The sequence below is a fragment of the Pseudomonas sp. LD120 genome (assembly GCF_009861525.1).
Lineage (GTDB): Bacteria > Pseudomonadota > Gammaproteobacteria > Pseudomonadales > Pseudomonadaceae > Aquipseudomonas.
Genome location: NZ_WVHL01000004.1, coordinates 57,672 through 114,793, shown reverse-complemented (window position 1 = coordinate 114,793; position 57,122 = coordinate 57,672). Strand labels below are relative to the sequence as shown.

51 protein-coding genes, 1 other RNA gene and 2 pseudogenes (1 of these 54 only partly in view) are annotated in these 57,122 nt (G+C 61.2%); 27 read left to right on the top strand and 27 right to left on the bottom strand.

The annotated features are described in order from the left end of the window. Positions 1–124 precede the first annotated feature (124 nt). The 3 genes from PLD_RS14155 to argE form a co-directional block, all read right to left on the bottom strand. Complete coding sequence (locus tag PLD_RS14155; protein WP_159893702.1) at positions 125–1,483, bottom strand: OprD family porin; 1,359 nt, start codon at positions 1,481–1,483, stop codon at positions 125–127. Between the two features lie 499 nt (positions 1,484–1,982). Next, a complete protein-coding gene (gene argA, locus PLD_RS14150; protein WP_159893700.1) occupies positions 1,983–3,281 on the bottom strand; it encodes an amino-acid N-acetyltransferase in 1,299 nt (432 codons plus the stop codon). A 136-nt stretch (positions 3,282–3,417) separates the two neighbouring features. Next, positions 3,418–4,575, bottom strand: coding sequence for an acetylornithine deacetylase (argE, locus tag PLD_RS14145; protein WP_159893698.1), 1,158 nt, complete (start codon positions 4,573–4,575; stop codon positions 3,418–3,420). A 159-nt stretch (positions 4,576–4,734) separates the two neighbouring features. Between argE and PLD_RS14140 the strand changes: the two genes are divergently transcribed. Further along, positions 4,735–6,102 (top strand): inorganic triphosphatase, encoded by a 1,368-nt coding sequence (locus tag PLD_RS14140; protein WP_159893696.1) that lies wholly within the window; start codon positions 4,735–4,737, stop codon positions 6,100–6,102. A 10-nt stretch (positions 6,103–6,112) separates the two neighbouring features. On the opposite strand, the gene PLD_RS14135 is transcribed toward PLD_RS14140, so the two are convergent. After that, a complete protein-coding gene (locus PLD_RS14135) occupies positions 6,113–6,583 on the bottom strand; it encodes an Lrp/AsnC family transcriptional regulator (protein ID WP_159893694.1) in 471 nt (156 codons plus the stop codon). A 124-nt stretch (positions 6,584–6,707) separates the two neighbouring features. Between PLD_RS14135 and PLD_RS14130 the strand changes: the two genes are divergently transcribed. From PLD_RS14130 to PLD_RS14105, 7 genes and pseudogenes are all read left to right on the top strand, one after another. Further along, entirely contained in the window at positions 6,708–7,025 is a 318-nt protein-coding gene (locus tag PLD_RS14130; RefSeq protein WP_159893692.1) for a hypothetical protein, read from the top strand. Positions 7,026–7,136: 111 nt separating this feature from the next. Further along, positions 7,137–8,954, top strand: a complete 1,818-nt coding sequence (locus PLD_RS14125; RefSeq protein WP_159893690.1) for a GspE/PulE family protein — start codon at positions 7,137–7,139, stop codon at positions 8,952–8,954. A 23-nt stretch (positions 8,955–8,977) separates the two neighbouring features. Further along, positions 8,978–9,748: pseudogene (locus tag PLD_RS31145) on the top strand (HAMP domain-containing protein); the annotation flags it as partial. Continuing rightward, the gene (locus PLD_RS31140) at positions 9,740–10,603 is read left to right on the top strand and encodes a methyl-accepting chemotaxis protein (RefSeq protein WP_371929023.1); all 864 of its coding nucleotides are present in this window, start codon (positions 9,740–9,742) and stop codon (positions 10,601–10,603) included. The pseudogene PLD_RS31145 and the gene PLD_RS31140, both read left to right, overlap by 9 nt. Positions 10,604–10,741: 138 nt before the next feature. Beyond that, positions 10,742–11,662 (top strand): SPFH domain-containing protein, encoded by a 921-nt coding sequence (locus tag PLD_RS14115; protein WP_159893686.1) that lies wholly within the window; start codon positions 10,742–10,744, stop codon positions 11,660–11,662. 10 nt (positions 11,663–11,672) lie between these two features. Continuing rightward, positions 11,673–12,122 (top strand): NfeD family protein, encoded by a 450-nt coding sequence (locus PLD_RS14110; protein ID WP_159893684.1) that lies wholly within the window; start codon positions 11,673–11,675, stop codon positions 12,120–12,122. 69 nt (positions 12,123–12,191) lie between these two features. Continuing rightward, entirely contained in the window at positions 12,192–12,509 is a 318-nt protein-coding gene (locus PLD_RS14105) for a DUF2388 domain-containing protein (protein ID WP_159893682.1), read from the top strand. 70 nt (positions 12,510–12,579) lie between these two features. Here the strand turns inward: PLD_RS14105 and PLD_RS14100 are convergent, their stop codons facing one another. After that, a complete protein-coding gene (locus PLD_RS14100) occupies positions 12,580–13,254 on the bottom strand; it encodes a TetR/AcrR family transcriptional regulator (protein WP_159893680.1) in 675 nt (224 codons plus the stop codon). A gap of 142 nt (positions 13,255–13,396) precedes the next feature. Between PLD_RS14100 and PLD_RS14095 the strand changes: the two genes are divergently transcribed. Further along, complete coding sequence (locus PLD_RS14095) at positions 13,397–14,281, top strand: DAPG hydrolase family protein (RefSeq protein WP_159893678.1); 885 nt, start codon at positions 13,397–13,399, stop codon at positions 14,279–14,281. Between the two features lie 51 nt (positions 14,282–14,332). On the opposite strand, the gene PLD_RS14090 is transcribed toward PLD_RS14095, so the two are convergent. Further along, on the bottom strand, positions 14,333–14,935 hold the full coding sequence (locus PLD_RS14090; RefSeq protein WP_159893676.1) for a TetR/AcrR family transcriptional regulator: 603 nt from the start codon (positions 14,933–14,935) through the stop codon (positions 14,333–14,335). Between the two features lie 463 nt (positions 14,936–15,398). Here PLD_RS14090 and PLD_RS14085 point away from each other — a divergent pair, with 463 nt between their 5' ends. The 6 genes from PLD_RS14085 to PLD_RS14060 all read left to right on the top strand — a co-directional run bounded on the left by PLD_RS14085 (position 15,399) and on the right by PLD_RS14060 (position 21,745). After that, on the top strand, positions 15,399–16,481 hold the full coding sequence (locus tag PLD_RS14085; RefSeq protein ID WP_178116175.1) for a hydroxymethylglutaryl-CoA synthase: 1,083 nt from the start codon (positions 15,399–15,401) through the stop codon (positions 16,479–16,481). 29 nt (positions 16,482–16,510) lie between these two features. After that, entirely contained in the window at positions 16,511–17,707 is a 1,197-nt protein-coding gene (locus PLD_RS14080; RefSeq protein ID WP_159893674.1) for a thiolase family protein, read from the top strand. 12 nt (positions 17,708–17,719) lie between these two features. After that, the gene (locus PLD_RS14075) at positions 17,720–18,160 is read left to right on the top strand and encodes a Zn-ribbon domain-containing OB-fold protein (RefSeq protein ID WP_159893672.1); all 441 of its coding nucleotides are present in this window, start codon (positions 17,720–17,722) and stop codon (positions 18,158–18,160) included. A gap of 205 nt (positions 18,161–18,365) precedes the next feature. Further along, entirely contained in the window at positions 18,366–19,415 is a 1,050-nt protein-coding gene (locus PLD_RS14070) for a type III polyketide synthase (protein ID WP_159893670.1), read from the top strand. A gap of 114 nt (positions 19,416–19,529) precedes the next feature. Beyond that, a complete protein-coding gene (locus PLD_RS14065; protein ID WP_159893668.1) occupies positions 19,530–20,807 on the top strand; it encodes an MFS transporter in 1,278 nt (425 codons plus the stop codon). 5 nt (positions 20,808–20,812) lie between these two features. Further along, a complete protein-coding gene (locus tag PLD_RS14060; RefSeq protein ID WP_159893666.1) occupies positions 20,813–21,745 on the top strand; it encodes a fumarylacetoacetate hydrolase in 933 nt (310 codons plus the stop codon). Positions 21,746–21,752: 7 nt separating this feature from the next. On the opposite strand, the gene gcvP is transcribed toward PLD_RS14060, so the two are convergent. Beyond that, the gene (gene gcvP, locus PLD_RS14055; protein WP_159893664.1) at positions 21,753–24,626 is read right to left on the bottom strand and encodes an aminomethyl-transferring glycine dehydrogenase; all 2,874 of its coding nucleotides are present in this window, start codon (positions 24,624–24,626) and stop codon (positions 21,753–21,755) included. 190 nt (positions 24,627–24,816) lie between these two features. Between gcvP and PLD_RS14050 the strand changes: the two genes are divergently transcribed. After that, a complete protein-coding gene (locus PLD_RS14050) occupies positions 24,817–25,956 on the top strand; it encodes a DegT/DnrJ/EryC1/StrS aminotransferase family protein (RefSeq protein WP_159893662.1) in 1,140 nt (379 codons plus the stop codon). 49 nt (positions 25,957–26,005) lie between these two features. Here the strand turns inward: PLD_RS14050 and gcvH are convergent, their stop codons facing one another. From gcvH to PLD_RS14005, 9 genes are all read right to left on the bottom strand, one after another. Then, positions 26,006–26,389, bottom strand: a complete 384-nt coding sequence (gene gcvH, locus PLD_RS14045; protein WP_123726753.1) for a glycine cleavage system protein GcvH — start codon at positions 26,387–26,389, stop codon at positions 26,006–26,008. Positions 26,390–26,441: 52 nt separating this feature from the next. Further along, positions 26,442–27,524, bottom strand: a complete 1,083-nt coding sequence (gene gcvT / locus PLD_RS14040; RefSeq protein ID WP_159893660.1) for a glycine cleavage system aminomethyltransferase GcvT — start codon at positions 27,522–27,524, stop codon at positions 26,442–26,444. A gap of 154 nt (positions 27,525–27,678) precedes the next feature. Further along, a complete protein-coding gene (locus PLD_RS14035) occupies positions 27,679–29,295 on the bottom strand; it encodes an iron ABC transporter permease (RefSeq protein WP_159893658.1) in 1,617 nt (538 codons plus the stop codon). A gap of 229 nt (positions 29,296–29,524) precedes the next feature. Continuing rightward, entirely contained in the window at positions 29,525–30,526 is a 1,002-nt protein-coding gene (locus PLD_RS14030; protein ID WP_159893656.1) for an extracellular solute-binding protein, read from the bottom strand. A 171-nt stretch (positions 30,527–30,697) separates the two neighbouring features. Next, a complete protein-coding gene (locus tag PLD_RS14025) occupies positions 30,698–31,918 on the bottom strand; it encodes a 2-octaprenyl-3-methyl-6-methoxy-1,4-benzoquinol hydroxylase (protein WP_178116176.1) in 1,221 nt (406 codons plus the stop codon). 9 nt (positions 31,919–31,927) lie between these two features. After that, a complete protein-coding gene (locus PLD_RS14020) occupies positions 31,928–32,413 on the bottom strand; it encodes a DUF4442 domain-containing protein (RefSeq protein WP_159893652.1) in 486 nt (161 codons plus the stop codon). Beyond that, complete coding sequence (gene ubiH, locus PLD_RS14015; RefSeq protein ID WP_159893650.1) at positions 32,406–33,593, bottom strand: 2-octaprenyl-6-methoxyphenyl hydroxylase; 1,188 nt, start codon at positions 33,591–33,593, stop codon at positions 32,406–32,408. The genes PLD_RS14020 and ubiH overlap by 8 nt, the downstream gene beginning before the upstream one ends. Further along, positions 33,590–34,924, bottom strand: coding sequence for a Xaa-Pro aminopeptidase (gene pepP, locus PLD_RS14010; RefSeq protein ID WP_159893648.1), 1,335 nt, complete (start codon positions 34,922–34,924; stop codon positions 33,590–33,592). Before pepP ends, ubiH begins: the two co-directional genes overlap by 4 nt. A 23-nt stretch (positions 34,925–34,947) precedes the next feature. After that, entirely contained in the window at positions 34,948–35,505 is a 558-nt protein-coding gene (locus tag PLD_RS14005; RefSeq protein ID WP_159893646.1) for a YecA family protein, read from the bottom strand. A gap of 235 nt (positions 35,506–35,740) precedes the next feature. Here PLD_RS14005 and PLD_RS14000 point away from each other — a divergent pair, with 235 nt between their 5' ends. From PLD_RS14000 to PLD_RS13985, 4 genes are all read left to right on the top strand, one after another. After that, entirely contained in the window at positions 35,741–35,950 is a 210-nt protein-coding gene (locus tag PLD_RS14000) for a TIGR02449 family protein (protein ID WP_092308493.1), read from the top strand. Continuing rightward, a complete protein-coding gene (locus PLD_RS13995) occupies positions 35,947–36,270 on the top strand; it encodes a cell division protein ZapA (RefSeq protein WP_159893644.1) in 324 nt (107 codons plus the stop codon). Before PLD_RS14000 ends, PLD_RS13995 begins: the two co-directional genes overlap by 4 nt. A gap of 23 nt (positions 36,271–36,293) precedes the next feature. Beyond that, positions 36,294–36,472, top strand: a non-coding RNA gene (ssrS, locus tag PLD_RS13990) — 6S RNA. 89 nt (positions 36,473–36,561) lie between these two features. Continuing rightward, entirely contained in the window at positions 36,562–37,167 is a 606-nt protein-coding gene (locus PLD_RS13985) for a 5-formyltetrahydrofolate cyclo-ligase (RefSeq protein ID WP_159893642.1), read from the top strand. A 33-nt stretch (positions 37,168–37,200) separates the two neighbouring features. Here the strand turns inward: PLD_RS13985 and PLD_RS13980 are convergent, their stop codons facing one another. Then, a complete protein-coding gene (locus tag PLD_RS13980) occupies positions 37,201–37,401 on the bottom strand; it encodes a hypothetical protein (RefSeq protein ID WP_159893640.1) in 201 nt (66 codons plus the stop codon). Between the two features lie 146 nt (positions 37,402–37,547). On the opposite strand from PLD_RS13980, the gene PLD_RS13975 reads away from it, so the two are divergent. From PLD_RS13975 to PLD_RS13960, 4 genes are all read left to right on the top strand, one after another. Then, on the top strand, positions 37,548–37,997 hold the full coding sequence (locus PLD_RS13975; protein ID WP_159893638.1) for an EVE domain-containing protein: 450 nt from the start codon (positions 37,548–37,550) through the stop codon (positions 37,995–37,997). A gap of 133 nt (positions 37,998–38,130) precedes the next feature. Further along, the gene (locus PLD_RS13970) at positions 38,131–39,096 is read left to right on the top strand and encodes an HlyD family secretion protein (protein WP_159893636.1); all 966 of its coding nucleotides are present in this window, start codon (positions 38,131–38,133) and stop codon (positions 39,094–39,096) included. Continuing rightward, complete coding sequence (gene rbbA, locus PLD_RS13965) at positions 39,093–41,813, top strand: ribosome-associated ATPase/putative transporter RbbA (RefSeq protein ID WP_159893634.1); 2,721 nt, start codon at positions 39,093–39,095, stop codon at positions 41,811–41,813. The genes PLD_RS13970 and rbbA overlap by 4 nt, the downstream gene beginning before the upstream one ends. Beyond that, entirely contained in the window at positions 41,813–42,931 is a 1,119-nt protein-coding gene (locus tag PLD_RS13960) for an ABC transporter permease (protein ID WP_159893632.1), read from the top strand. The genes rbbA and PLD_RS13960 overlap by 1 nt, the downstream gene beginning before the upstream one ends. A 75-nt stretch (positions 42,932–43,006) precedes the next feature. On the opposite strand, the gene PLD_RS13955 is transcribed toward PLD_RS13960, so the two are convergent. Beyond that, entirely contained in the window at positions 43,007–43,414 is a 408-nt protein-coding gene (locus PLD_RS13955) for a flagellar basal body-associated protein FliL (protein ID WP_159893630.1), read from the bottom strand. Between the two features lie 158 nt (positions 43,415–43,572). Here PLD_RS13955 and PLD_RS13950 point away from each other — a divergent pair, with 158 nt between their 5' ends. Further along, positions 43,573–44,550: an NADPH:quinone oxidoreductase family protein gene (locus tag PLD_RS13950; RefSeq protein WP_159893628.1), complete on the top strand. Its 978-nt coding sequence runs from the start codon at positions 43,573–43,575 to the stop codon at positions 44,548–44,550. A 15-nt stretch (positions 44,551–44,565) separates the two neighbouring features. On the opposite strand, the gene PLD_RS13945 is transcribed toward PLD_RS13950, so the two are convergent. From PLD_RS13945 to dibA, 7 genes and pseudogenes are all read right to left on the bottom strand, one after another. Next, positions 44,566–45,216 carry a gamma-glutamylcyclotransferase gene (locus tag PLD_RS13945; RefSeq protein WP_159893626.1) on the bottom strand — a complete coding sequence of 217 codons (651 nt, stop codon included), beginning with the start codon at positions 45,214–45,216 and terminating at the stop codon, positions 44,566–44,568. Positions 45,217–45,429: 213 nt separating this feature from the next. Continuing rightward, positions 45,430–46,398 carry a CDP-6-deoxy-delta-3,4-glucoseen reductase gene (locus tag PLD_RS13940; RefSeq protein ID WP_159893624.1) on the bottom strand — a complete coding sequence of 323 codons (969 nt, stop codon included), beginning with the start codon at positions 46,396–46,398 and terminating at the stop codon, positions 45,430–45,432. Further along, positions 46,398–47,864, bottom strand: coding sequence for a 4-hydroxy-3-polyprenylbenzoate decarboxylase (gene ubiD, locus PLD_RS13935; RefSeq protein ID WP_011064155.1), 1,467 nt, complete (start codon positions 47,862–47,864; stop codon positions 46,398–46,400). Before ubiD ends, PLD_RS13940 begins: the two co-directional genes overlap by 1 nt. 125 nt (positions 47,865–47,989) lie before the next feature. Then, positions 47,990–49,249: a transcription termination factor Rho gene (gene rho, locus PLD_RS13930; protein ID WP_159893622.1), complete on the bottom strand. Its 1,260-nt coding sequence runs from the start codon at positions 49,247–49,249 to the stop codon at positions 47,990–47,992. Positions 49,250–49,495: 246 nt separating this feature from the next. Continuing rightward, the gene (gene trxA / locus PLD_RS13925; protein WP_159893620.1) at positions 49,496–49,825 is read right to left on the bottom strand and encodes a thioredoxin TrxA; all 330 of its coding nucleotides are present in this window, start codon (positions 49,823–49,825) and stop codon (positions 49,496–49,498) included. A 120-nt stretch (positions 49,826–49,945) separates the two neighbouring features. Further along, positions 49,946–50,219, bottom strand: a pseudogene (locus PLD_RS30715) (GntR family transcriptional regulator); the annotation flags it as partial. Between the two features lie 379 nt (positions 50,220–50,598). Beyond that, positions 50,599–52,539 carry a phosphodiesterase DibA gene (dibA, locus tag PLD_RS13920; RefSeq protein ID WP_159893618.1) on the bottom strand — a complete coding sequence of 647 codons (1,941 nt, stop codon included), beginning with the start codon at positions 52,537–52,539 and terminating at the stop codon, positions 50,599–50,601. Positions 52,540–52,685: 146 nt separating this feature from the next. Between dibA and desA the strand changes: the two genes are divergently transcribed. Further along, positions 52,686–53,870: a delta-9 fatty acid desaturase DesA gene (gene desA, locus PLD_RS13915; protein WP_159893616.1), complete on the top strand. Its 1,185-nt coding sequence runs from the start codon at positions 52,686–52,688 to the stop codon at positions 53,868–53,870. 278 nt (positions 53,871–54,148) lie between these two features. Continuing rightward, positions 54,149–55,141: a sensor domain-containing diguanylate cyclase gene (locus tag PLD_RS13910; protein WP_159893614.1), complete on the top strand. Its 993-nt coding sequence runs from the start codon at positions 54,149–54,151 to the stop codon at positions 55,139–55,141. A 17-nt stretch (positions 55,142–55,158) separates the two neighbouring features. Here the strand turns inward: PLD_RS13910 and PLD_RS13905 are convergent, their stop codons facing one another. Next, positions 55,159–56,373, bottom strand: coding sequence for an HDOD domain-containing protein (locus PLD_RS13905; RefSeq protein WP_159893612.1), 1,215 nt, complete (start codon positions 56,371–56,373; stop codon positions 55,159–55,161). A 142-nt stretch (positions 56,374–56,515) separates the two neighbouring features. Next, positions 56,516–57,122 carry the 3' portion of a 4-aminobutyrate--2-oxoglutarate transaminase gene (gene gabT, locus PLD_RS13900; RefSeq protein WP_159893610.1) on the bottom strand. It continues 671 nt past the right edge of the window, so only the last 607 of its 1,278 coding nucleotides appear in the window; its start codon lies off the right edge, out of view; it ends in the stop codon at positions 56,516–56,518.

Here is a 57,122-nt window from a genome sequence, read left to right as displayed (position 1 = left end):
GGCCTTGAGTAGCTGTAAAAAGAGGGGATTCAAGAACGGCTCACGGGGGTGAGCCTGACTTGAAACAACACCTCGCCCGGCCTTGCGCCGGGCGAGGTTTTATCGCGCGATTACAATCGAGCTGTTACAACAGCGGAATCGAGTAGCTGACGATCAGGCGGTTTTCGTCCTGGTCGCGCTGATTCGGAATATCGTTACGCCACATGGCGTTTTTCCAGGTCAAACCGAGGTTCTTCAGCGGACCTTCTGGAATCACGTAAGCCACAGTCAGGTCACGCTCCCATTCGCTGCGGCCGCTGCCCGCCACGGTGCCGCCCTTGGAGACCGTGTCGATGTTGTCGCCACGCAGATAGACCACGCCTGCGGTCAAGCCTGGTGCACCCAACCGAGCGAAGTCATAGGCGTAGCGCGCCTGCCAGGTACGCTCGCCGGCACGGGCGAACTTCTGGATCTGCATATCGGTAATCAGGTAGGCCGACGAACCATCACCCTGGTTCAGCCAAGGGAAGTCGCTGCTGCCGTTGCTGACCTGGTAGCCACCACCGAAGGTATGACCGGCAACCGAGTACAGGAACAAGCCGCTGTAGAGGTTGTTATCAACCTTGCCCTTACCGCTTGGAACACCGGAGTAGTTGCCGTTGGTGAAGTAATTGAGATCGTGACCGTTAGCACCGTCGTCACGGCTGTTGAAGTAACGCAGGTCGGACTTCAGTACGCCCGGGCCGATCGACCAGTTATGAGTCAACCCCAGGAAGTGTTGCTTGTAGAAGTTATCCAGATTGCCGTAGTAGTACTGCGCAGTCAGGTCTTTGGTGATTTTGTAGTCACCGCCACCGTAGATGAATTTGTTGCTGTCACGGCCCGCCGCGGTACGAGCGTTGGCACCTGCAATCGACAATTCTTCGTTGTTGCTGGAGTTACGGCCCTTGGCGTGCTCGACCTGACCACCGACCAGGGTCAAATCCTTGATCTCGTTGGAAGTGATCTGTCCCCCCTGGAAGGTCTGCGGCAGCATACGACCATCGTTGGTCACGATGACCGGCAGTTTTGGCTGCAGGGTCCCCAGCTTCAGCTCAGTCTGCGAGATCTTGGCTTTGGCCGTCAGGCCCAGGCTGGAGTAGTTATCAACCGCTTTGCCATTGGACTCGCTTGGAAAAACCGTACCGCCATAAGCGTTATTCGAGGCGCCGTTGGTGCCGCCACCCGAATCCAGCTTGATGCCCAGCAGGCCGATAGCGTCAAGGCCAAAACCTACGGTGCCCTGGGTATAGCCCGACGTGAAATTGAGCTGGAAACCTTGGCCCCACTCCTCCACCTTGCTCTGAGCCTTAGCGCCTTTAGTGCCCGAGTCGCGGTTATCGTTATTGATGTAGAAGTTACGCAGCCCCAAGGTGGCTTTGCTGTCTTCGATAAAGCCGGCAGCGCCTGCCTGCTGCGCCAGAGCCCCGACGGCCACAGCCAGGGCCAAGGTGGACTTGTTCATGTTTCGCTCCTCTCGTTTTAATTTTTGTGGTTCTGAGCCCCAGATCGAAACGCCCGGGTGCCGCAGATGCGCGATTAGCGCCAGACCGTGACCGCCAAGTCAATCGTAACAATATGTGTCTACAACTATCGTCTAATCACGGTCATTTCGTGCCTTCAGGGTAATGAATTCTTCATAAACCCAAAAAGAATTATTTTGATATTTTTAATTCCCACCAGGAATAACGCACGCCAACAGCAACGCGAGAACCCCGACTTAGAGGCTCACGTGTTTTTTTATAAAATGTATTTTTTCGATCCAGATGCCCCAGATCGCGCTCGCTAGCGGCAAAAAAGCGAGCCTGAATCAAAAAGCGGCGCAATGATGGCGAACGGCCTATCCTTCCGTCAATTTGTTACATTTTTTGTATCAAAATGAATTTTTTATGACAGGCAGCCTCCCCACACACAACGCCCCGTTTATTCGGTCGGAGCGTTGCGTAAACGGCGGTTAACCCGGCTCAGAGGGCTTTTTCGAAGATTTTTGAGTTGCGCTGGTAGTTGTACAGCGAGGCCCGGGCCGAGGGCAGGCGCTCGACGCTACTAGGTACAAACCCCCGCTCACGGAACCAGTGCGCGGTGCGGGTCGTGAGGACGAACAAGGTCTTCAACCCTTGCGCGCGAGCACGGGTTTCAATCCTTTCCAGCAGCTCATCGCCACGCTTGCCATGACGGTACTCGGGGTTCACCGCCAAGCATGCCAACTCGCCAGCGTCAGACTCGGCGATCTGATACAGAGCCGCGCAAGCAATGATCATGCCCTCACGCTCGACCACACTGAACTGCTCGATTTCACGCTCCAGCACTTCACGGGAGCGCCGCACCAGGATGCCCTGCTCTTCCAGCGGGCTGATCAGGTCCAACAGGCCGCCGACGTCTTCGATCGCCGCCTCACGCACCCGTTCGAACTGCTCTTGAGCGACCAGCGTACCGCCACCATCGCGGGTAAAGAGTTCCGTCAACAGGGCGCCGTCTTCGGCATAGCTGACGATGTGGCTACGGCCAACGCCACCCCGACAAGCCTCGGCAGCCGCATCCAGCAGTTCGGCCTGATAGTTGCCACCCAGGCGCTGCAAATGCGCCGGAACCTGTTGCGGACGCAGCTCGCGGACCAACTTGCCGCTTTCATCCAGCAGCCCCAGATCCGCACCGAACAACAGCAGCTTGTCGGCGCCCAGATCGATGGCGGCACGGGTGGCGACGTCTTCACACGCCAGGTTGAACGTCTCGCCCGTGGGCGAGTAACCCAGGGGCGACAGCAACACAATGGAACGCTCATCCAGCAGGCGATTGATGCCCTTGCGATCGACCCGGCGCACTTCACCGGTGTGATGGTAGTCAACACCTTCCAACACGCCGATAGGCCGGGCGGTGACCAGATTGCCGCTGGCCACCCGCAACCGCGAGCCCTGCATCGGCGATGAGGCCATGTCCATGGACAGGCGCGCCTCGATGGCGATGCGCAACTGGCCCACAGCGTCGATCACGCATTCCAGGGTTGCCGCATCGGTAATCCGCAGGCCGTGATGGTAGTGAGGCGTCAGGCCGCGAGCCGCCAGGCGCGATTCGATCTGTGGACGCGAGCCATGCACCAGCACCAGTCGCACCCCCAGGCTGTGGAGCAGCACCAGGTCGTGGACGATATTGCCGAAGTTGGGGTGTTCAACGCCGTCACCGGGCAGCATGACCACAAAGGTACAGTCGCGGTGGGCGTTGATATAGGGAGATGCGTGGCGAAGCCAATTGACGTATTCGGGCATGAACCTGAGCCTGTAAATAAAAAGCAGCCTATGAAAGGACGAAACGGAAAACGCACAGCGGGCTGATGGTTATCGTCGGAACAGGCTTGGCAACACGCTTACTCTCCTCATGGGTACGGACCGCGACGCAGGCTATTTACTGAAATTGGGCCGGTGTCAGGCAGTAATGTTCAATCAACTTTCTTAGTAGATGCACGGTAGGCTGCAAGCGTGACATTTCGAGGTACTCACCCGGCTGATGGGCACAGGCGATGTCGCCCGGGCCGAGCACCAGGGTCTCGCAGCCAAGGCGCTGAAGATAAGGCGCTTCGGTGCCAAACGCCACTGCTTCGGCACGATGCCCGGTCAGTTGCTCCGCCACCCGCACCAGCTCGGCATCCTCGGGCTGCTCGAACGGCGGCACCGCAGGAAACAGCGGCGCGTAATCAATCTGTACGTCATGACGCTCGGCGATCGGCAGGAGCCTCTGCCGGATCGCCTCGCGCAGCACATTCGGGTCCATGCCCGGCAAGGGCCGCAGATCGAACTCCAGGGCACACTGACCACAGATGCGGTTGGGATTGTCGCCACCGTGGATGCAACCAAGGTTCAAGGTCGGATGCGGCACGCTGAACTGCGGGTTGCGGTATTCGCGCTGCCACAGCAGCCGCAGCCCGCGCAATTCGCCAATGGCGTCGTGCATGGCCTCCAGGGCGCTGCGCCCCAGGCTCGGGTCCGAGGAGTGACCGCTGCGCCCGAGGATGTCGATGCGCTCCATCATGATTCCCTTGTGCAAGCGGATCGGCTTGAGCCCCGTAGGCTCACCGATCACCGCGGCGCGCCCCAGGGGCCGCCCGGCATCGGCCAAGGCCCGCGCCCCGGCCATCGAGCTTTCTTCATCGCAGGTGGCCAGGATCAGCAGCGGTTGCTTGAACGGCTGCGCCAGCAACGGCTGCACGGCTTCGATGATCAGGGCAAAAAAACCTTTCATGTCGCAACTGCCAAGACCGATCCAGCGCCCGTCCACCTCGGTCAGTTTCAGCGGGTCGGTCTGCCACAGCGCCGCGTCGAACGGCACCGTGTCGCTATGCCCGGCCAGCACCAGGCCGCCGGGACCGCTGCCAAAACTGGCCAGCAAGTTGAACTTTCCGGGGCTGACTGGCTGGATGTCGCAGGCGAACCCAAGGTCGCCAAGCCAACTGGCCAGCAACTCGATGACCGGGCGATTGCTCTGATCCAGCGCAGGCTGGGTGCAGCTCACCGACGGCGCAGCGATCAACGCAGCGAACTGATCCTTCATAGACGGCAATGGCATGAGCTGGCTCCGCGAATCCCAAGATGGACTTCATCATAGAAGCATCTGCTGAACGGAAGAAACCGTCGCGGCACCTGCGGGCGCCTTGTCCTGTACACTGCACGGCCTTGGCAGCCTACTCTTCCCCCGGCTGCGCTCCCGATCCTGGATTGTCCGGCCATGCAGAAAGAAACCGAAATCAAACTCCGCGTCAGCCGCGAAACCCTCGCCGCCCTGCGCGAGCACCCACTGCTGAAAAAACGCAACAAAAGTGGCTGGGAACGCCGTGAGCTGATGAACCAGTACTTCGACACCCCTGAGCGCGATCTGGCCCGGGCCAAAGTCGCCCTGCGCCTGCGCCGCGACGGTGACGCGGTGATCCAGACCCTCAAGACCCGCGGCCAGAGTGTCGCCGGCCTGTCCGAACGCAACGAATACGACTGGCAATTGGCCAAAGCCAAGCTGGACGTGAAAAAGCTCGAAGGCGATTGCTGGCCCGAAGCCTTGGCCGAACTGGACAAAAAGACCCTCAAACCGCTGTTCACCACGGATTTTGTCCGCGAACGTGCAGACATCGCCTGGGGCCGTGGCAAAGCCAAAGTGGTCATCGAAGCAGCCCTGGACCTGGGCCAGGTGATCACTGGCAAGCACAAGGAAGACATCTGCGAGCTGGAGCTGGAACTGCGCGAAGGCGAACCGGCGGCCCTGCTGGAGCTGGCGGCGGAACTGGCCCTCACCCTGCCGTTGATGCCCTGCGACATCAGCAAGGCCGAGCGCGGCTATCGCCTGTTCGATGCCGGCAGCTACTCCCTGAGCCTGCCGGCACCACAGCTGAGCGCCGAAACCCCGCTGGACGAGGCTTTCGCCGCCCTGGCCTGGCATCTGCTGGGCAGCAGCCAGCGCCTGGCCGAACAGTATCGTTTCAACGGCCACTGGCGCCTGCTGCAAGACTGGGTGGACAACCTCGCCGAACTGCGGGCCCTGGCCAGCAGCCTGGGCCAGGCCGCGCCGCGCCAGTCCACTGCCGAACTGCGCAGTGCCCTGGATGCCCTGCTGGAAGACTGGCGTCCGCTGGTACAAGCCGGCCTCGACGATGAAGACGTGCGCAAGGCCGCGCCGGAGCAATTCATCGAAGAACTGCAGGACGTGCGCTGGGGCCTATTCTCCCTGAACACCTCGCGCTGGCTGCTGGCCCGAGCCTGGACCGCCGAGCGCAACACCCGGGGCAATCGCCAGGGCGCCGCGCAACTGGGCAGCTGGCTGCCACGCCTGCTGGCCGAGGAAGCCACCTCCCTGCAACTGCCGCGCTACCAGCAGCAACCGGAAGACCTGGCCGAGCAACTGCCGCGGATCGAACGCATCCAGGCCTGGCTGCACCACGCCCGCGCCGCGCTGGAGATTCCGGAGCTGGACCGCCTCTACGGTGAACTGAACAAACTGGCACAACTGGCCAACGAGCCGATCACCGACGAAGCCCTCGATGCCCGCAAACAGCAGGCCATTGCAGTGTTCCAGAACCGCGCCTGGAAAACCCTGCTGCGCCTGTAAGCACTTGCCGTCAGCGCAATACCGGCAGGCTGGTGGTGGACTTGATCTCCGACAGGGCAACGGTCGAGTTCACCTCCTGAATGCCTGGCACCAGGGACAGCTTCTCGAAGAAGAACCGCTCATAGGCCTCGATATCCGACGTCACGATGCGCAGTAGGAAGTCCACCGCCCCCATCAGCACATAACACTCCAACACCTCCGGAAAACCGCGAATCGCCTCGGTGAATTCGGTGAAGTTGGAGCGCCCATGAGCGTTGAGTTTGACCTCGGCAAAGATCTGCGTGTTGAGGCCGATCTTCTTGCGATCGAGCAACGTCACCTGAGCGCGAATCACTCCTTCCTCCTTCAAGCGCTGAATCCGCCGCCAGCACGGCGACTGGGACAGCCCCACCTGCTCGGCAATCTGCGCGCTGGAAAGCGAAGCGTCCTCCTGCAGCAAAGCCAGGATACGGCGGTCATAGGCGTCCAGATCGTTTTGCATAATCAACCCTCATAACCATGAGATCACGAATATAACAATTCGTTTTTTATGGAATATGCTCAATCTTAGATAAGAAATACCCCAAATCCCATGTAAAAATTTCTCCACTGATCTGGAGACCACCATGCCCCTTCTCGACCCCGCTCCTCGCGCCGATGTCTGGAACCTCAACAACGCTCACTGCCGCGTGCATTACCAGGTGCGGGCCGATGCAGAGGCCGATGTGCTATGTCGGGTCCTCAACCATTTCGCCCTGCAGTTCCTGGTGCCGCAGCGGGTCTCGGTGATCCAGCAAGACGCCACGCTGCATATCGAAGTGGAACTCGACGGCCTGAGCTGGCACCGGGCCCAGGTGATCAGCGACAAACTGCGCAACCTGATCAGCGTCTGTTCGGTGGACCTGGAACTGGCGCAGACATCGCGCCTGCAAGCCACGGGCTGAAGCTGGTAAAACCCTGCAAACCTTGACCGGCGGCTCCTTGCTCCTCCGGGACTATCCTTGACTGTCGGTCGTCATCGACCGGTGTTCGGACAAGATTCCCAAGGAGCCCCCATGAGCGCCGCGCCGTTCCCTCAGGACCGTTGGCTGGACCTCAATGAGTTGCTGCGCGAACTGCTGGCCCAGGGGCGCATTAGCCAGGACGCCGCCGAACAGGTCATCAGCGCCCGGCGTCAGGGCTCCAGCAATCTGCCGCATCCCCTGGAATTCATTGCCCAGCAGCATCTGCCCGACCTGCACCACCCCGGCAAGTCACTGGAACTGCACAGCCTCACGGCCTGGCTGGCTCGACAGGCCGGCCAGCCCTACCTGCGCATCGACCCCTTGCAGATCGACGTGGCCCGCATCACGCCGTTGATGTCCAATGCCTTCGCCGAACGCCACCAGATCCTCGCGGTGGCGGTGGACGCCCAGAGCGTCACCGTGGCCAGCGCCCAACCGTATGTGCGCGCCTGGGAAGCCGACCTGGCCCGGGCCCTGAAGCGTTCGATCCATCGCGTGGTGGCCAGCCCGGTGGATATCCAGCGCCTGAGCCTGGAGTTCTATCGCCTGGCCCGATCGGTCAGCGGCGCCAGCAGTGAGCAAAAGGCCAACGGCCTGGGCAATTTTGAGCAACTGCTGAAGCTGGGCGCCAACGATAAGGAGCCGGACGCCAACGACGCCCACATCGTCAATATCGTCGACTGGCTGTTCCAATACGCCTTCTTGCAACGGGCCAGCGATATCCATATCGAACCGCGTCGCGAGCACGGCACCCTGCGCTTTCGCATCGACGGCGTGCTGCACAACGTCTACCAGTTTCCGCCCCAGGTGATCCTGGCCATCGTCAGTCGCCTCAAGAGCCTGGGGCGGATGAACGTTGCGGAAAAACGCAAACCCCAGGATGGCCGGGTCAAGACCCGCGCCCCCGACGGCAGCGAGATCGAACTGCGGCTCTCGACCCTGCCCACCGCCTTTGGCGAAAAACTGGTGATGCGCATCTTCGATCCCCAGGTCCTGCTCAAGGACTTCGACCAACTGGGTTTCTGCGCCGACGACCTAAAGCGCTGGCAAGCCATGACTGCCCAGTCCCACGGCATCATCCTGGTCACCGGCCCCACCGGTTCGGGCAAGACCAGTACGCTCTACACCACCCTGAAAAAACTCGCGACCCCGGAAATCAACCTGTGCACCATCGAAGATCCGATCGAGATGATCGAACCGGCGTTCAACCAGATGCAGGTCCAGCACAACATCGATCTGAGCTTTTCCAGCGGCGTGCGGGCACTGATGCGCCAGGACCCGGACATCATCATGATCGGCGAAATACGCGACCTGGAAACCGCCGAAATGGCCATCCAGGCGGCCCTCACCGGGCATCTGGTGCTGTCCACGCTGCACACCAACGACGCTCCCGGAGCCATCAGCCGCCTGCTGGAACTGGGCGTTGCCCATTACCTGATCAAGGCCACCCTGATCGGCGTCATGGCCCAGCGCCTGGTACGCACCCTATGCCGTCATTGCAAAGCCCCTCGCGAGCTCGCCCGCGCTGACTGGCAGCACCTGATCCATCCCCGGCAATGGCCGCCGCCTCCCCACAGCCAGCAGGCCATCGGCTGCGCCGAGTGTCGCGGAACCGGCTATCACGGACGCACCGGGGTCTACGAAATCATGCCCTTGAGCGCCTCGTTAAAAGCCTTGATACAGCGTGATCTGGACCTCGTCGGCCTGCGGCGCCAAGCCGCCGAGGAAGGCATGCGCAGCCTGCGCCAGGCCGCCGCGTACCAGGTTGCGCAGGGCTTGACCAGCCTGGAGGAGGCACTGCGGGTGACGCCTCAGAACGAGCACCAATCGCCAGGCCCAGCTTGCCCGCAAGCGAACCCCAACGGCTGAACTACGCTGTAGTCAACGCCAGAATGAGCAGGAAGCCAGGCATGAATATTCGTCACAACATGATCGCCTCTGGGGCTCTCAGCCTGCTGGCTATTGCCCTGGTGGCCGGCCTCGGTCTCTGGGGGCAGTCACGCCTGGCCAGTGCCCTGCAAGACAATGAACTCAATGCCAGCGCCCTGCGCAATCACCTGGAAGCGGACATGATGCACGACGCCCTGCGGGCCGATGTGCTGCAGGCCCTGAGCAGTGAGCCCGGCGACAGCGCGGCCGCAGAAGAGGTGCGCAGCAGCCTGCGTGAACACGGCGAGTGGTTCCGCAAGGCCCTGGCGGAAAACGCTCGCCTGCCCCTGGCGCCGGATATCCGCGAGGCCATCAGCGAGTTGCAGCCGGTCCTGGAAAATTACATTCATGCTGCCGAAAGCGTCGCCGAACAGGCGCTTCAGAATCCCCAAGCCGCACGCCTGCAAATGCCTGCGTTTTCCCAGAGTTTCAGTGAGGTGGAGACCCGCAATGCGGCCCTGAGCAGCAAGATCGAAGCCAGTACCGCACAGACCCGCCAAGACAGTGAGGCCACCGTGCGCCAGGCGGCCTGGTGGCTGATCGGCGGCAGCCTGATTGCCGCCCTGGCCTTGTGCCTGCTGACCCGCCAGTTGCTCACTCGGGTACTCAAACCCCTGGAGAAATCCGTCGTCACGGCCCGGGCCATCGCCCAGGGCAACCTGACCACGGTCATCAGTGTCGACAGTCGGGATGAGGCCGGCCAGTTGCAACAGGCCCTTGGCGAGATGCAGGACAACCTGCGGCAGATGATCACCACCATCCGCCATGAGAGCGAAGAGCTGCGGGGGCGCTCCCACAGTCTCAGCGACACCTCGCTGGGCATCGCCGACGGCGCCACTGAGCAGGCTGACGGCGCCACCAACATGGCCGCCGCCATGGAGCAGATGATCAGCAACATTGCCCAGGTCGCCGAGCACGCCCGCAATGCCCAGGGTATTGCCGCCCAGTCCGAGTCCTTGGCCGGTAGCGGTGGCCAGGTGATACTCGGGGTGGTGGATGGCATGAGCCACATCGCCGAGGCCGTGAACCAGTCGTCCCAGAGCATCACCGCCCTGGGCCAGTCCTCCGAGGAGATCCATTCGATCATCCAGGTGATCAACGGCATCGCCGAGCAGACCAACCTGCTGGCCCTGAACGCCGCCATCGAAGCGGCCAGGGCCGGCGAGGCCGGACGCGGATTCGCGGTGGTCGCCGACGAAGTGCGCAACCTGGCCGCACGCACCGCGCAATCCACCCGCGAGATCACCGGCATGATCGAGCGCATCCGGGACACCACCGAACAGGCGGTGAGCAGCATGCAAACCGGGGTCAGTCGGGTCAACGACGGGGTGCACATGGCCCACCAGGCCGGGACTTCAATCAACGAAATTCGCCAGGGCGCCCAGCGTTCGGCGCTGATGGTGGAAGAGATTTCCCACACCATCGGCGAACAGTCCAAGGCCAGCAGCGAAGTCGCGCAACGAGTGGAAATGATCAGTCAGGTGGCCCGGCGCAACAGCCAGGCCATGCGTGAACTGACCCAGACTGTGGAGCAGATGGAGAACTCTGTGGCCACTTTGCAGACCTCGGTGAAGCGTTTTCAACTTTGAGGCCCGGATATGAACACCGTCGCGCGGGTGTTGTGTATCCCAATGATGCAAGGGCGACGATATCCACGCACGGCTCCAGGCAGCGCCGTACACTCGCGCGCTGATGCACCTTGATCACCACTTGAACAGGTAAATGTTATGCAGATCGGCAGCGTTTTATTACTTTTCGTCGGCCTCGCCGTAGCCATTGTGTTCATGGGGTTCAAGGTAGTGCCCCAGGGCTACCAATGGACCGTAGAACGCTTCGGCCGCTACACCAACACCCTCAAGCCGGGGCTGAACATCATCATTCCGGTGATGGACCGCATCGGTCGCAAGATCAACGTGATGGAAAGCGTGCTCGACATTCCGCCTCAAGAAGTCATCACCTCCGACAACGCCACGGTACAGATCGACGCCGTGTGCTTCTTCCAGGTGGTCAACACCGCCCAGGCCGCCTACGAGGTCAACAACCTCGAACACGCCATCCGCAACCTGCTGCAGACCAACATCCGTACCGTGCTGGGCTCCATGGAACTGGACGCGATGCTCAGCCAGCGTGATGGCATCAACGAAAAACTGCTGCGCACCGTCGACGAAGCCACCGCCCCCTGGGGCATCAAGATCACCCGGATCGAGATCAAGGACATCAGCCCTCCGGCGGACCTGATGGCCGCCATGTCCGGGCAGATGAAAGCCGAACGGGTCAAGCGCGCGCAGATCCTCGAAGCCGAAGGCTTGCGTGCTGCGGCCATTCTGACCGCCGAAGGCAAGAAGCAGGCGCAGATTCTTGAGGCCGAAGGCGAGCGTCAGGCTGCATTCCTCGAGTCCGAAGCCCGGGAGCGCCAGGCCGAAGCCGAGGCCCGGGCCACTCAAGTGGTGTCCGAGGCGATCGCCACCGGCAACGTCCAGGCGATCAACTACTTCGTCGCACAAAAGTACATCGATGCCCTGGGCAAGCTGGCGTCGGCCAACAACAGCAAGGTGATCCTGATGCCGCTGGAGGCCAGCCAGGTGATCGGCGCCGTGGGCGGTATCGGCGAGATCGTCAAAGCCACGTTCGACAGCAAAAAGGCTTGAGGCGCGATCCATGTTGGCATTCCTGCAAGCGCTGTCGTTCTGGGACTGGCTGGCCCTGGGCACGGTCCTGTTGATCTTCGAAGTGTTCGGCGCTGGAGGCTATCTGCTGTGGATCGGCCTGGCCGCCGCCACGGTGGGCGTTCTGACGTTCCTGATTCCCGGCCTGTCATGGGAGGTGCAGTTTTTGCTGTTCGGCCTGCTCTCGGTACTGACGGCGTTGTACTGGTGGCGCCGGCAGCGCAGCGTGGTTCGCCCCAGTGACCAACCGAACCTGAACCTGCGGGGCCAGGAACTGATCGGCAAGACCTTCGTGGTGCATCAGGCGATCGTCAACGGCCGTGGCCGGATCAAGGTCGCCGACGGTGTGTGGATCGCCAAGGGTGCCGATGCCCCCGTAGGCGCGCGGGTGCGAGTGGTGGCTCAGGAAGGAACCATCCTGCTGGTCGAAAACCTTGACTGAAGGGGCACGGAACTCATTTGGGGTATCTAGAATCAAATCGTGCAGATCCCCTCAGTTGGAGCCCCCACCATGCGTCTGAAAATAGCTGTCGCCACCCTTGCCCTGCTGTCCCTTCCCGTAGGGTCGGCAATGGCCGACTCCTTCTGGCGTAACGTCATTTCCTCCGGTGCCACCACCGGTTCCACCTACCTGACCTTCAAGGATCACAAACTGATCGTCGCCGCCCAAGATGACGCCGGCAGCTTCGTCGCCAGCGAAGGCAGCATTCGCGGCCCGTACCTGGAAGCCGCCATGCAGAAAGTCCGCGCGGATAATCCCGGCCTCAAAGCCAGCGACATGGAACTGGCCAACGCCATTCTGGCCAAGAACGCCGTGGCTGAAGACTAAGGATCGTCCCGAAGAGGGGTGACAACGAACGCCGACCTCAGGGTCGGCGTTTTTCTGCCTGGAGAATCCTCTAGAGCGCGTCGGTGCCCCGGGATACCGCCTTCAGGCCAGCCAGGGCGTAACTCATCATATGTTCGATCAACGCTGGCGGATCAAGCTCAAGGCCAGGCAGCACATTGCGTGTCAGCGGATCATGGGCGATCAGCAGAAACAGGCAAGGCGCAAACACACTGACTGCGCTGCGCAGCGTGGCCGGGTCCTCAGGCGACAAATGCATGATCTGCCCCAGAATGATCCGCACAATTTTGGCCTTGGGGAACGCCTGCTCCTCAAGGACTGCCGGCAACACCGAAGAAGGCGACAGCAACTCGCGGGTCAACACCTTCAGCGCCCACCCCTGGTGCTGGTTGCCCAACCCTTCGATCAGCACGGTAATGATTGCCCGTAACTTGTCCTCAGGACGATCCTGGCTTTCGCTCAGGCTAATCATGGTTTCAATCCGCACCAAGCGATCATGGGCCTCGCGCAGTACCGCCCGGTACAGGCCATCCTTGTTCTCGAAGTGATAATTGACCGACGCGTTATTGGCCTTGGAACGCTCGCAAATCTGCTTGCTGGTGGTGTTGGCATACCCCAATTCGGCAAACAGTTGACCCGCCGTTTCAAGAATATGCTGGCGAGTCGCCTGACCATCCTGACGCGGCGCACGGGGCGCGGCCGCCTGCGGGGAATCGGAAACAACCATGGGCTCACTCACTAAGTTAAATTCAAATTTGACTTTTAGTTATGGACTGCTTAGCTACAAAGCGCCAGTTTCTCGCTCAACCAACACACAAGGTTGCAGGAAGGTGGCCGCCCTTTATCGACTCACGCCAGAGGATATCAGCATGGAAGCCCGCGCAATGACTCCCTTCACTTACTTCTCCTTGCCCATGCAGAAGCTCTTCCTACACAACCAGGTGGCGATCCAGAACAAACCCTATGCCAAGTATTTTCGTTCCGAGATGCGGGTGCCGCTGTCCGCCGTACGCAAGATCCAACAAGGGCCAATGGACCTCAAAGACACCCTGACGCCGAGCATTGAGGACATCAATCGGCTACTTGATCCGGATTTCGTCAGCCAAGAGTCTGGCTATGCCCTGCTGCCAGGCCCAATGGCCTATGTACAGAGCCGCAAGTTCTTCCCAGGCTGCACCGCACAGATGTTCAAGTGGTGGTTCATGTGGCACCCACAGGAAGCAGAACGCTATACCCTGTGGTTCCCCTACGCCCATGTCAGCAACCCCTGCGTGAACCAACAGCGCCTGGGCGATGAGTCCCTGTGTTTCGAGGACCGGTTGTATGGCAACACGTTCTGCGCCTCGGAATATGTCGGCGACCGGCTGATGCACCTGCACATCAACTTCCAGGAGCCGGCCAGCCTGGGCCTGGACCCCGACTTGTACCGCGAAGCGAAAATAGACGGCAGCGTCAGCGCCCTGATGAGCCTGGCCGATCATCCGCAGGTGCCGGTTTCATTGATGGTGCATCTGTTCAAGGAAGTGCCGGGCGGCATGTCCCTGACCAGCCGCTACTGGGTGGGCTCGCATCCCTCCATGGCGCGCTTCGCCGGTGCGGAAAAAGCATCAGCGCTGCTCAAGGAAAGTGGCTTGGGCGAGGCCGAGCTGGAAACACTGGCCTATGAATTTGCGGTGCACGATATGTGCGAGTTCAATCATCTGGCCAGTTTTCTGCCAGATCTGTATAGAGAGTTCGGGGCTGCTTCAGCCTGAAACGCCCCTCATTGAGCCCGCGAAATTCGCAGGCTCAATGACTTGGATGAATCAACGTTGCGCGCCGTGACAGACACCGTTGATCAACAAAGAAGTGAATTCCTCGATGTCCCGTTCCGCCGTCAGTTGCTCAGTCAGCAGCCGATACCAGCAAAACCCGAAGATCATATCCAGTAGCAATTCACGGTTGATATCTTTGGGTAGCTCGCCCTGGTTGATGGCATTTTCCACCAGCTTTTTCGGCAACTCTCTTCTGCGCTCCATGAACTGATCCTTGAGCTGGGTCAATGTTGCTGGATCCAGCTGCGCTTCCGCAATCACACAGCGAAACGCTTCCCCACAAATAGTTTCCCGCCAGACTTTCCAAAGATTATGGAGCAAAAAGTCGAGATCGGCCTTGAACGAGCCGAGATCAGGAAACTTTCTGACCTGTTCACTTTCGTTTTCATAAACTTCTGCGATCAACGCCGCCTTGTTCGACCACCAACGATAAATCGTCGGCTTGCTGGCTCCCGCCCGACGGGCGACGGACTCGATACTGAGCCCGGAATAGCCGCATTCCTTGAGGATTTCGATGGTGGAACTGAGGATGGCTTTATGGGTATGAGGATTTCGCAAAGAACCGATTGAGCTGCGAGACGGGGGACGAGCCACAATAAAAATCTCCAGGCAGGGCGCTTGACAAACGTATCTCAGGGTATAGGATTCCCTCGAAACGATATGAAACGGTCCGTTTCGTTTCATTCTCACAAGAACAATGGACGTCTTACATTGATTCATCTAGCAGTTAAAGCATCTAGCAATAACTGAGCAGATTAGCCTTAAAACTGGAGACGTCTTCGAATTCGAGCTTTTTGTGTTTCTTTGTAAGAAATCAGATCACCTGAAATTAATACTAAACGAAACGTTCCGTATCATAACATAGCAACGTGAAGGTAAACAGCTTTCGAGTGGGTTTTCTTCTATTGGGAATCAGCGGTTAAACCGCTCTAGCCCACGGGTTTGTGCGGTGTTCGCCACGGTTTGGCGGAAAAACTGTTTTCCATATGTTTCAAGGGTGCTTCTGAGCAAGCACGACCCAGTTTTCCGAAAGAATGGAATCAAGAGGAAAATAAACGTGAAAACAGTAGGTATTGTCAGCTATGGCGCGGGTATTCCGGTATGCCGCCTGAAAGTGCAAGACGTCATCAACGTCTGGAAAAACACCGATCTCAAGTTAGTGGAAGAGAACCTGGGAGTGACCGAAAGGGCGGTGTTGCAGCCGGATGAAGATGTCATCACCCTCGGGGTACTCGCCGCGCAACGGGCGTTGGAGAAAGTCCCTGATCACCAACTCGAAGCCCTGTATCTGGGCACCTGTACCAACCCCTACGACTCTCGGGCCTCGGCCTCGATCATCCTGGAAATGCTCGGCAGCGGCTACGATGCCTACTGCGCCGATATCCAGTTCGCCGGTAAATCCGGCACCTCCGCTCTACAGATCTGTCAGGCCCTGGTGGCCTCGGGCATGACCGGCAGCGCCCTGGCCATCGGCGCCGACACCATCAACCGCAATACTGCTCCCGGGGACCTGACCGAATCTTATGCCGGGGCCGGAGCGGCGGCACTGTTGATCGGTACCCAGAATGTCATCGCCGAGTTCGACGGCAGTTTCTCCTGCGCTGCCGATATCGCCGACAACATCCGCCCCCAGGGCGACCGTTACATTCGGTCAGGAATGGGCTTGGGTTCAGACAAGAACAGCATCGGCCTGGAAGATCAGACCCGGCGCGCCGCCCAGGGCCTGATGACCAAGCTGAACACCAGCGCCGCCGACTATGACTACGTAGTGTTCCAGCAAAACCTGGTGTCCACGCCCTACTCGCTGGCTAAGCACCTGGGTTTCAACGCCCGGCAGATCGAACCAGGCATCTACGCCGGCAGCGTGGGCGACACCGGTGCGGCAAGCCCGCTGCTGGGTTTGATCAACGTGCTGGACCACGCCCGCCCAGGGCAGAAGATCCTCATGGTTTCCTATGGTTTCGGGGCCGGCAGTGACGCCATCGCGCTGACCGTCACCGACGCTATCGAGCAATACCAGAAGCACAACAAGCCTCTGCGCGAATACCTCGAAACCAAGACGTATGTCGATTACGGCACCTCCATCAAGTACGAGTTCAAGTACCTGCGGGCCGACTACGCCCTGACCGCCTATCTCTGATTACGCCTGTCTACGCAAGGAGCATGCACATGTGCGCACGTCGTGTTGCAATCGTTTCGGCCGCCTATACGCCGAAACCCGGAAGTTCACGAGTTCGGCAGACCTTCAAGGAAATGATCGTCGAATCCGCCTATAAGGCCCTCAAGGATGCCAAGATGCACCCCCGGGAAATCCAGGGCGTCGCCTATGGTTATCACGGCGAAGGCATCTCCGAATATGGAGGCCTGGGCCCGACCATTTCCGACGCACTGGGGATCAGTCCTGCGCCTACGTTCATGAGTACCGCCAACTGCACCAGCAGCTCAGTGTCATTCCAGATGGGCCACCAGATGGTGGCGTCCGGGGAATACGACATCGTCCTGTGCGGCGGTTTCGAGAAGATGACCGATCACTTCAACTACGCCGAATACATCGGTTCCAGTACTGAGTGTGAATACGATTACTTCCTGGGTATCTCCCACACCGACGCCTTTGCCCTGGCCACCGCCGAGTACTTCCAGAAGTTCGGTTACGCCGGGCGTGAGGCCGATGTACTGGCCACATTTGGCCGACAAATGCGCATCTACGCGCACAACACTCCAACCGCCACACGCTACGGCTTGCCGATTCCTACCCTGGAAGCGCTGAAGAACAGCGAAGCCTGCGGCTCGATGTTGGCCTGGGGCGAGGCCAGTGGCTGCGCGATCCTGGTGGCCGAGCACCTGGCCCACAAATACACCGACAAACCGGTGTTCGTGCGCGGCAGCGCCTACACCGGCGTCTCCCACTACTTCGGTACTCGCTTCCATAACCCGACCCTGCACCATCCTGGCCTGCCCAAGGATGTGGGTATGGCGGTGTCGGCAAACTCCATCGCCTGCGCGGAGATCGCCTACAAGAAAGCCGGGATCACCGCCAAGGACATCGACGTGGCACAGGTCTACGACCTGCTCGGCGCCGGGCTGATCCAGATGGAATCCATGGGCATCTGCGGCAAGGGCCAGGCCGGCGACTTCGTACTCGAAGGCGGCATCGCCCTGGATGGACAACTGCCACTGAACACCGACGGCGGCAATATCGGTCGCGGCCACGCCTCGGGCTGCGACGGCATCCTGCACATCACCGAGCTGTTCCGACAACTGCGGGGAGAGTCCGACAACCAGGTCAAGGGCGCACGCATTGGCGTGTCGCAGAACCTTGGCGGTTACGCGGCACACAACTCAGTGATTGTCCTCTCGAACGACTAAGGAGCCCGGACCATGTCCATGTACCCAGAACAGATCCACAGAATGACCACCGCCAGCATGCTCCGCGAATGGCGCGAGCATGGCGGCAAGTACCGCCTCGAAGGCAGCCAGTGCGAAGAATGCAACGAAATTTTCTTTCCTCGACGCACCGTCTGCGGCGCCTGCAACTCCCTGAACATGAAACCCTACCGCTGCATGCGCACCGGCAAGATCGAAGTCATGGCCCACGCCGAGAACCCGATCCTGGCCGCCATGGGTTACGGCGAAACCGTCCCACGTTGCATGGCCATGGTGCGCCTGGACGATGGCTTGGTCATCGCTTCGGAAATTGTCGACGTTTGCGACCCGCAACACCTGAAAGTCGGCGCGCCGGTGCGCATGGTCATTCGCAAACATGTGCGTGAAAGCAACTTAGCCTGGCAGTACGCCTATAAGTTCGTTCTGGATCTATAAGTGTTTATTCAGGATGCCTTGCATAAAGGCGTCCTGAAGTTAGCCATTAAAATAAAATCCAACTTAAAAGTTACATCAACGGCAACTTCGCACCTCGAAGTTTCCTTAAGGTCCTTGTCTTTGGGGGCCGCGCTTTTCTGTGCCTATTAATGGGGACTGTCCCCACCACTTCACTTATTGGCTTACATAGAGCCAAGGACCGATCATGTCTACACTTTGCCTCCCACATATCATGTTTCCGCAACACAAGATCACCCAGCAACAGATGGTTGATCACCTGGAAAACCTGCACGCAGACCATCCGCGCATGGCCCTGGCCAAACGCATGATCGCCAACACCGAAGTCAACGAGCGCCACCTGGTGTTGCCGATCGACGAACTGGCGGTGCATACCGGCTTCACCCACCGCAGCATCGTCTACGAGCGTGAAGCCCGACAGATGTCGTCCGCCGCGGCACGTCAGGCCATCGAGAATGCCGGACTGCAAATCAGCGACATCCGCATGGTGATCGTCACTTCCTGCACCGGCTTCATGATGCCGTCGCTGACCGCGCACCTGATCAACGACCTCAATCTGCCGACCTCCACCGTGCAACTGCCGATCGCCCAACTGGGCTGCGTGGCCGGCGCCGCGGCGATCAATCGGGCCCATGATTTCGCCCGGCTCGATGCCCGCAATCATGTGCTGATCGTGTCGCTGGAGTTCTCCTCGCTGTGCTATCAGCCGGACGATACCAAGCTGCACGCCTTCATCTCGGCAGCGTTGTTTGGTGATGCGGTGTCGGCCTGCGTGCTGCGCGCCGATGACCAGGCCGGCGGCTTCAAGATCAAGAAGACCGAGTCGTACTTCTTGCCCAAGAGCGAGCACTACATCAAATACGACGTGAAGGACACCGGCTTCCACTTCACCCTCGACAAGGCGGTGATGAACTCCATCAAGGACGTGGCGCCGGTCATGGAGAGACTCAACTACGACAGTTTCGAACAGAACTGCGCGCACAACGACTTTTTCATCTTCCACACCGGTGGCCGCAAGATCCTCGACGAACTGGTCATGCACCTGGACCTGGCGTCGAATCGGGTCTCGCAATCGCGCAGCAGCCTCTCGGAAGCCGGCAACATCGCCAGCGTGGTGGTGTTCGACGTGCTCAAGCGCCAGTTCGATTCCAACCTGAATCGTGGCGATATCGGCCTGCTGGCGGCCTTCGGTCCAGGGTTCACTGCGGAAATGGCGGTCGGTGAGTGGACCGCCTGACGTGCCCCCCCCCTGTGTCAGTCCGGCCTGACGTTGCCCGGCAACATGGCAGCGTCAGGCCGCCCCCACACGGCGTACGGCGCCGGGTTGAGGGGTTCATGAGGAAACTGCGCGATGAACACTGGAATGCCAACCACGGCTGCCAACAGCCGTTACGAAAGATCCATGGTGCTGTTGCTGTCACTGAGTTTCGGGCTGGTGGGGCTGGATCGCTTCATTATCCTGCCGCTGTTCCCGGTGATCATGCACGACCTGCACCTGGACTATCAGGACCTGGGTTACTTATCGGCCGCGCTGGCCTTCACCTGGGGGCTGTCCGCCCTGGGCATGGGCAGTGTGATCGACCGCCTGGGCACTCGCCGCGTGCTAGTGGTTTCCATCGCCGTCCTGTCACTGCTATCTGGCTTCTCCGCATTGGCCACCGGAGTCTGGGGACTGGTGATACTGCGCGGGCTGATGGGCATCTGCGAAGGCGCCTTCACGCCGACAAGCATCATTGTCACCAACGAGGTGTCACGCCCCGACCGACGCGGGCAAAACCTGGGGATTCAACAGGCGCTGTTTCCGATTCTCGGCTTGTGCCTGGGGCCGTTGATCGCGGCCAGCCTACTGCAACTGTCTGGTTCCTGGCGCGCGGTGTTCGCGATCATTTCCTTGCCGGGGTTGCTCCTGGCCGGCTACCTGTGGAAAGTCTACGTACCCCAGCCGAACAACCCTGCAGAACAACCCGCAGGCATCGCCAGACGCCGCTGGCTGGCGGCCTTTAAAAGCGGCAATGTCAGCCTCAACATCCTCATCATGTTCTGCATCCTCACGTGCCAGTTTGTGCTTTGCGCCATGCTGCCCAGCTACCTGACCGACCATTTGCACCTGGAAACCCTGTCCATGGCCTTTGTCATCTCGGCCATCGGCCTGGGTGGCTTCATCGGCCAGTTGATCATTCCCGCACTGTCCGATCACCTCGGGCGTAAACCAGTGGTGGCGGCGTGTTTCATGAGCAGCAGCACCCTGGTGGGGCTGCTGATCATCAGCCCGGCCATTCCCTGGCTGCTGTTCCTGCTGCTGTTCATGCTGTCGTTTTTCAATTTCAGCCTGATCTGCATGACGGTCGGGCCGCTGACCAGTGAATCGGTGGCCCCGGCCCTGCTGCCGACGGCGACCGGGATTGTCGTGGGTTTTGGCGAAATCCTCGGCGGTGGACTGTCCCCCGCCGTGGCCGGCTTTGTCGCCAGCCATTTTGGCTTGCCGGCAATTCTCTACGTAGCCCTGAGCGGCAGCCTGGCTGGCTTGCTGCTGTCCTTGCGGCTCAAGGACAGCGTGCTCGAACCCCAGCGCACGCACGCCCCAGAGCCACGGCCCATCCTCCCCGCCCCCTTGCCCCTGAAGGATTAAGCATCATGGACGATTACTTGCTGTTACTGGATATCTGCCACAAGGACCAGAGCGCCATAGAGCTGTTCGACTTTCACAATGGCAACAACGTGCGGGTATTTTCCGAGCATGGCGGACTGTACGAGACTCTGCAGTTCTGCGCCCGGCGGCACCTGGACTGGAACGAACACCTGCGGCGCCTGCCGGCCCACCCACGCCCGCTGGACGCAGGCCAGCCGAAAGGGCCGCTACGCCCACCACTCAAACCGAGCGACAACCTGCTGGCCCAGGTCAGCGAAGTCACCCTGAACACGCCGCACACCCATCAGGGCTGGTTCTACAAGGGCAATGGCAGCCTGCTGAAAACCGACGGCGATCCGCTGATGATTCCGTATCACGCCTTGAGTATTTCCAGCCAGCCCGGCGTGGTTTGCGTCTACCTTGTGGATAACTTCAGTCAGTTGCGCTTTGTCGGCTTCAGCCTCGGCCATGACATTCACGACCCACTGCTGAGCCGCCAGGACGCCAGTTCCTGCGCGCAATCGCGTCTGCGCCAGTGCGCCATCGCACCGGCACTGATCCTCGGCGAGCTGCAAAACAGCCTGTCCCTCAATGTCCGTGTCGAACGCCAGGGCAGCCAATTGTCCTACCTCGGCTACCACCTCGACCTGCAGAACTGGTGGGCGATCCGCAAATACTCCCAAGCCTTCCTCGAACAGCATGAGCAGTTCCTGCAACCGGGCATGATCCACTATGTGTTCCACAGCGCCAGCCGCTGCGAGAGCGAACTGCAACTGCAGCATGGGGACTGGCTGGACCTGGACTGCCCGGAACTGGAACTGGGCCTGAGCAATCAAGTGATCGAGGAAGAGCTGCTGCACCTGTACCCACTCGGTGTCCAGCAACGCCAGATCACGGCCCATGGCGCCCATCCGCCCCGGATACGTCACCCTTACTGACCGCGGTTCAGCGGTACGCCTCCAGCGGCACACAGGCGCAGAACAAGTTGCGGTCGCCATAGACGTTGTCCACCCGGTTCACCGTCGGCCAGTACTTGTGGGCCCGAGTGTGGGCACTGGGCAGCACCGCCTGTTCGATACTGTAGGGCCGCTCCCAGACACTGGTGATATCCGCCAAGGTGTGGGGGGCCCCCTTGAGCGGGTTGTCATCGGCCGGCCAGTGCCCCTCCTGAACCTGAGCGATTTCGGCGCGAATGCTCAACATCGCGTCGACAAAGCGATCGAGCTCGGCCTTGGATTCGCTTTCGGTGGGCTCGACCATCAGCGTGCCCGGCACCGGGAATGACATGGTTGGCGCGTGAAAGCCGTAATCCATCAAACGCTTGGCGACGTCTTCTTCAGTGATGCCGGTCAAGGCCTTGAGCGGGCGCAGATCGAGAATGCATTCGTGAGCCACACGACCATTGCGCCCACTGTAGAGCACCGGGAAGGCGCCGCCCAACTGCTCGGCCAGGTAATTGGCGGCGAGCATCGCCACCTCGCTGGCATCGGCCAACTGCGGCCCCATCAGGGCGATGTACATCCAACTGATGGGCAGAATGCTGGCACTGCCCCAAGGCGCCGCACTGATCGCGCCATTCTCCGGTAGCGGTCCATCCAGTGGCACCACCGGGTGATTGGCGACGAAAGGCGCCAGGTGCGCACGCACGCCAATGGGTCCCATGCCCGGCCCGCCGCCGCCATGGGGAATGCAGAAGGTCTTGTGCAGGTTCATGTGCGATACGTCGGCGCCGATGTCCGCCGGCCGAGTCAGGCCGACCTGGGCATTGAGGTTGGCGCCGTCCATGTACACCTGGCCGCCGTGACTGTGGATAACTTCACAGATCTGGCTGATGCCCTCTTCGTAGACGCCATGGGTGGAGGGATAAGTGGCCATCAGGCAGGACAGGCGATCCCCGGCAGCCGCGGCCTTGGCGTTGAGGTCCTCCAGGTCGACGTTGCCGGCCTCATCGCACTCCACGATCACCACTTGCATCCCGGCCATCTGCGCCGACGCCGGGTTGGTGCCGTGCGCCGAGGCCGGGATCAGACAGACATACCGATCGCCCTGACCACGACTCTCATGGTAACGACGAATCGCCAGCAGCCCGGCGTACTCGCCCTGGGCCCCGGAATTGGGCTGCATGCAGATGGCGTCAAAACCGGTGATGGCGCACAGCCAACGCTCCAGCTCGTCAATCATCAGCGCATAACCGAGCGCCTGCTCCCGGGGAGCAAAGGGATGCAGATGAGCAAACTCCGGCCAGGTAATGGGGATCATCTCGCTGCTGGCATTGAGCTTCATGGTGCAGGAGCCCAAGGGAATCATCGACTGGTTGAGCGCCAGATCCTTGTCTTCCAGCTGTTTAAGGTAGCGCAGCATCCGGGTTTCGCTGTGATGGGCACTGAACACCGGATGGGTCAGGTAGGGGCTGCGACGCAGCAGTGCTTCAGGAAGGCCGGAGGCCAGCACCTGGGCATCCAGCTCGGCGACGGTCAGCCCATGATCGGCGCCAAGAAACACATCCAGCAGCCGCGCCACGGTGTTTTCATCACAGGTTTCATCGAGGCTCACGCCCAGGCGCCCGCGCCCGAGAATCCGCAGGTTGATCTGCAACGCCCTGGCGCTCTCGATGATCGCGGTCTGGCTGCCGCCCACCTCCAGGGTCAGGGTGTCGAAAAAGTGCGTGTTCAGACGCACGATACCATGGCGCTCAAGCGCAACGGCGAGGATGCAGGTCAACCGATGCACCCGCTGGGCAATACGCTTGAGCCCCAGGGGACCGTGATAGACCGCATAGCAACTGGCGATATTGGCCAACAGCACCTGGGCCGTGCAGATGTTGGAGTTGGCCTTCTCGCGACGGATGTGTTGCTCACGGGTTTGCAGGGCCATGCGCAGCGCCACTTGGCCTCGGGCATCCTTGGAGACCCCGATGATGCGCCCGGGCATCGCCCGCTTGTACTCGTCGCGGCAAGCGAAAAACGCCGCATGAGGGCCGCCATAGCCCATCGGTACGCCGAAGCGCTGGGAAGATCCCAGGACCACGTCGGCGCCCAATTCACCGGGCGGGGTCAGCAGCAACAGGCCGAGCAAGTCGGCAGCGACACACGCCAGGGCCTGCTGGGCATGTAAATGGTCGATCAGCGGCCGCAGGTCACGGATCTCGCCCTGGGTGTCGGGGTACTGCAAAAGCGCGCCGAACACCTGATACCTGGGCAAGTTATCCACAGCGTCGACGATCAGTTCGAAACCGAAGCCCTCGGCGCGGGTGCGCACCACGGAAATGGTTTGCGGATGGCAATGCTCATCGACAAAGAAGCCATTGCTCTTGGACTTGGCCACGCGCTTGGCCAGGGCCATGGCTTCAGCCGCGGCGGTGGCTTCATCAAGCAGCGAAGCATTGGCCAGATCAAGGCCGGTGAGGTCGATGGTCATCTGCTGGAAGTTCAGCAGCGCTTCGAGACGGCCCTGGGCAATTTCCGGTTGATAAGGCGTATAGGCCGTGTACCAACCAGGGTTTTCCAGCACATTGCGCAGGATCACCGCTGGCGTCAGGGTGCCGTAGTAGCCCATGCCAATCAGGCTGGTCCAGACCTGATTCTGCGCGGCATACCCCTTGAGCCTGGCCAGCGCCGCGGGCTCATCGAGGGCCGGAGGCAAGTCCAGGGCACGATTGAAGCGGATGCCCGGCGGCACCGTCTGCTCAATCAGCTCGGCCCGGCTCCCCAACCCAAGGCTGGCGAGCATGGCCTGCTGCTCCTGCGCATCGGGCCCCAGGTGCCGCTGGAGAAAGGCATTGGGCTCACGTAACTGGCTCAGGGATGGCGACTGGGACATGACAGGCTCTCTCCGATAAACGGCGCTCAGCGTCGATGTAACAGGGTGCAAAGCAGCATAGCAGCCGATTTCACGCGTCGACGGGCTGGCGCCCATAGACAATCGGTACCATCATGCAGAGCGCCTGCGCCCAGCCCCGGCGCGCCTCAACCCACGCTCTTATCGTCCGCTTATCGGGTGCCCCATCGTCATGAGCCAATTGCCTTTCCTGCCGTTCTCCAAACCCACCATCGATGAAGCCACCATTGCCGCCGTCGGCGACGTGCTGCGCTCGGGGTGGATCACCAGCGGGCCGAAGGTCCAGGCCTTCGAAGCCCAGCTTTCGGCGTTCTTTGGCGGGCGGGCGGTGCGCACTTTCAACTCCGGCACCTGCACCATGGAAATCGCCCTGCGGATCGCCAGCATCGGTCCTGGGGATGAGGTCATCACCACGCCGATTTCCTGGGTCGCCACCGCCAACGTGATCCTCGAAGTGGGCGCCACGCCGGTGTTCGCCGACATCGACCCGATCACCCGCAACATCGACCTGGCCCAGGTCGAAGCTGCGATCACCCCGCGCACCAAAGCCATCATCCCGGTGTTCCTGGCCGGCTTGCCGGTGGACATGACGCGGTTGTACGAGCTGGCCAAAAAACACGGCCTGCGCGTGGTGGAAGACGCCGCGCAAGCGCTGGGCTCCAGTTGGAATGGCCAGCGCATCGGTGCCGGCGGCGACTTTGTGTCCTTCAGCTTCCAGGCCAACAAGAACGTCACGTCCTCCGAGGGCGGCTGCCTGGTGCTCAATACCCCGGAAGAAGTGCGTCTGGCCGAGAAATATCGCCTGCAAGGCGTGACCCGCAGCGGCTTCGACGGCCTGGATGTGGACGTGCTGGGGGGCAAGTTCAACATGACCGACGTCGCTGCCGCCATCGGCCTGGGGCAGTTCGCCCATATCGAGGCGCTCACCGCCCACCGCCGCGAGCTGGCCCGACATTACTTCGAGTGCTTTGGCAGCGACTTCGAAGCCCGCTATGGCGCTCAACTACCGCCGGCAGACTTCAACAACAGCAACTGGCACCTGTTCCAACTGGTACTGCCGGAACGCAAGGACGGCAAGCCGGCCCGCGCCACCTTCATGGAGCAGATGCAGGAACGGGGAATTGGCATCGGCTATCACTATCCGCCGATTCATTTGCTGAGCCTGTACCGCGAGCGCGGTTTCAAGGAAGGGACGTTACCGGTGGCGGAGCGAGTCGGTCGTCTGATCGTCTCATTGCCGATGTTCACCGCCATGGACAAGGCCGACGTGGAACGTGCAGTGGCGGCGGTGAAAGAGGTGTTACAGGCTTAACCCATGCGCGAGCAGGCGGGGTGGCGCTCCGCGTGCTCGCGAGAATGGCTTACTCGCCGATGGCGGCCTTGTAACCGGCGGCGTCCAGCAGCTTGTCCAGATCGGCCGGGCTGCTTGGCTTGAGCTTGAAGATCCAGGCGCCGTAAGGATCGCTGTTGAGCAACTCTGGGCTGGCGCTCAGCTCTTCGTTGACGGCAATCACTTCACCCGCTACCGGGGCATAGATGTCGGAAGCGGCTTTTACCGACTCCACCACACCGGCCTGATCCCCTGCGCCAAATACGTTGCCGACTTCAGTCAGCTCGACGAACACCACATCCCCCAGGGCTTCCTGAGCGTGGTCGCTAATACCCACGGTAACGCTGCCGTCGGCTTCCAGACGGGCCCATTCGTGACTATCGGCAAAACGCAGGTGGGCAGGGATATCGCTCATGTTCTGTGTCCTCAAGAAGAAATGTCAGCGGCGCAATGCCAACTGCAAAAGGTTAGATCAAGGTTTTGCCGTGACGCACAAAGGTCGGTTTGACCACCCGAACCGGGTACCACTTGCCACGGATTTCCACTTCGGCACGGTCGGCGGTGGCCATTGGCACCCGCGCCAGTGCGATCGATTTACTCAGCGTAGGGGAGAAACTACCACTGGTGATCTCTCCTTCGCCAACATCCGCGATGCGAACCACCTGATGAGCGCGCAAAACCCCACGCTCTTCCAGTACCAACCCCACCAGCTTTTGCTTGACCCCGGACGCTCGCTCAGTCTCCAGAGCGGTACGACCGATGAATTTGCGCGACGACGGCTCCCAGGCAATGCTCCAGGCCATGTTCGCCGCCAGGGGCGAGACATCCTGATGAATATCCTGGCCGTAGAGGTTCATGCCGGCTTCCAGGCGCAGGGTATCCCGGGCGCCAAGACCGATGGGCGAAATCCCTGCCCCCACCAAATCGTTGAAGAAAGCCGGGGCCTGTTCGGCGGGCAAGACGATCTCCAGACCGTCCTCGCCGGTGTAGCCGGTACGGGCAATGAACCAGTCGCCGTCGCTACCGGCTTCGAAAGGCTTGAGCTGTTGAATCAGGGTGCCGCGGGACTGGCTTACCAGCTCGGCGATCTTGTGCCGGGCCTGAGGGCCCTGGATCGCCAGCATGGCCAGTTCGGGACGCTCGTGCAGCTGTACTTGGAACTCGCCCAGCTGCGCCTGCATCCAGGCCAGGTCTTGGTCACGAGTGGCCGCGTTGACCACCAGACGATAAGCGTCTTCGAGGCGATAGACGATCATGTCGTCGACGATGCCGCCGCGCTCATTGAGCATGGTGCTGTACAAGGCCTGGCCAGGGTGCTGCAAACGTTCGACATCATTGGCCAGCAAGTGCTGGAGCCAGGCCTTGGCCTGGGCGCCGCTGACATCGATCACGGTCATGTGGGATACATCGAACACACCGCAATCACGTCGCACCTGATGGTGCTCCTCGACCTGCGAGCCGTAATGCAAGGGCATATCCCAACCGCCAAAATCGACCATTTTCGCGCCAAGGGCGAGATGCAGGTCATACAGAGGCGTACGCTGTCCCATGGGTTTCTCCTTCCGGGCGTGGCGAGGGTGCGGACTGGCGCTGCTAGGGTGAAAGCCTTGAAATAGATGGCTTGCAGCCGATTTCAGCGTCCCGGCCAAACAACAGGCCGCACCGAATGCCGCGCATTGTAGCCGCAAGGTGCAAGGCTGGCACCTAACCGATTCGCCGGGCCGAGCGACGGATCAGGCCAATCACCGGCAGCAGGCCCACCAGCACCAGAGTCAGCGCGGGCAACGAAGCCCGTGCCCACTCGCCTTCACTGGTCATCTCAAAGATCCGCACCGCCAGCGTGTCCCAGCCGAACGGGCGCATCAACAAGGTGGCGGGCATTTCCTTGAGCACGTCGACGAACACCAGCAAGGCGGCGCTCAAAGCGCCAGGCAGCAACAACGGCAGATACACTTTGAAAAACAGTCGCGGGCCGCTGACACCCAGGCTGCGCGCGGCTTCGGGCAACGACGGGCGAATCCGCTCCAGGCTGTTTTCCAGGGGGCCGTAAGCCACGGCGATAAAGCGCACCAGGTAGGCCAGCAGCAACGCCGCAAGGCTACCCAGCAGCAGCGGCTTGCCTGCGCCCCCCAGCCAGCTGGACACCGGCATGACCCACTCGCGGTCCAGGTAACTGAAAGCCAGCATGATCGACACCGCCAGCACCGAACCTGGCAAGGCATAGCCAAGGTTGGCCAGGCTGACCCCGGCGCGAATCCCCCGGGTTGGAGCCAGGCGCCGGGCAAATGCCAGCAGCAACGCCACACTGACAGTGATCAACGCGGCCATCCCCCCCAAGTACAAAGAGTGGGCAATCAGCCCGGCATAACGCTCATCCAGATCAAAACGACCGCGTTGCCAGAACCACGCCAGCAGTTGCAACAACGGAATCACAAAGGCGCAGGCAAACACCAGCAGGCACCAGCCCGTGGCCGCCAGCGCCTTGATCCCCCGCAGGTGATACAGGGCCTTGCCGCGAGGCCGCTCGTTACCGCTGCGGCTGGCACCCCGGGCCCGCCGCTCGCCGTACAGCACCAGCATCACCACCAGCAACAACAAGCTCGCCAGTTGCGCAGCGCTGGAGAGGCTGAAGAAGCCGTACCAGGTCTTGTAGATGGCGGTGGTGAAGGTATCGAAGTTGAACACCGCTACGGCGCCAAAATCCGCCAGGGTTTCCATCAACGCCAGGGCCACGCCAGCGCCGATGGCCGGCCGCGCCATGGGCAGTGCGACGCGCCAGAACGCCTGCCAGGGCGATTGCCCGAGTACCCGCGCCGCCTCCATCAATCCTTTGCCCTGGGCCAGGAACGCATTACGTGCCAGTAAATAGACATAGGGGTAGAACACCAGCACCAACACCAGGACCACCCCACCTGTGGAACGCACCCCGGGCAGGCGCAGACCCGCGCCGAACCACTCCCGCAGCAGGCTTTGCACCGGCCCGGAAAAGTCCAGCAGGCCGACAAAGACAAAGGCCAGCACATAGGCAGGAATCGCGAACGGCAACATCAAGGCCCAATCCAGCCAGCGCCGCCCGGGGAACTCACAGAGGCTGGTGAGCCAGGCCAGACTGACGCCCAGCAACGTGACGCCGACCCCCACACCCAGCACCAGGGTCACGGTGTTGCTCAACAGACGCGGCAGTTGGGTATCCCACAGGTGCGACCAGATCTGCAGATCGATCGACTGCCACGACAACAGCAGCACGCTCAACGGCAGCAGGATCAAGGCCGCCACAGCAAAGACCAGGGGATACCAGCGACGTTGGGCGGGATGGGCCACAGAAAAATCTCGGGCAGATGGGACAGACAAAATACGTGCGTAGTGCATTCGTGACGAGGGAACTGACTCGCGCTGGACGGTTTGATCGCACCGCTGACGGCCAACCCGTTGTGCCCGTGAAATCACGGATTGAAGGTTGACCAGCGCGGCGCGGCCGAGCGCGAGCAACAAACCTTGTGAGCCGTTAAAAAAACGCCCCGCAGAAGCGGGGCGCAGTATAACGGCAGGCTCAGTTCCAGCCAGCGCGATCCATCAAGCGAATCGCTTCGGCCTGACGCTTGCCGGCGATTTCAACCGGCAGGGTGTCAGCCACGAACTTGCCCCAACTGGCCACTTCCTCGGAGGGTGCCACCGCCGGGTTGGCCGGGAACTCCTGGTTAACGTCAGCAAAGATCTTCTGCGCTGTCGGCGTGGTCATCCACTCCACCAGGGCTTTGGCCGCCTCTGGATGGGGGGCGTATTTGGTCAAGCCAATACCCGACAGATTGACGTGTACCCCGCGATCGCCCTGGTTCGGCCAGAACAGCTTGACCGCCAGATCAGGCTTCTGCTTGTGCAGACGGCCGTAGTAATAGGTGTTGACGATACCTACGTCGCATTGCCCAGCGTTGATCGCATTCAGCACGGCGATGTCATCAGAGAACACATCGGTGGACAGGTTGTTGACCCAGCCCTTGATGATTGCTTCGGTCTTCGCCTCGCCATGGGTTTCGATCAGGGTGGCGGTCAGCGACTGGTTGTAGACCTTCTTCGCGGTACGCAGGCACAGGCGGCCTTCCCACTGTTTGTCCGCCAGGGCTTCATAGGTGGTCAGTTCGCCAGGTTTGACCCGGTCAGTGGAGTAGGCCAGGGTCCGTGCCCGCAGGCTCAGGCCGGTCCAGGCATGGTTGGAAGAGCGATATTGCAGGGGAATGTTGCTGTCGATGACCTTGGAGGTGAACGGCTGCAAGATACCCATCTGCTCGGCTTGCCAGAGATTGCCGGCATCGACGGTGAGCAGCAGGTCGGCAACGGCGTTTTCGCCTTCGGCCTTGATCCGCTGCATCAGCGGCGCTTCCTTGTCGGTGATGAACTTGATCTTCACCCCGGTCTTTTCAGTGTAGGCATCGAATACTGGCTTGATCAGCTCATCGATACGCGAGGAGTAGACCACGACTTCATCAGCGGCGTAGGCGGTGCCGCCGATGAGTGTGAATGCCAGGACAGTCAGTAGACGCTTCGGTGCCAACATGGGAGCGGTCTCTCGAATTCAAAATGAGGCGAAATGATAAGGACTCACATTTAGCTTCTCAACCGAACCCGCTGCCGAGGCGTTACCAGATGTTGCGCGAGGCAAAGCTCCGGAAAACCGCTCCCCTGGGACGGCGAACAGTCGCCCCGCCCGCCGCATCGAAAAGCCCCGCTACTCAGTCTTGGCCAGCTCCGGCAGGTCGCCACTGAGGCCCAAGGCTTGACGCACGAACAGTGCCTTGGCCTCGGGCATCTGCTCGACCATCTTCAGACCGGTGTTGCGCAGCCAGCGCAGCGGCAGCGGATCGGCCTGGAATAGACGTTCAAAGCCCTCCATGGCCGCCATCAGCGCCAGATTGTGGGGCATGCGCCGCCGCTCGAAACGGCTCAGCACCTTGACCTCGGCCAGACGCTCGCCACGGCTGGCCGCCTGCAACAGCACTTCGGCCAGCACCGCCGCGTCGAGAAAGCCCAGGTTGACGCCCTGCCCGGCCAACGGGTGAATGGTATGAGCCGCGTCGCCGATCAAGGCCAGGCCCTCTGCCACGTAGCGTTTGGCATGACGCTGGCGCAGCGGCACGCAGAGTCGCGGATCAGCGCTGAGCACATTGCCCAGGCGGCCTTCGAAGGCACGCTCCAGTTCAGCGCAGAAGCGTTGCTCGTCCAGGGCCATCAGACGCTCGGCCTCAGCAGGCGTGGTGGACCAGACAATCGAGCACCAATCGTGCTGCCCGTCACGCACCAGCGGCAGAAAGGCCAACGGGCCGGTATCGGTAAAACGCTGCCACGCCGTCCGTTGGTGGGGTTGGCTGCTGCGCACGCTGGTGACGATGGCGTGGTGCAGGTAATCCCACTCACGGGTGGCACAACCGGTGAGGCGGCGTACCGCCGAGTGGGCTCCATCGGCGGCGATGACCAGCGGCGCGCGCAAAACCCGACCATCGGCCAGGGTCAGCAGCCAGTCATCGCCGGAGCGACGCATCTGCTCCAGACGGGCATTGGCCAGCATGCCGATATCGCATTCGTGCAAACACTCAAGCAAGGCATCCTGAACCACGCGGTTCTCAACGATATGCCCCAGCACTTCGGCGTGCACGCTGGCCGCCGAGAAGTGAATCTGCCCGGTGCCGCTGCCGTCCCAGACCTGCATGTCGCGATAGGGGCTGCTGCGCCGTTTGACCACGCCATCCCAGGCGCCCAGGCGTTGCAAAATCCGCTGACTGGCCGCCGACAAGGCACTGACCCGAGGCTCGAAAGGCGCCTCGCTGTCGAAGGGTTTGACACTCAAGGGGCCGCCGTCGAGCAACAGCACTTCCAGGCCACTGCCCTGTAACGCCAACGCCAAGGCACTGCCGACCATTCCGGCTCCGACAATCAGCACATCTGCGCGCATTTCCATGCTTTAGGCCTGTCTCGCTTGCGGCTTGAGCCGCACGTAAAGGGTTTTATCGACCCGCGCCACCAGGGTGCCGGAGCCGTCATGAATCTCCACCTGCAACTGCGGCAGGTATTTATCGCCCGTGGCGGTCTGGCGGCGGATCTCGTCCAGCAGTGCCTGCTCGATACTGAACCGGGCAAACACCGGCCCCTTGCCCGGAGCGATGAAATCGATGGCCGCGGCCTTGTCCCAGACGATGTAGTCGCGACCGAGGTTTTCCATCAGCATCAGCATGAAAAACGGATCGACCATGGAATACAGGCTGCCGCCAAACTGGGTCCCGACATAGTTACGGTTGTACCAGCCCAACCCCATGGATACCCGCACTTCACGGAAGTCCGCGCTGATCTGCCGCACCCGCACGCCAGCCCCCAGGTAGGGCGGATACAGGGTCATCAACCAGCGCAACAGGCGCGCCTTGCCGAACCGTCGGGTCAACCAGTCACGCATCCGGGCGAGTACCCAGGCCCATGGCCTGGCGCGCGAACCAGCGCTTGGCCGGGGGCAGCAGATCCAGTCCGAGCAAGCCGAGGTTGCGGCCCACGGACAAGAGCGGCAGCTTGCTGCCAAACAGCCGGGTGACCTGGTCGGAAAAGCCCACGGTGAGGTTCTGGTCCAGACGCTGGCGCTCGCGATAAGCCTGCAGTACGGCGAAATCACCCGGCACCTGCTCGCTGTCCAGCAAGGCATCCGCCAGGGCCTGAGCGTCACGCAGCGACAGGTTGAAGCCCTGGCCGGCGATCGGGTGCAGGCTGTGGGCGGCGTTGCCCAGCACCACCAGATGGGGGCGCACCTGCTCTTCGGCTTCTACCAACGACAACGGATACAGGTGGCGCGCGCCGACTTGTTTCAGGGTGCCCAGGCGATAACCGAATACACCCTGCAGCTCACTGAGGAAACTGCGCTCATCCAGATCGGCAAGACGCTGCGCGTCCATGCCCTGACGGGTCCAGATCAGCGCGCAGCGATTGTCCGGCAATGGCAATAGTGCCATCGGGCCATCGTCGGTGAAGCGCTCGAAGGCCATGCCGTTGTGGGCTTCGCTGGGGGTGATGTTGGCAATCAGCGCGCTCTGGTTGTAGGGGCGATGCTTGATCCCGATACCCAACTGCTCACGCAGGCCGGAGCGGCCGCCATCGGCGAGCACCGCCAGGTCGCACTCCAGGGTGGTTTCATCATTCAGGGTCAGGCGATAGCCGCCCTCCAGGGGCTCAAGGCGGGTGACTTCAGCCGGGCAGCGCCAACTGATCACGTCCTTGTCCAGGCCTTGCCACAGGCATTGGCCGAGCCAGGCGTTTTCCACCACATAACCCAGGGCCGGAACCCCCTCTTCCATGGCCGACAGGCGCGCGGTGGAAAACCGCCCGCGGTCGGACACATGAATCTGCTTGATCGGCTCGGCGCGGCGCGAGATCGCTTGCCACAGGCCCAGGCGCTGATAAATCTGCCGGGCGCCAAAGGACAGGGCCGAGGAGCGTGCATCGTAACTGGGCTGAAAACTGTCGCCGGGGGCGAAGGGTTCGATCAGCACGATCTTCCAGCCCCGCGCCTTGGCTCCGGCCTGCAAGGCCAGCGCCAGGCTCGCGCCAACCAAGCCGCCACCGATGATGGCCAGATTGACCCGACTCATGACGCTGGGGCCCGGACGGCCGCCATCAGCGCCTCGATCTCGGCGACGCTTTTCGGCACGCCGTCCGTCAGAATTTCACAGCCCTGCTTGGTCACTACCACGTCGTCCTCGATGCGCACGCCAATGCCGCGCCACTTCTTAGCCACCTGCTGGTTGTCCGGTGAGATATAGATGCCCGGCTCCACGGTCAGCGCCATGCCGACCTCCAACACCCGCCACTCGCCGCCGACCTTGTACTCGCCGACATCGTGTACATCCATGCCCAGCCAGTGCCCGGCGCGGTGCATGTAAAACGTCTTGTAAGCCTCACTGGCAATCAGTTCGTCGACCTCGCCTTGCAGCAAGCCCAGGTCCACCAACCCGGCAGTGATCACCCGAACCGTCGCCTCATGGGCCTGATTCCAGTGTTTGTTCGGGGCGATCTCGGCAAAGGCGGCTTGCTGAGCAGCCAGCACCAGTTCGTAGATCGCCTTTTGCTCCGGTGAAAACCGGCCATTGACCGGCCAGGTACGGGTGATGTCGCTGGCATAGCAGTCGATTTCACAACCGGCGTCGATCAACACCAGATCGCCATCCTTGAGCAGGGCGTCATTCTGTTGGTAGTGCAGGATGCAGCTGTTGCGCCCCGCCGCGACGATAGAGCCGTAAGCTGGCATCTTCGCGCCACCTTTGCGGAACTGGTAATCCAGTTCGGCTTCCAGACTGAACTCGTGCAGACCGGGGCGGCTGGCTTGCATCGCGCGGATGTGGGCCTGGGCGGAAATCCTCGCCGCCTCGCGCATCACCTTCACTTCCGCCGCCGATTTATACAGGCGCATGTCGTGCAGCAGATGATCCAGGGCAACGAATTCGTTCGGTGGCTGGGCGCCAAGGTGCGCTTTAGAGCGGATCACGTTGATCCACTCCATCAGGTGGCGATCGAACTCAGGGTTGCTGCCCATGGCCGAATAGACCCGGTCGCGCCCTTCGATAAGGCCCGGGAGAATGTCATCGATGTCGGTGATGGGGAAGGCATCGTCCGCGCCGTAATCGCGAATCGCACCTTCCTGTCCAGCGCGCAGACCGTCCCAAAGCTCGCGCTCGACATTGCGCTCGCGGCAGAACAGCACGTACTCGCCATGCTCGCGACCGGGCATCAGCACGATCACCGCCTGGGGTTCGGGGAAGCCACTGAGGTATTGGAAATCGCTGTCCTGGCGGTAGACGTGTTCCACATCGCGGTTGCGAATGGCCACGGCTGCCGCAGGCAGGATCGCGATGCTGTTGGGCTCCATCTGCGCCATGAGCGCCTTGCGGCGCCGGCTGTATTCCACTTTAGGGATATGAATCATGGGCAGATGCAGTTCCCTGTCGATCAATGCAGAGAAGGCTTGGCAGCCGGCGCAACACTCTTGTTGGTCTCGGTGAACAGCAACAGCGGCGCGACCCGCAGATACTCCATCACTTCCATGTAGTCGCTTTCGCCGTCATCGGACTCTTCCAGCGCGTCCTGTACCTGGGCGATAGCTGCAAGGTCCTGCAACACTTCAGTGGCCTCGGTGCTCAGGGTGCTGCTATCACGGGAATTGAGGCCGAAACCGGCGAGGAAGCCCTGGCACCACTGACCCAGGGCCGCGGCGCGTTCGCTCAGGGGAGCGTCGTCGCTGGGCAGCAGCAAGACCACGGTCATGTCGTCGCTGGTGAGCTCGCCCTTGACCATTTCCTGCAGGCCAATCAGGGCGTTACGCACGTTCTCTTGCGGCTCGCCTTCGAGCAGTTCGGCGGCGTCCACCAACCAGCCGTCCACCTCGAACCCAGCGCCGGCGCAGCTGCGGCCCAGCAACAGGCCGTGCAATTCGGCTGGAGAAACAGGATGACCGCTGCTGCTGAGCAGGGTGGCGAAGGCGTTGTACGGGGAATTCTGAATGGGCATGGGCAGCTAGGCGCCAAGCGGCGCAATGTCTAGAATGAAGACCTCGTATCGTAGGGCGTGTCATCATTCATTGCCAGCGCTGCGTTGTGCTTTGCACCCCGTTCCAGCGCCACGCAGGGCCTTGAACGACGGACAGATTACCGACCGGACAGCGACCGATGCGCCAGGACTGTTCCGACCGTCCGCCCGCTGCCCCAGCCGTTGCCACTCATCAGACCAACTTCAGTGGGACACAATGGAAGACAACGACCTGCACGCACTGATGGCCAGACTCGAACTGCTTATTACCCGGGTCGAGCAACTAAAGAGTCAAAACGCACTCTTATTAGCTCAGGAAAAGACCTGGCGCGAGGAACGCGCGCACCTCATTGAAAAAAACGAAATCGCCCGGCGTAAGGTCGAATCGATGATTTCGCGTCTCAAGGCCCTGGAGCAAGACTCATGAGTTCAAGCAATAGCGTTACCGTGCAGATTCTCGACAAAGAGTATTCGATCATCTGCCCCCAGGAAGAGCGCAGCAATCTGGTGAGTGCCGCCCGTTACCTGGACGGCAAGATGCGTGAGATCCGCAGCACCGGCAAAGTCATCGGCGCCGATCGCATCGCGGTCATGGCCGCCCTGAACATCACCCATGACCTGCTGCATCGCCAAGAACGCCCGGATGTGCAGGCCAGCGCCACCACCCGTGAACAGGTACGCGATCTGCTGGAACGTGTTGACCTGGTCCTGGCCTCCGATTCAGACGCAAGCAAAGCTGATTCCTGACGGAGGTTGCGATATACTCCCGCCACTCCCTGGGGTGCTTGCCAGTTGGCGATGTCCCTGAGCCGATTCGCACTACCCTGGAAGTTGCACGTTGGGCTGGTGTGCATGTCCGCTAGACGGAAAGCCTTAAAGCCTGCTGCATCTTCCGCCTTGAACTTTCGGGTTCAAGGGCTAAGTCGACAGCGGTTCGCCTGGGGAGCCTGAATTGCCAATCAATGCCAGTTATCCATGCTGGCATTGGTTTTTCCGGGTAGTCTGTTCTGCCATGTCCGACCGCCCATAGCCTCTTTCATGACCGAACCTGCGCCGCTTTCCCGCCCGCAACTTCGCCGCATGCTGCGTAACGCCCGCCGCGCCCTGACGCCTGCGCAGCAACGCCAGGCCGCACAAGGCCTGTACCGCCAGTTAGCGCAAAACCCGGCGTTTCGCCGCGCCCGACACCTGTCCCTGTATTTGCCCACTGACGGTGAAATCGACCCGCGTCTACTGCTGCGGGCCGCCCAGCGCCGGGGCAAGGCCACCTACCTGCCGGTGCTCAGCGCCTGGCCACGGACCAAAATGGTCTTCCAGCGCATCCGCCCTGGAGAACAACTGCGGCGCAATCGCTTTCGCATCCTCGAACCCAAGGTCAATACCGCACGACAACGCAAGGTCTGGGCGCTGGATCTGGTCCTGCTGCCTCTGGTGGGATTCGACGAGGAAGGCGGGCGCCTGGGCATGGGCGGCGGCTTCTATGACCGCAGCCTGGCCTACTTGGCGCGACGCAAAAACTGGCGCAAGCCGAAGCTGCTGGGGCTGGCCCATGAGTGTCAGAAAGTGGCAAGGCTGGATCAGGCAAGTTGGGATGTGCCGCTGCACGGCACGGTGACTGATCAGAGATGGTATTTCGCCAAATAGGCACCGCGTTCGGTCAACGGCACCAAAGCCCATTCAGCGCTTGAAGGGTTGCACCTGCTGCTGGGCGATCTCAACGGGGGTGTCACTGTTGTTGGTCCATAAGCTTTGCGCATAACCGGTGGTCACAACGCCCAAACCGAACAAAATAACCAAAATCCATAGTAAATCCGGTTGGCGTTTCATCGATTGCCCCCCCTCAGGCAAATCACACACGATGACCACAACGGTTTCCATAACAGGCCGTGCAGCAGCGTCAAGCTTAAATTGCCGGCATTTTGCGATAACGTGAACCGACACGCAAACGTTGACGTCAACCGACTGTCGGTTTGTCATAAAATTGCCCAACTACCTGCGCAACTATCTTTTTGAGGGTAAGAAACATGACCTATTGGCTGATGAAATCCGAGCCGGACGAACTCTCGATCCGAGGCCTACAACAGCTTGGCCAAACCCGCTGGGACGGCGTGCGCAATTACCAGGCGCGCAACTTCCTGCGCACCATGGCCGTCGGTGATGAGTTCTTTTTCTATCATTCCAGTTGTCCGGAGCCTGGTATCGCCGGCATCGGCCGAATCATCCAGGCCGCCTACCCGGACCCAACCGCCCTGGCGCCTGATAGCGTCTATTTCGACCCCAAGTCCAGCGTCGAGAAAAATGCCTGGAGTGCGATCGATGTCGCCCATGTCGAGACCTTCGACAAGGTCCTGCGCCTGGACGACCTCAAGCGGCAGATAGCCCTGGCGCAAATGCCCCTTGTGCAAAAAGGCAGTCGCCTGTCGGTCATGCCCGTCACCGCAGAGCAATGGGCCGCGGTACTCGCCCTGCGCTGAGGCCGACCACCTCAATCGTCATGCAGTCTGCGGACAATAGGTTTAGGCTTTGCCCTTAAATTTGACGAGCATCAAGCAGAATAAAGCCTTGATCCGTCAGAATCGGACGCTATAGCCGCAGGACGCAGAACCCATGTCGACGAACCACCGTTCTTCCCGCATTTTCGCTGTTTCCCTGTTGATTCTGTTGCTGGCCGCTGGAGGCTTGGGCTACTGGAAATCCCTGCAGGATCGCCTGCCCGAAGGGCTGAGCATGGGCAATGGCCGACTTGAAGCCACCGAAGTACAGATCGCCACCAAGATCCCCGGGCGCTTGGCGCAGGTACAGGTCAACGAAGGCGACAAGGTGCTTCAGGGCCAACTGCTGGCACGCATGGACACCCGAACCCTGGAGGCTCAGCGCAACCAGGCCGAGGCTGAAGTACTGCGGGCCCGGGAGAACCTCTCCGCCGCCGAAGCCAATGTGCAGTTGCGCCAAAGCGAGCAACTCCTGGCCAACCAGGAGCTCAAGCGCTCCCAGGAACTGTTCCGCCGCGGCTTCGCCAGCCAGCAGTTGATCGACCAGCAACAAGCCCGCCTGACCACAGGTAACGCGGCGGTGTTGGCGGCACAAGCCCAGGTCTCGGCAGTCAAGGCGGCCATCGGCGCCGCCCAGGCTCAAGTTGCCCAACTGACCAGCGAAATCGACGACAGCAGCCTGCGGGCGCCCATCGACGGCATCATCCAGCTGCGCCTGGCCGAACCTGGCGAGGTCCTGGGTGCCGGCGGCCGGGTGCTGCTGCTGATCGACCCCAACGATCAATACATGAATCTCTATCTGCCGGCCTCGGTGACTGGTCGTCTGACCGTCGGCGATGAGTCGCGAATCCTCCTCGATGCCCTGCCCGAACAGACGCTGCCAGCGAAGATCAGCTTCGTCGCGGCCAAATCGCAGTTCACCCCCAAAGAGGTGGAAACCCGTGACGAACGGCAGAAGCTGGTGTTCCGGGTCAAAGTCAGGCTGACGCAACCTGCCGCCGTGCCTCAGGCCAAACCGGGGATGCCCGGTGCCGGCTATGTACGCACCGCTCCCGTGGACTGGCCGGCCAACCTGAAATGAGCGGCCTGGCGCTGCAAGCCACCGGCATCAGTCATCGCTACGGCTCACAACAAGCACTGATCGACATCAGCTTCAGCCTGCCGCCGGGCACGCGCTGCGGCTTGATCGGTCCGGATGGAGCAGGTAAATCCAGCCTTCTCGGGCTGATCGCCGGGGTCAAGAAGCTCCAGCAGGGTGAGCTCGACGTGCTCGGAGGCACGATTTCCCAGCGGCGCCACCGCCGCAGTCTCTACCCACGTATCGCCTTCATGCCGCAAGGCTTGGGGGGCAACCTGTATCCCGAGCTGTCCATCAACGAGAACATCCGCTTCTTCGCCACCCTGTTCGGCCTGCCCCATGAAGAATGCGAACAACGCATGCACAGCCTGCTGCTGGCCACCGACCTGCTGCGTTTTGCCGAGCGCCCGGCAGGCAAACTGTCGGGAGGGATGAAACAGAAACTCGGCCTGTGCTGCGCCCTGATCCATGAGCCTGACCTGCTGATCCTCGACGAACCCACCACCGGGGTCGATCCGCTATCGCGCCGGCGCTTCTGGGAACTGGTGGAAGACGTACGCCAGCAACGCCCACAACTGACATTGCTGGTGGCCACGGCCTACATGGAGGAAGCCGAGCAGTTTGAACACTGCCTGATGCTCGACCGCGGCAAGATAATCGCCCAGGGCATGAGCGCGGAGCTGGCGCAGGTAACCCCCAGCGGCAAGCTGGACGATGCCTTCACCCATTTCCAGGGCGACAGCAACCACGACAATCAGCCCCTGGTGATTCCGCCGCGCGCCAACGAAAACCAGGAAATCGCCATCCAAGCCCACGAACTGACCCTGCGCTTCGGTGATTTCACGGCGGTGGACAAGGTCAGCTTCGCCATCGGCCGCGGGGAAATCTTCGGCTTCCTCGGCTCTAACGGCTGCGGCAAGACCACCACCATGAAAGTCCTCACCGGTTTGATGCCCGCCACCGAAGGCAGCGCCAAACTGCTGGGCAATCCGGTGAACGCCAAGGACCTGGCCACCCGCAAGCGGGTCGGTTTCATGTCCCAGAGTTTCTCGCTGTATGGCGAACTCAGTGTGCGCCAGAACCTGGAGCTGCACGCGCGCCTGTTCGACCTGAAAAAAGCCGAAAGCGGCCCGCGCATCGAGGAACTGATCCAACGCTTCGACCTCGCGGAGATCGCCGACCAACAGTCCGGCAGCCTGCCCCTTGGCCTGCGCCAGCGCCTGTCCCTGGCAGTGGCGGTCCTGCACCGCCCGGAAGTGCTGATCCTCGACGAGCCCACCTCCGGCGTGGACCCAGCGGCCCGCGACGATTTCTGGCGCCTGCTGATCGAGCTGTCCCGGGAACAAGGCGTGACCATCTTTCTCTCCACTCATTTCATGAACGAAGCCCAGCGCTGCGACCGCATTTCACTGATGCACGCCGGCAAGGTACTGGCCTGCGACACCCCGGCGGCGCTGCAAAAACAGTTTGCCGGCGACACCCTGGAAGAGGCGTTCGTGCGCTGCCTGGAGCAAGCCCAAAAACCGCAGGACACACCCGCCCCGCCCCCTGTGGCAGCCGCCAGTACCAGCAGCCCGCCCCCCGATCACTCGAGCCTGAGCCTGGCGCGCCTGTTGGCGGTGGCCTCCCGTGAGGGCAAGGAGTTGTTGCGCGACAAGGTGCGCCTGAGCTTTGCCCTGTTGGGGGCCATTTTCATGATGGTGATCTTCGGCTACGGCATCTCCCTGGATGTGGAGAAACTTGCCTTCGCCATCTATGACCAAGACCAGACGCCGCAAAGTCGCGCCTACCTGGAAGCCTTCCGCAGCTCACGCTACTTCCAGGAAAAGCCGTTGATTCAAAACCCCACCGAACTGCATCGACGCCTGCAACGCTCGGACATCAAGCTGGCCCTGGAAATCCCGCCTGGTTTCGGCCGAGACCTGTATGCCGGACGCCAGCCGACAGTAGCCGCCTGGCTCGATGGCGGCATGCCGTTTCGCGCCGAAACCAGCCGCAACTATGTCGAAGCGGTGCACCAGGCCAACCTGGAGCAACTGGTGGAGCAAAGCAGCCCGGCACTTGCCTCAAGACCCGCCGCCAGGCTGGAGACCCGCTTCCGCTACAACCAGGATGTGGTCAGCGTCAACGCCATCGGCCCAGGAGTCATGGCGCTGATCCTGGCCTTCATCCCGGCCATGCTCACGGCGCTGGGCATCGTCCGCGAGAAGGAACTGGGCTCGATCACCAACTTCTATGCCACGCCCCTGACCCGCCTGGAGTTCCTTCTGGGCAAGCAAGCGCCCTACCTGGTCGTCAGCCTGATCAACCTGACGGTACTGGTGGCGATGAACCGCTGGCTGTTCGGCGTGCCCTTCAAAGGCAGCGGCCTGACCCTGGCGCTGGGTGGCGTGCTCTACGTGCTGGCCACCACCAGCATGGGGCTGCTGATCTCGGCGTTCACCCGCACGCAGATCGCAGCGATCCTCGGCACCATGATCATCACCAGCCTGCCGACCATCCAGTTCTCCGGGCTGATCGTGCCGCGCTCGTCCCTGGAAGGGGCGGCGGCCATCATGGGGCAGTTGTTCCCCGCCGGACACTTCCTGGATATCGCGGTGGGCACTTTCACCAAGGCCCTGGACCTGCGCGAACTCTGGCCCCAGTGCCTGGCGCTGGTCGGATTTTTTCTCGGTTTCACCGGGCTGAGCCTGGTCATGCTGAAAAAGCAGGAGGTCTGATGAACCGGCTCACTCACATCCTGCGTCTAGGGCTCAAGGAGCTCACCAGCCTGCGCCACGACAGCGTATTGCTGTTGTTTTTGATGTATGCCTTCACCGTGGCCATCTACATGCCCGCCGCCGGTTCGGTGATCGGCGTGCATAACGCCAGCGTGGCGGTGGTGGATGAAGACCACAGTCCGCTGTCGCGGCAGTTGGCAGAATCTCTGCAACCGCCGGAGTTCCAAGCACCGGCAGACCTGCCCTACGACCAATTGGATACGGTGATGGACAGTGGCCAGTACACCTTCGTGATCAACGTCCCCGCCAACTTCCAGAGTGACCTGCTGGCCGGCCGCCAGCCGGCGGTGCAGGTCAACGTCGACGCCACGGCCATGAGCCAGGCGTTCATGGGGGCCGGCTACATCGGCCGGATCTTCCAACGCGAAATGCTCAACTATGCCAATCAAGCCGATGCCGCGAGCAAGGCCCCGGCCCTGCTGACCACCCGCGCCCTGTTCAACACCAACCTGGAAGGCGGTTGGTTCCTGGCGGTGATTCAGATCGTCAACAACATCACCATCCTGGCCATCGTGCTCACCGGCACCGCATTACTGCGCGAGCGTGAGCACGGCACCCTCGACCACCTGCTGGTGCTGCCGCTGACAGCGCTGGAGATCATGCTGGCCAAGGTCTGGAGCAATATGCTGGTGGTGGTGCTATGCACCTGGATATCACTGGAGGTAATCGTCAAAGGCGCCCTGGGCGTACCGCTGGCGGGCTCGATGGGGCTGTTCTTGATGGTCACGGCGCTCTATCTGTTTGCCAGCACCGCGCTGGGGATATTCCTCGCGACCCTGGCACGCTCGACGCCACAGTTCGGCTTGCTGGCGATCCCGGTGATCATTCCGATGCTGCTGTTGTCAGGGGGGAGCACGCCGCTGGACAGCATGCCGCAATGGCTGCAATGGGTAATGCAGGGCTCGCCTTCTACCCACTTCGTCAGCCTCAGCGCGGCGATTCTGTTCCGCGACGCAGGAGTCAGCGTGGTCTGGCCCGACCTGCTGGCGCTGGCGGCCATCGGCCTATTGTTCTTCGCCATCGCCCTGGCGCGCTTTCGCAAAAGCCTCGCCTCCTAGCCGCCTCCCGCAGAAGCCGACGAAGGCGCCCGCCAGAGCGCCTTCGTCGGCAGGCCAGACCTTAAAACAACCGGATTACTGGATGATCAGGTTGTTGAACAGCAGGTCTTCCACCACCGGCTTGCCGGTTTCATCGCTCATCACTTGCTGCACCTGCTTGAGGGCTTCCTGGCGCAGCTTTTCCTTGGCCTCGACGTTATTCATGGTGTCGGTGGTCTGCTGGGCGAACAGCGCCACCAGCTGGTTGCGGATCAACGGTTCATTGGCCTTGACCGCCTGGGCCGAGGCATCGCCGGTTACCCGCAAGGCCACATCGGCCTTGTAGACCTTGAGTTTCGGGCTGCCATCCAAACCGTAGTTGCCCACGAAAGGCGGGCTCAGGCTGATGTAACTGACTTTCGGTGCTTCGCCATCTTTGGCCTCTTCGGCCACCGCTGCCATCGGCAGCAAGAGGGCCAGCAGCAACATGATCCACGCTTTCACAATTCGCTCCTTAATCCGGTTTGCGGCCTAGCATAAAGGCACGTCCGCCTGAGCCCAAGCACAAGCTTATGGCTGGCCATCAGGACCGAGCATGCTCGTTGACCGCCTGATTCACACTCCTACACTTATCGGCCACCACTCCCAAAGGAATAGCCCTGATGAAAGCCGTGCTGTGCAAAGTCTTCGGCCCTGCCGAAACGCTGGTGCTGGAAGAGGTCGCAAACCCTGTACCGAAGAAGAACGAGATCCTGCTGGACGTGCATGCCGCAGGCGTCAACTTCCCGGACACGCTGATCATCGAGGGTAAATACCAGTTCAAGCCGCCCTTCCCCTTTTCCCCGGGTGGCGAAGCGGCCGGCGTGATCAGTGCGGTGGGCCAACAGGTTGGTCCGCTCAAGGTGGGCGAGCGAGTCATGGCCCTGACTGGCTGGGGCAGCTTTGCCGAGCAGGTCGCAGTGCCGGCCTACAACGTGCTGCCGATTCCCGCCACCATGGACTTCAACACCGCAGCCGCCTTCAGCATGACCTACGGCACCTCGATGCATGCCCTCAAGCAGCGGGCCAACCTGCAGCCCGGTGAAACCCTATTGGTACTCGGTGCCTCGGGCGGTGTCGGACTGGCAGCCGTGGAAATCGCCAAGGCCATGGGCGCCAGGGTGATCGCCGCCGCCAGCAGCGTGGAAAAACTCGCCGTGGCCAAGGCCGCTGGCGCCGATGAGTTGATCAACTACAGCGAAAACAGCCTGAAAGATGAGATCAAGCGCCTGACCGACGGCAATGGCGCCGACGTCATCTACGACCCGGTGGGTGGCGATCTGTTCGACCAGGCCATGCGCGCCATCGCCTGGAATGGCCGCTTGTTGGTGGTGGGTTTTGCCAGCGGTCGTATCCCCGAGCTGCCGGTGAACCTGGCGTTGCTCAAGGGCGCGGCGGTGATGGGGGTGTTCTGGGGCTCCTTCGCCCAGCGCCAGCCTCAGGACAACGCGGCCAACTTCCAGCAATTGTTCGACTGGTTCGCCGCAGGCAAGCTCAAGCCGCTGGTATCTCAGGTTTACCCACTGACTGAAGCGGCCCGCGCCATCGATGACCTCAGGCAGCGCAAGGCTGTGGGCAAAGTGGTGGTGCAGGTGCGTTGAACGCCACCATCACCCTTAATCCGCGGCACCGGCCTTGCAGCGCTTGAGCCGCGCTTCCAGATTACGATCCGGCATGGCATGGTTGCGCAGGGCCTGGACGGTCTGCTCGACATAATCCCGGGTGCTGCCATAACGCCCGCTAGCGCTCTCGAACACCTGACTCAGCACATGATCCGGCAGGTTGCCGGCGTAACTAGGCAGGTGCCGCTCCAGCACAAACCCCAAGGCTTGAACCTGGCTGCCATCTTCAAGACGGCAATTGAGCCAGTGCGGACGGTAAGAGGGATAAGGCATCTCACGCTGCCAGAGCGCATACAGCGAGGCGTCCAGGTGTTCCTCGGGCAAGCGATAGGCGAACCCGCTGCAGGAGCCGCCGCGATCCAGGCCGAACACCAAGCCCGGCAGCTCCGGCGTGCCGCGATGCTCGTGTGACCATAGATACAGACCGCGATGATAGCCATGTACCCGGCCGCGCATGCGCTCGACCGCCGAACACTCCGGGCGCCAGATCAATGAACCGTAGGCAAACAGCCAGACCGGACCACCCTTGTGCCGGGCCATGGTGGATTGCATGGAACTGCGAAGTTGTTCGTGGGTCAGTTGCGGCCCCAGATCGAGCCGCGGAGGGTAAGCCAGATTCAGAAAACCGGATTCAAGGGCTGTCATGGCGAATAGCGTTTGGCTCCCCGCGTCAAAGAAGTTACTTAATAGAACGTTTGGCAGTCACGACAAGACACATGAGTTTCAGGCAAGTTAAGTGCCACTAAGCCCGAGCAGTTAAGTTGAAAGATTAGATATAACCTACCGGCATTTAGTTAATTAGCTAAATACCGATGGGCTATATAAAGAGTTATAAAGATGTGAGTGGATCTGAGGTTTTCAGGGGCGTGGCGCGTAGGCGAACACATCGGCACGCATCTGATGGGCATCCATACCCGCGCTGACCAGCGCATCCAGAGTGGCGTAGATCATCGCCGGCGAACCACTGGCATACACGTGTACCGCCGACAGGTCGGCGATGTCCTCGCACACAGCCTCGTGCAGCATGCCGCAACGGCCTTCCCTGCCGCACAGGTCGCTGACCACCTTGTGCAGATACAGGTTGGGCAATTGCTGCCACTCATCCCAGTGCTCCAACTGATAGAAGTCTTCCGGACGACGCACGCCCCAATACAGATGCACCGGGTGCTTGAAACCCTCGGCCCGGCAATGCTCGATCAAGCTGTGCATCTGCGCCATGCCGGTGCCGGCGGCAATCAGCACCAGCGGCCCCTCCGGCAGCTCAGCCAGATGTGTATCACCGAAGGGCATCTCGATCCGGGCCATGCGGTTGCGCTGCAGTTGCTCCATCAGGCTTTGCGCACTGTTCTCGCGCACCAGCACATGCAGTTCCAAATCACGCCCGCAGTGGGGCGCCGATGCCAGGGAGAAGGCTGACTTCTCGCCATTGTCGCGCTCCAGCATCAAATACTGCCCAGCGTGATAACGCGGTGGCTTGCCCGCTGGCGCCCGCAGCCTGACCCGCCAGACATCGCCGCCGATCTCAAGGCACTCAGTGAGCTGACACGACAAGCTGCGCACCGGCAACTCTCCCAGCGCAAGGACGCCATCCCACAGCACAATGCAGTCTTCCAGCGGCTCTGCAATGCAAGTGTAGAACTCGCCATGATCACGCACATCACCGGCTTGCTGCACACTACCCTCCACCAGCAAGGCCGCGCACACGTGACAGTTGCCATTGCGGCAGCTCTGCGGGCATTCATAGCCCAGGCGCCGCGCCGCATCGAGAATCCGCTCGCCGGGCAGTGTCTCAAGCACGGCTCCGGAGGGCTGCAAGGTTACACGCATCAATCTATTCCTAACTGATTCCAGATGGCATCGATCCGGCGGGTGACCGCCTCATCCTTGACGATGACCCGGCCCCACTCTCGGGTGGTTTCTCCGGGCCACTTGTGAGTGGCGTCGAGCCCCATCTTCGAGCCCAGGCCGGACACCGGCGAGGCGAAGTCGAGGTAGTCGATCGGGGTGTTGTCGATCATCACCGTATCGCGCTTGGGATCCATGCGCGTGGTGATGGCCCAGATCACGTCGTTCCAGTCCCGGGCGTTGATATCGTCGTCGGTGACGATAACGAACTTGGTGTACATGAACTGTCGCAAAAACGACCAGACACCCAGCATCACGCGCTTGGCGTGGCCCGGGTACTGCTTTTTCATGGTCACCACCGCCATGCGATAGGAACAGCCCTCGGGCGGCAGGTAGAAGTCGGTGATTTCCGGGAACTGCTTCTGCAGGATCGGCACAAAGACTTCGTTGAGCGCCACGCCGAGAATCGCTGGCTCATCCGGCGGCCGGCCGGTATAGGTGCTGTGGTAGATCGGCTTGATACGATGGGTGATGCGCTCCACGGTGAACACCGGGAAGCTGTCGACCTCGTTGTAGTAACCCGTGTGGTCGCCGTAGGGGCCTTCATCGGCCATCTCGCCCGGATGGATCACCCCTTCTAGGATGATTTCGGCAGTGGCCGGCACTTGCAGGTCGTTGCCACGGCACTTCACCAGCTCGGTGCGATTGCCCCGCAGCAGGCCGGCGAAGGCGTATTCGGAGAGGCTGTCCGGCACTGGGGTCACGGCGCCGAGAATGGTTGCCGGGTCCGCGCCCAGGGCCACCGATACCGGGAACGGCTGGCCCGGGTGCTTCTCGCACCACTCGCGGTAATCCAGCGCGCCGCCGCGATGGCTCAACCAACGCATGATCACCTTGTTGCGGCCAATCACCTGCTGACGATAGATGCCCAGGTTCTGCCGGTCCTTGTTCGGCCCCTTGGTCACGGTCAGGCCCCAGGTGATCAGCGGCCCGACGTCGCCGGGCCAGCAAGTCTGCACCGGCAGCATGCCCAGGTCGACATCGTCGCCCTCGATCACCACTTCCTGGCACACCGCATCCTTGACCACCTTGGGGGCCATGGAAATGATCTTGCGAAAGATCGGCAGCTTGGACCAGGCGTCCTTGAGCCCCTTGGGCGGCTCCGGCTCCTTGAGGAAGGCCAGCAGCTTGCCGATTTCCCGCAGTTCACTGACGGCCTCGGCGCCCATCCCCAAGGCCACGCGCTCAGGGGTGCCGAACAGATTGCCGAGCACAGGGATGTCATAACCGGTGGGGTTTTCAAACAGCAGGGCCGGGCCTTTGGCACGCAAGGTGCGATCGCAGACCTCGGTCATTTCCAGCACTGGGGACACCGGAACCTGGATGCGCTTGAGTTCCGAGCGCTGTTCCAGGCCGCTGATAAAGTCGCGCAAGTCGCGATACTGCATGCGTGAGCCTCGTTTTCGCCGTGGCATTCGGGGCAGGCAGTTTAGCGCCGAACCCACAGGTTCAGAATAGAGAATGTCAGATAGCAAAAAGCCGGGTTTCCCCGGCTCTTGCTGGCCTGATCGATTTACTTGCGTTTCATCGACAGGAAGAACTCATCGTTGGTCTTGGTCTGTTTCAGCTTGTCGACCAGGAACTCGATGGCCGCGACTTCATCCATCGGATGCAGCAACTTGCGCAGAATCCACATGCGCTGCAGCTCGTCGTCGGCGGTCAGCAACTCTTCGCGGCGGGTGCCGGAGCGGTTGATGTTGATAGCCGGGAAGACGCGCTTTTCAGCGATCTTGCGATCCAGGGGCAGCTCCATGTTGCCGGTACCCTTGAACTCTTCGTAGATCACTTCGTCCATCTTCGAGCCGGTTTCAACCAGCGCGGTGGCGATGATGGTCAGCGAGCCGCCTTCTTCGATGTTGCGCGCGGCGCCGAAGAAACGCTTGGGTTTCTCCAGGGCGTGGGCATCGACACCACCGGTCAGCACCTTGCCGGAGCTCGGGATCACGGTGTTGTAGGCACGGGCCAGACGGGTGATGGAGTCCAGCAGGATCACCACATCCTTCTTGTGCTCGACCAGGCGCTTGGCCTTCTCGATCACCATCTCGGCCACTTGCACGTGGCGAGTTGGCGGCTCGTCGAAAGTCGAGGCAACCACTTCGCCACGCACGGTGCGCTGCATCTCGGTCACTTCTTCCGGACGCTCGTCGATCAGCAGCACGATCAGATGAACTTCAGGGTTGTTACGGGTGATGTTCGACGCGATGTTCTGCAGCATGATGGTTTTGCCCGCCTTCGGCGGAGCAACGATCAGACCACGCTGGCCTTTACCAATCGGGGCGCACAGGTCGATGACACGACCCGTCAAGTCTTCCGTGGAACCGTTGCCGACCTCCATCTTCATGCGCACGGTCGGGAACAGCGGCGTCAGGTTTTCGAACAGAATCTTGTTCTTGGCGTTCTCGGGGCGATCGTAGTTGATCGTGTCGACCTTGAGCAGCGCGAAGTAACGCTCGCCTTCCTTGGGAGGGCGAATCTTGCCAACGATGGTGTCGCCGGTACGCAAGTTGAAGCGACGGATCTGGCTTGGCGAGACGTAGATATCGTCCGGGCCGGCCAGGTAGGAGGCGTCGGAGGAGCGGAGGAAGCCGAAGCCGTCCTGGAGGATCTCCAGCACGCCATCACCGGAGATTTCCTCACCGCTTTTCGCGTGCTTTTTCAGCAGGGAGAAAATCACGTCCTGCTTGCGCGAACGGGCCATATTTTCTATGCCCATCTGTTCGGCCAATTCGAGCAGTTCGGTAATCGGCTTTTGCTTGAGTTCAGTCAGATTCATATAGGAATGACGTAATCATTTATAGAGGGGGGAAATTAAGCTTTTGGCTTAATGAGGCCGCGCCGCAGAGAAGGCGACAGGATCGCGTACTTATTCGAAAAGGAGAGCGTCGGCGACGGCTTGCAGGGGGCGCTGGAGAAACCAGTGCGGGGCCGAATGTAACACCTGAGTTTCGGAGCGTCTAGCCCTCAATTACGAAAAAGCCCCGCATTTTGCGGGGCTTTTCAGTGACACTCAAATCGACGCTTAGATGTTGGCGTCGAGGAAAGCAGCCAGTTGCGACTTCGACAGCGCGCCGACCTTGGTGGCCTCGACGTTGCCGTTCTTGAACAGCATCAGGGTCGGGATACCACGCACGCCATGCTTGGCCGGGGTTTCCGAGTTTTCGTCGATGTTCAGCTTGGCAACAGTCAGTTTGCCTTGGTAGGTCTCAGCAATTTCGTCCAGAACCGGAGCGATCATTTTGCATGGGCCGCACCACTCAGCCCAATAGTCGACCAGTACAGCGCCTTCGGCTTTGAGTACGTCGGCCTCGAAACTGGCGTCGCTGACGTGTTTGATAAGATCGCTGCTCATGGAATTCTCCAGGTTGTAAGCAAAAAAACGTGGCCCATCATATCTGCCCTTCCCCCGTTCAGGAAGCCGCAGATGATTGACTCTCACTATGGTGCCCCATGAGTTTGGGTATAGCTCAGCTCAGGAAGAAGCGGGAGTGGCAAAGGCAATTCCGCTGCGCAGCGCCGCACTGGGCACATGCTCCTGCATGGCCTTTTGGCGCCACCCCGCAGGCATGCCAGGCCAAGGTCCGGAGGATTTTTCCAGGCTCCAGCCGGATTTCCATGGCCCGCTCCGACCGGATGAACGGCAACTTCTGACGCTCCAGGAAGATCTCCGCGTTGCAACCGAGAATGCTCAGCGTCGCCGGGTTGCCACTGGCCAGAAGGATCTTCGGGTGAAAGGCAAAACCCAGCCAAGGCTCGATCCGGGTGCGAACAATCGCCCTCTGCTCAGACCAGCAAGACCGATAGATCCCAGTGAAACCCGTACATACAGGGCTTTTGGCGAGGACTGGCGGGGGCCGTGCGGTGTCGCCGTAGAGACATCACTTCCCAAGGCTGCGGAGCTTCGCCACGACCAAATGCTGCAACGCCCTGCTCTCTGAGCCGTTCGCCAGCCTGCTGCTGAGCCAGCCCCCAGGCCCGAGTTCTGGATGATGTAATGGCCTGCGGCACGCTCAAGGTCGCCGCGCCGGCTTCACAGCCGGCGGCAGCGCCTACACACCGTACACCCGTAGCCGCTGTCGAGTCTTGGCGGGCTGCGACAAGGCCTGCAGCGCCTTGCCTGACGATCTAGCAGCAGTCCTCGGGGGTCTTGGTGATCGCAGGGGCGTTTCCCCAGACCAACTGTTCTGCCGGCATCGGCCGGCCGAACCAGTAGCCCTGGCCCAGGTCGCACCCGTGATCGAGGAGAAACCGTGCCTGTTCCGCCTGCTCGATGCCTTCGGCGTGTACCTGCATGCCCATACTCTGGGCCAGAGCAATGATCACCCGGGAAATCGCCGCATCGTCTTCGTCACCCGGCAACCCGGCGACAAAGCCTTGGTCGATCTTGAGTTTCTGCACCGGCAGGCGCTTGAGCCGCAGCAGGGATGAATAACCGGTGCCGAAATCGTCGATGGCCAGACGGATGCCCAGCTCGCGCAGGCGGTGCATCTGTTCCAACGCCACCTCCGGATCATCCATCACCGCGCTCTCGGTGACTTCCAGTTCCAGATAGGCCGGGTCCAACCCCGTGTCGTGCAGCACTTGGGCCACCTGCTGATACAACTCGCTGCGAGCAAACAGGCGGGTCGACACATTCACCGCGACAAACGACAGCTCGACGCCGTCAGCCTGCCATTGGCACATCTGCCGACAGGCTTGCTGCATAACCCAGGCATCGATCTCGGCAATCATCCCGGTGCGCTCGGCAATCGGGATGAACTCCGCCGGCGACACCAGACCGCGCTGCGGGTGCTGCCAGCGCACCAAGGCCTCAACGCCGATCAGGCGGCTGCTTTGGAGGTCGTGCACCGGCTGGTAGTAGACCCGTAGCTCCTGCTGCTCCAGGGCACGGCGCAGTTCAAAAGCGATCTCCACCCGTCGCTGAGCGTGGGCGGTGAGTTCTTCGGTGTACAAGGCATACCCGTTGCGCCCGGCACTCTTGGCCTTGAACAACGCCGCATCGGCGTTACGCAGCAGTTGGCTGGCGCTCAGGGCGTCGCTGGGGAACAGGCTGATGCCGATGCTGGCGTTGATCAGCAATCGCTGCTCGCCCAACTCAAAGGGCTCCTTGAGGCCATCGATGATGCGCTGGGCCAGAGCCGCGGCCTGCACCAATTGCGGGCAGCTTTCGGCCAGCACCGCGAACTCGTCACCGCCCAGCCGCGCCAAGGTAATGCCCGGGCCGAACATGCCCCCCAAGCGCTCGGCGACAGCCTTGAGCAACTGATCCCCAAGGTTGTGACCGAGGCTATCGTTGATCATTTTGAAGTGATCGAGGTCGATCATCAGCAGGGCGCAGCCACGCTTGTGAATCTGTGCCGAAGCCAGGGCCTGTTCGGCACGATCGGTGAACAACAAGCGGTTGGGTAGGTCGGTCAAGGGGTCGTGGTGGGCCAGGTGGGCCAATTCGTGCTCAGAATCCTTGATCGCGCTGATATCGGAAAACACCGCAACGTAATGGGTCAGTTCACCCTGGTCGTCGTGGATCGCACGAATGGTCTGCCATTGCGGATAGATTTCACCGCTCTTGCGCCGGTTCCAGATTTCGCCGCTCCACTCGCCGCACTGCTGCAAGGCGTCGAACATCGCCTTGTAGAAATCGGCTGAATGGTGACCCGACTTGAACATGCTCGGCTGATGGCCCAGCACTTCTTCACGCTGATAGCCGGTAATCTCGATGAACGCGCGATTGACGTGAACGATCTGGCCCTGGGTGTCGCTCACCAGCACCCCTTCGCGGGTACAGTCGAACACCGCCGCCGCCTGGCGCAGGCGCTCACGGTCCTTGTGTTGATGACGCAGCCAGCGATCCGCCCCCATGACCCGTAACAGACGGGCCCGGGCAAAGAAGATCAGCACGGCGCTGAACAGCGCCCAAGCGTAGCCACTGATACGTTGCCAGCGGGCCTGATCGGCAAAATTATCGAAGAAACTGCTCGATAAATAACCACTGAGCTGTAGCCAGATCAACGACAGCAGCAAGTAGAGCAGCGCGGCACGCAAGCCATTGCGATAAGACACCGACATAAGTCCGTCTATTTCCACACGAAAAGTTTGGGATTATAGAGGAAGAAACATGCCGCCACTCTTATCTGAAAGGGTGACTGGTTTTCTCACTGCACTGAGTGATAATGCCGGAGCTGTTTTTTTCTTTATCGAGGGCCTCATCGCCTATGTGGTACGAAGGTTTACTTGGCTTGTCCGCCTGGCAACTGGTGGCAGTCACCCTACTGATGACCCACGTGACCATTGTCGCGGTCACGGTCTATCTGCACCGCTACTCCGCACACCGTTCCCTGGAACTCAACGCCGGCCTGAAACACTTCTTCCGCTTCTGGCTGTGGCTGACCACGGCGCAGAACACCCGCGAGTGGACTGCTATCCACCGCAAGCACCACGCCAAATGCGAGACCGTCGACGATCCCCACAGCCCGGTGATCAAGGGCTTGTCCACAGTGCTGCGCAAAGGCGCCGAGCTGTATCGCGAAGAGGCTAAAAACCCCGAGACCCTGCGCATCTACGGCAAGAACTGCCCGGAAGACTGGATCGAGCGCAACCTCTATAGCCGCTACAAACTCGGAGGCGTGGCGCTGATGGCCGTCATCGACCTGCTGCTGTTCGGCACCATCGGCATCACCATCTGGGCGGTGCAGATGATGTGGATTCCGCTGTGGGCTGCTGGCGTGATCAACGGCCTGGGCCATGCCGTGGGCTACCGCAACTTCGAATGTCGAGACGCCGCCACCAACCTGGTGCCGTGGGGCATCATCGTTGGCGGTGAAGAACTGCATAACAACCATCACACCTACCCCAACTCGGCCAAGCTCTCGGTGAAGAAGTGGGAGTTCGACCTGGGCTGGGCCTGGATCAAGGTCTTCAGCTTCCTGCGCCTGGCCAAGGTTCAGCGCGTGGCACCGATCGCCCACCGGGTCGAAGGCAAGGGGCACCTGGACATGGACACCGCCATGGCGATCCTCAACAACCGGTTCCAGATCATGGCTCAGTACCGCAAGCTGGTGATCGGCCCGCTGGTCAAGCAAGAGCTGGACAAGGTCGATCACTCGGTACGCCACCAGTTCCGTCGCGCCAAGCGCTTGCTGTCCCGGGAAACCAGCTTGCTGGAAGACCGTCACCACCTGCGCATCCAGAACATGCTGGAGCACAGCCAGGCCTTGAAGGTGATCTACGAAAAACGCCTGGCCCTGCAACAGATCTGGGTCAAGACCAGCGCCAATGGCCACGACATGCTGGCCGCGATCAAGGAATGGGTCCACGAAGCCGAAGCCAGCGGCATCCAGTCCCTGCGCGACTTTGCCGATCAGTTGAAAACCTACTCGCTGCGCCCTAACGCCGCCTGATCCAAGCGCCCTCATCACAGCCGGACTGTGACGAGGGCGCCGGCTCCTGCTCAGCGGCAACGCCATAGCTGTCACGGCGACAAACAGCCTTGCCACAAAACATTCCCGCCGCCGCCCTGCAGGCCCCGACGACCGTCCGGCGGGGGCTCAGCGTATCGCTTCCAACCCCGGGAACTAAGTGCTCGATCCCTTATCTCAAGCAACACTTCGCCACCCAGGCGGGTTTGGTTGTAGCCGCTGTAGAACACCGCGCGGCACGCCTTTTGAGATCAGTGCCGATGGTCAACAAGAACCCACACACGCCCTCCACGCTTCAACAGTGGCCCGAGGCCGCGCACACCCTGATGGCCCTGATGCACGCCCAAGGCGAAGTCGCACGCCTGACAGAACGTGAACAACTGTTCAATTCGCTGCTGGTCAGTGTCAACGCCTTACTCTGGGCCTTCGATTGGGACAATCGACAGGTGCTATACGTCAGTCCCGCGTACGAGCGAATCTTCGGTCGCCCCACCGGACTGCTGCTGGCGGACTACAACCAGTGGCGCGACAGCATCTACCCCGACGACCTGGCGTATGCCCAACGCACCCTGGCCCAGGTTCTGGAAAAAGGCGCCATGGAAGATCGCGAGTATCGCATCATCGATGCGACGGGCCAGGTGCGCTGGCTCAGCGACAAGTGCTTCATCAACCGCAATGCCGAGCCCGGGCAGCGACTGATCGTGGTCGGCATCGCCGAGGACATCACCGAAAAGAAACACCTGCAAACCGAACTGCAACGTCTGGCCACCGCTGACGTGCTGACTCAGAGCAGCAACCGCCGGCACTTTTTCGAATGCGCCAACCGCGAGTTCGAACAGGCAAGATTGCGGGGTTCGCCCCTGGCTTTCCTGTTACTGGACATCGATGACTTCAAGGTGATCAACGATACCTACGGCCACCCCGAAGGCGACATCGTGCTGCAACGCATCGCCGAAACCGGACACGCCGTACTGCGTCGGGGGGATGTGTTCGGGCGCATCGGCGGCGAGAAGTTCGCCGCGGTGTTTCCCGGTTGCTCCGCCAACCTGGCACGCCAGGTGGCCGAACGCTTGCAGCGGGAGATCCAGCGTCAGGCCTTCAGTCACCACGGCCAGACCTTCAGCATCACCGTCAGCCAGGGCCTGACCGGCCGGTTGCCGGAGGACACCGACCTCGACAGCCTGTTCGCCCGCGCCGACGCGGCCCTGTACGAAGCCAAGCGCCAAGGCAAGAACCGCATCGTCAGCGGGTGACTGCCAGCCTGCTGGTTCTAACCTTTGCGCAACCGGGTCAACTCCGGCAGGCCGACTTTCAGCAGCCGTGCGCTCTTGCAGCGCGCAATTTCTTCCACCCCTTCATGCTCGCCCAAGCGCGCCAGTTGCGCCGCCAGGTTCATCACCAGCGCCTCGCGCGAATACACCCCACCGCCCAGTTGATAGATCGAGGCAATCAAGTCGCGCAGTTCCAGAGGCATGCGCCAGCGGGTGCGCAAGGCCGAACCGTAGGCCGCGCCAAAACGCTCCAGGGCATCGCCAATTGCCTCCTGATCATCCAGTTCACCGCCTTCCTGCTTCCACTCTTGCAGGCACCGCAGCAGCGCCAGATCGCCCAATCGGTGCAGAAGCCCCGCGCAGTAGCAGCGTTCATGGTCGAGGTCCAGCAGGCGGGCCAGGGTCCGGCCATATTGCGCAGTGTGCAGTGACAGCGCCCAGTACCGCTCGGCGTAATCGGTCAGCGCTTGATCACTGAGGCGCGCAGTGCGCTTGAGGGTCATGCCGAGGATCAGATTCATGCTTTGCCCGGCGCCCAACTGATACAGCGCCTGGGACAGGGTCTGCACGCCCGCGCCGTGGTGCTGGGCGGCACTGTTAGCGGCAGAAATAAGCACCGCGGTGACCTGCGGGTCAGTGCGCAGTTGCTCTTCCAACTGTTTGAGATCCAGGCCTTCGGGGGTAAGGCTGGCCTTGACCGCCGACTGCACGTCCGTCAGCAATGGTGCACCGTCGGCGATCTCGCGACGGTGTTCAAGAAAGCGCCACAGAGTCATGCCCGGCGCCAGCACCGGCATCTCGTACGAAACCTCCTGGTCAGCGCCCAACAGCAATCCTTGCAGGCGTTGGGTCAGCCCCTCCATGTTCAGGGGTTTGGTCAGGTAGGCGGTGGGCGCCAACGGCAGGGCCTCGCGCACGCTGGCACTGTCGCTGCGCACGCTGAGGAGGATAAAAGGCTGCATCGGATCACGCTTGCGCTGACGCACGGCCCGCAGCAACGACAGACCGTCGACGCCCGGCAACTCCCAGTCGGCAATGATCAGGTCATAGGGTTTGGCGCTCAGCAGGCCCTGGGCTGCCTGGCCGTCGGCACACAGATCAACGCGAGCGTCACAGCGCACGTTCAACAGCACTTGCTTGAGCAAATCACCGGACCAGGGATCGGCCTCGGCAATCAGCACGCGAGGTACAGCAGGCAAATCAACAGCGGTCATGCAGCACGCTCCCTAGACAATCCTTTGCACCTTAGTCAATGCACGGGCTTCCATACAGCGCAAATCCCCTATGGACCGCCTGGGGATGAAAAAAACCCGCCGAAGCGGGTTTTTTTGTCGATCAGGTCACAACACCATCCACTCAGAGCTCGGCGAAGCACTCTTCGATGATGGCCAGGCCTTTATCCAGTTGCTCGTCCGGCGAGGTCAGCGGCACCAGCACCCGCAGCACGTTGCCATAGGTGCCGCAGGACAGCAGGATCAGCCCCTTGTCGCGAGCCTTGGCCACGACCTGAGCCACAGCAGCGGCGTTCGGCTTGTGGCTGTCGCCGTTCTCGAACAGTTCCACCGCGATCATCGCGCCCAGGGCACGCACTTCGCCGATCACCGGGTACTTGGCCTGGATGGCCTTGAGGCCGTTCACCAGACGCTCGCCCACCGCCTTGCAGCGGTCCAGCAGGTGCTCTTCTTCGAACACTTCCATCACCGCCAGAGCAGCGGCACAGGCGATCGGGCTACCGGCGTAGGTGCCGCCCAGGCCGCCTGGAGCGATAGCGTCCATGTATTCGGCCTTGCCGCAGACACCGGCCAGCGGGAAGCCGCCAGCGATGGATTTGGCGAAGGTGGTCAGGTCAGCGGCAACGCCCATCTGTTCCATGGCGAAGAAGGTGCCGGTACGGCCAGCGCCGGTCTGCACTTCGTCGGCGATCAGCAGGATGCCGTGCTGGTCGCACAGGGCGCGCAGGCGC

Excerpts from the sequence above, each read along its gene's own strand:
- ubiD (WP_011064155.1), bottom strand. The coding sequence starts at position 47,864 with ATGCAGTATCGCGACTTGCGCGACTTTATCAGCGGCCTGGAACAGCGC.
- rho (WP_159893622.1), bottom strand. The coding sequence starts at position 49,249 with ATGAATCTGACTGAACTCAAGCAAAAGCCGATTACCGAACTGCTCGAA.
- ubiH (WP_159893650.1), bottom strand. The coding sequence starts at position 33,593 with ATGAGTCGGGTCAATCTGGCCATCATCGGTGGCGGCTTGGTTGGCGCG.
- PLD_RS14020 (WP_159893652.1), bottom strand. The coding sequence starts at position 32,413 with ATGCGTGACTGGTTGACCCGACGGTTCGGCAAGGCGCGCCTGTTGCGC.
- PLD_RS14110 (WP_159893684.1), top strand. The coding sequence starts at position 11,673 with ATGTTGGCATTCCTGCAAGCGCTGTCGTTCTGGGACTGGCTGGCCCTG.
- PLD_RS14125 (WP_159893690.1), top strand. The coding sequence starts at position 7,137 with ATGAGCGCCGCGCCGTTCCCTCAGGACCGTTGGCTGGACCTCAATGAG.
- dibA (WP_159893618.1), bottom strand. The coding sequence starts at position 52,539 with ATGTCGGTGTCTTATCGCAATGGCTTGCGTGCCGCGCTGCTCTACTTG.
- PLD_RS13940 (WP_159893624.1), bottom strand. The coding sequence starts at position 46,398 with ATGCGTGTAACCTTGCAGCCCTCCGGAGCCGTGCTTGAGACACTGCCC.
- PLD_RS13980 (WP_159893640.1), bottom strand. The coding sequence starts at position 37,401 with ATGGAAACCGTTGTGGTCATCGTGTGTGATTTGCCTGAGGGGGGGCAA.
- PLD_RS14075 (WP_159893672.1), top strand. The coding sequence starts at position 17,720 with ATGTCCATGTACCCAGAACAGATCCACAGAATGACCACCGCCAGCATG.
- argA (WP_159893700.1), bottom strand. The coding sequence starts at position 3,281 with ATGCCCGAATACGTCAATTGGCTTCGCCACGCATCTCCCTATATCAAC.
- PLD_RS14115 (WP_159893686.1), top strand. The coding sequence starts at position 10,742 with ATGCAGATCGGCAGCGTTTTATTACTTTTCGTCGGCCTCGCCGTAGCC.
- gcvH (WP_123726753.1), bottom strand. The coding sequence starts at position 26,389 with ATGAGCGATATCCCTGCCCACCTGCGTTTTGCCGATAGTCACGAATGG.
- argE (WP_159893698.1), bottom strand. The coding sequence starts at position 4,575 with ATGCCATTGCCGTCTATGAAGGATCAGTTCGCTGCGTTGATCGCTGCG.
- PLD_RS13970 (WP_159893636.1), top strand. The coding sequence starts at position 38,131 with ATGTCGACGAACCACCGTTCTTCCCGCATTTTCGCTGTTTCCCTGTTG.
- PLD_RS14140 (WP_159893696.1), top strand. The coding sequence starts at position 4,735 with ATGCAGAAAGAAACCGAAATCAAACTCCGCGTCAGCCGCGAAACCCTC.
- PLD_RS13910 (WP_159893614.1), top strand. The coding sequence starts at position 54,149 with ATGGTCAACAAGAACCCACACACGCCCTCCACGCTTCAACAGTGGCCC.
- gcvT (WP_159893660.1), bottom strand. The coding sequence starts at position 27,524 with ATGGGACAGCGTACGCCTCTGTATGACCTGCATCTCGCCCTTGGCGCG.
- PLD_RS13975 (WP_159893638.1), top strand. The coding sequence starts at position 37,548 with ATGACCTATTGGCTGATGAAATCCGAGCCGGACGAACTCTCGATCCGA.
- PLD_RS31140 (WP_371929023.1), top strand. The coding sequence starts at position 9,740 with ATGCAGGACAACCTGCGGCAGATGATCACCACCATCCGCCATGAGAGC.
- PLD_RS13905 (WP_159893612.1), bottom strand. The coding sequence starts at position 56,373 with ATGACCGCTGTTGATTTGCCTGCTGTACCTCGCGTGCTGATTGCCGAG.
- desA (WP_159893616.1), top strand. The coding sequence starts at position 52,686 with ATGTGGTACGAAGGTTTACTTGGCTTGTCCGCCTGGCAACTGGTGGCA.
- PLD_RS14095 (WP_159893678.1), top strand. The coding sequence starts at position 13,397 with ATGGAAGCCCGCGCAATGACTCCCTTCACTTACTTCTCCTTGCCCATG.
- gcvP (WP_159893664.1), bottom strand. The coding sequence starts at position 24,626 with ATGTCCCAGTCGCCATCCCTGAGCCAGTTACGTGAGCCCAATGCCTTT.
- PLD_RS14135 (WP_159893694.1), bottom strand. The coding sequence starts at position 6,583 with ATGCAAAACGATCTGGACGCCTATGACCGCCGTATCCTGGCTTTGCTG.
- PLD_RS14065 (WP_159893668.1), top strand. The coding sequence starts at position 19,530 with ATGAACACTGGAATGCCAACCACGGCTGCCAACAGCCGTTACGAAAGA.
- PLD_RS14050 (WP_159893662.1), top strand. The coding sequence starts at position 24,817 with ATGAGCCAATTGCCTTTCCTGCCGTTCTCCAAACCCACCATCGATGAA.
- PLD_RS13960 (WP_159893632.1), top strand. The coding sequence starts at position 41,813 with ATGAACCGGCTCACTCACATCCTGCGTCTAGGGCTCAAGGAGCTCACC.
- PLD_RS14100 (WP_159893680.1), bottom strand. The coding sequence starts at position 13,254 with ATGGTTGTTTCCGATTCCCCGCAGGCGGCCGCGCCCCGTGCGCCGCGT.
- PLD_RS14000 (WP_092308493.1), top strand. The coding sequence starts at position 35,741 with ATGGAAGACAACGACCTGCACGCACTGATGGCCAGACTCGAACTGCTT.
- PLD_RS14080 (WP_159893674.1), top strand. The coding sequence starts at position 16,511 with ATGTGCGCACGTCGTGTTGCAATCGTTTCGGCCGCCTATACGCCGAAA.
- pepP (WP_159893648.1), bottom strand. The coding sequence starts at position 34,924 with ATGATTCATATCCCTAAAGTGGAATACAGCCGGCGCCGCAAGGCGCTC.
- trxA (WP_159893620.1), bottom strand. The coding sequence starts at position 49,825 with ATGAGCAGCGATCTTATCAAACACGTCAGCGACGCCAGTTTCGAGGCC.
- PLD_RS14155 (WP_159893702.1), bottom strand. The coding sequence starts at position 1,483 with ATGAACAAGTCCACCTTGGCCCTGGCTGTGGCCGTCGGGGCTCTGGCG.
- rbbA (WP_159893634.1), top strand. The coding sequence starts at position 39,093 with ATGAGCGGCCTGGCGCTGCAAGCCACCGGCATCAGTCATCGCTACGGC.
- PLD_RS14005 (WP_159893646.1), bottom strand. The coding sequence starts at position 35,505 with ATGCCCATTCAGAATTCCCCGTACAACGCCTTCGCCACCCTGCTCAGC.
- PLD_RS14025 (WP_178116176.1), bottom strand. The coding sequence starts at position 31,918 with ATGCGCGCAGATGTGCTGATTGTCGGAGCCGGAATGGTCGGCAGTGCC.
- PLD_RS13985 (WP_159893642.1), top strand. The coding sequence starts at position 36,562 with ATGACCGAACCTGCGCCGCTTTCCCGCCCGCAACTTCGCCGCATGCTG.
- PLD_RS13945 (WP_159893626.1), bottom strand. The coding sequence starts at position 45,216 with ATGACAGCCCTTGAATCCGGTTTTCTGAATCTGGCTTACCCTCCGCGG.
- PLD_RS13995 (WP_159893644.1), top strand. The coding sequence starts at position 35,947 with ATGAGTTCAAGCAATAGCGTTACCGTGCAGATTCTCGACAAAGAGTAT.
- PLD_RS14030 (WP_159893656.1), bottom strand. The coding sequence starts at position 30,526 with ATGTTGGCACCGAAGCGTCTACTGACTGTCCTGGCATTCACACTCATC.
- PLD_RS14060 (WP_159893666.1), top strand. The coding sequence starts at position 20,813 with ATGGACGATTACTTGCTGTTACTGGATATCTGCCACAAGGACCAGAGC.
- PLD_RS14105 (WP_159893682.1), top strand. The coding sequence starts at position 12,192 with ATGCGTCTGAAAATAGCTGTCGCCACCCTTGCCCTGCTGTCCCTTCCC.
- PLD_RS13950 (WP_159893628.1), top strand. The coding sequence starts at position 43,573 with ATGAAAGCCGTGCTGTGCAAAGTCTTCGGCCCTGCCGAAACGCTGGTG.
- PLD_RS14070 (WP_159893670.1), top strand. The coding sequence starts at position 18,366 with ATGTCTACACTTTGCCTCCCACATATCATGTTTCCGCAACACAAGATC.
- PLD_RS14130 (WP_159893692.1), top strand. The coding sequence starts at position 6,708 with ATGCCCCTTCTCGACCCCGCTCCTCGCGCCGATGTCTGGAACCTCAAC.